At 72.9% G+C, this 56,096-nt stretch carries 51 protein-coding genes (1 of these 51 running past the window's edge); 22 read left to right on the top strand and 29 right to left on the bottom strand.

Features of this window, described 5'->3' with window-relative positions; genetic code table 11:
- Window positions 1-216 precede the first annotated feature (216 nt).
- The gene (locus ACZ7LY_RS25275) at window positions 217-828 is read left to right on the top strand and encodes a TetR/AcrR family transcriptional regulator (RefSeq protein WP_471626983.1); all 612 of its coding nucleotides are present in this window, start codon (window positions 217-219) and stop codon (window positions 826-828) included.
- A 307-nt stretch (window positions 829-1,135) separates the two neighbouring features.
- On the opposite strand, the gene ACZ7LY_RS25280 is transcribed toward ACZ7LY_RS25275, so the two are convergent.
- Both ACZ7LY_RS25280 and ACZ7LY_RS25285 read right to left on the bottom strand, forming a co-directional pair.
- Window positions 1,136-2,089, bottom strand: a complete 954-nt coding sequence (locus tag ACZ7LY_RS25280; RefSeq protein ID WP_471626984.1) for a DeoR/GlpR family DNA-binding transcription regulator — start codon at window positions 2,087-2,089, stop codon at window positions 1,136-1,138.
- Between the two features lie 124 nt (window positions 2,090-2,213).
- Window positions 2,214-3,662 (bottom strand): NAD(P)H-quinone dehydrogenase, encoded by a 1,449-nt coding sequence (locus tag ACZ7LY_RS25285; RefSeq protein ID WP_471626985.1) that lies wholly within the window; start codon window positions 3,660-3,662, stop codon window positions 2,214-2,216.
- Between the two features lie 129 nt (window positions 3,663-3,791).
- Between ACZ7LY_RS25285 and ACZ7LY_RS25290 the strand changes: the two genes are divergently transcribed.
- The 4 genes from ACZ7LY_RS25290 to ACZ7LY_RS25305 all read left to right on the top strand — a co-directional run bounded on the left by ACZ7LY_RS25290 (window position 3,792) and on the right by ACZ7LY_RS25305 (window position 8,507).
- Window positions 3,792-4,229, top strand: coding sequence for a gamma-glutamylcyclotransferase family protein (locus ACZ7LY_RS25290; protein ID WP_471626986.1), 438 nt, complete (start codon window positions 3,792-3,794; stop codon window positions 4,227-4,229).
- Window positions 4,230-4,605: 376 nt separating this feature from the next.
- Window positions 4,606-5,430, top strand: coding sequence for a purine-nucleoside phosphorylase (locus ACZ7LY_RS25295; protein WP_471626987.1), 825 nt, complete (start codon window positions 4,606-4,608; stop codon window positions 5,428-5,430).
- Window positions 5,431-5,489: 59 nt separating this feature from the next.
- Window positions 5,490-7,139: a phospho-sugar mutase gene (locus ACZ7LY_RS25300; RefSeq protein WP_471626988.1), complete on the top strand. Its 1,650-nt coding sequence runs from the start codon at window positions 5,490-5,492 to the stop codon at window positions 7,137-7,139.
- A gap of 168 nt (window positions 7,140-7,307) precedes the next feature.
- Window positions 7,308-8,507, top strand: coding sequence for a glycosyltransferase family 39 protein (locus ACZ7LY_RS25305; RefSeq protein ID WP_471626989.1), 1,200 nt, complete (start codon window positions 7,308-7,310; stop codon window positions 8,505-8,507).
- Window positions 8,508-8,568: 61 nt separating this feature from the next.
- Here the strand turns inward: ACZ7LY_RS25305 and ACZ7LY_RS25310 are convergent, their stop codons facing one another.
- Window positions 8,569-9,180: a PH domain-containing protein gene (locus ACZ7LY_RS25310; protein WP_471626990.1), complete on the bottom strand. Its 612-nt coding sequence runs from the start codon at window positions 9,178-9,180 to the stop codon at window positions 8,569-8,571.
- A gap of 383 nt (window positions 9,181-9,563) precedes the next feature.
- Here ACZ7LY_RS25310 and deoC point away from each other — a divergent pair, with 383 nt between their 5' ends.
- From deoC to ACZ7LY_RS25325, 3 genes are read left to right on the top strand one after another with little or no spacing between them, the layout of a single operon-like run.
- Window positions 9,564-10,523: a deoxyribose-phosphate aldolase gene (gene deoC, locus ACZ7LY_RS25315; RefSeq protein WP_471627071.1), complete on the top strand. Its 960-nt coding sequence runs from the start codon at window positions 9,564-9,566 to the stop codon at window positions 10,521-10,523.
- Between the two features lie 3 nt (window positions 10,524-10,526).
- The gene (locus tag ACZ7LY_RS25320) at window positions 10,527-11,993 is read left to right on the top strand and encodes an aldehyde dehydrogenase family protein (RefSeq protein ID WP_471626991.1); all 1,467 of its coding nucleotides are present in this window, start codon (window positions 10,527-10,529) and stop codon (window positions 11,991-11,993) included.
- Entirely contained in the window at window positions 11,986-12,873 is an 888-nt protein-coding gene (locus ACZ7LY_RS25325; RefSeq protein ID WP_471626992.1) for an aldehyde dehydrogenase family protein, read from the top strand. Before ACZ7LY_RS25320 ends, ACZ7LY_RS25325 begins: the two co-directional genes overlap by 8 nt.
- A gap of 109 nt (window positions 12,874-12,982) precedes the next feature.
- On the opposite strand, the gene ACZ7LY_RS25330 is transcribed toward ACZ7LY_RS25325, so the two are convergent.
- Window positions 12,983-13,399: a hypothetical protein gene (locus tag ACZ7LY_RS25330; RefSeq protein WP_471626993.1), complete on the bottom strand. Its 417-nt coding sequence runs from the start codon at window positions 13,397-13,399 to the stop codon at window positions 12,983-12,985.
- A 168-nt stretch (window positions 13,400-13,567) separates the two neighbouring features.
- Here ACZ7LY_RS25330 and ACZ7LY_RS25335 point away from each other — a divergent pair, with 168 nt between their 5' ends.
- Entirely contained in the window at window positions 13,568-14,185 is a 618-nt protein-coding gene (locus ACZ7LY_RS25335) for a uridine kinase family protein (RefSeq protein ID WP_471626994.1), read from the top strand.
- A gap of 462 nt (window positions 14,186-14,647) precedes the next feature.
- On the opposite strand, the gene ACZ7LY_RS25340 is transcribed toward ACZ7LY_RS25335, so the two are convergent.
- Window positions 14,648-15,418, bottom strand: a complete 771-nt coding sequence (locus ACZ7LY_RS25340) for a SigE family RNA polymerase sigma factor (RefSeq protein ID WP_471626995.1) — start codon at window positions 15,416-15,418, stop codon at window positions 14,648-14,650.
- Between the two features lie 192 nt (window positions 15,419-15,610).
- On the opposite strand from ACZ7LY_RS25340, the gene afsQ1 reads away from it, so the two are divergent.
- From afsQ1 to ACZ7LY_RS25365, 5 genes are all read left to right on the top strand, one after another.
- Window positions 15,611-16,288, top strand: a complete 678-nt coding sequence (gene afsQ1 / locus ACZ7LY_RS25345) for a two-component system response regulator AfsQ1 (RefSeq protein WP_030682803.1) — start codon at window positions 15,611-15,613, stop codon at window positions 16,286-16,288.
- A 110-nt stretch (window positions 16,289-16,398) separates the two neighbouring features.
- Window positions 16,399-17,958, top strand: coding sequence for an ATP-binding protein (locus ACZ7LY_RS25350; RefSeq protein WP_471627072.1), 1,560 nt, complete (start codon window positions 16,399-16,401; stop codon window positions 17,956-17,958).
- Window positions 17,955-18,563 carry a hypothetical protein gene (locus ACZ7LY_RS25355; protein WP_471626996.1) on the top strand — a complete coding sequence of 203 codons (609 nt, stop codon included), beginning with the start codon at window positions 17,955-17,957 and terminating at the stop codon, window positions 18,561-18,563. Before ACZ7LY_RS25350 ends, ACZ7LY_RS25355 begins: the two co-directional genes overlap by 4 nt.
- 87 nt (window positions 18,564-18,650) lie before the next feature.
- Window positions 18,651-19,193, top strand: coding sequence for a VanZ family protein (locus tag ACZ7LY_RS25360; protein WP_471626997.1), 543 nt, complete (start codon window positions 18,651-18,653; stop codon window positions 19,191-19,193).
- Between the two features lie 97 nt (window positions 19,194-19,290).
- Window positions 19,291-19,491, top strand: a complete 201-nt coding sequence (locus ACZ7LY_RS25365; RefSeq protein WP_471626998.1) for a PspC domain-containing protein — start codon at window positions 19,291-19,293, stop codon at window positions 19,489-19,491.
- A gap of 88 nt (window positions 19,492-19,579) precedes the next feature.
- Here the strand turns inward: ACZ7LY_RS25365 and ACZ7LY_RS25370 are convergent, their stop codons facing one another.
- Complete coding sequence (locus ACZ7LY_RS25370; protein ID WP_471626999.1) at window positions 19,580-19,918, bottom strand: ATP-binding protein; 339 nt, start codon at window positions 19,916-19,918, stop codon at window positions 19,580-19,582.
- A gap of 233 nt (window positions 19,919-20,151) precedes the next feature.
- Window positions 20,152-21,285 carry an adenosine deaminase gene (locus ACZ7LY_RS25375; RefSeq protein ID WP_471627000.1) on the bottom strand — a complete coding sequence of 378 codons (1,134 nt, stop codon included), beginning with the start codon at window positions 21,283-21,285 and terminating at the stop codon, window positions 20,152-20,154.
- Between the two features lie 123 nt (window positions 21,286-21,408).
- Here ACZ7LY_RS25375 and ACZ7LY_RS25380 point away from each other — a divergent pair, with 123 nt between their 5' ends.
- On the top strand, window positions 21,409-22,167 hold the full coding sequence (locus ACZ7LY_RS25380) for an alpha/beta hydrolase (RefSeq protein ID WP_471627001.1): 759 nt from the start codon (window positions 21,409-21,411) through the stop codon (window positions 22,165-22,167).
- A gap of 531 nt (window positions 22,168-22,698) precedes the next feature.
- On the opposite strand, the gene ACZ7LY_RS25385 is transcribed toward ACZ7LY_RS25380, so the two are convergent.
- Window positions 22,699-23,667, bottom strand: a complete 969-nt coding sequence (locus ACZ7LY_RS25385; protein ID WP_471627002.1) for a LysR family transcriptional regulator — start codon at window positions 23,665-23,667, stop codon at window positions 22,699-22,701.
- A 64-nt stretch (window positions 23,668-23,731) separates the two neighbouring features.
- Between ACZ7LY_RS25385 and ACZ7LY_RS25390 the strand changes: the two genes are divergently transcribed.
- Together ACZ7LY_RS25390 and ACZ7LY_RS25395 are read left to right on the top strand one after the other, a co-directional pair.
- Complete coding sequence (locus ACZ7LY_RS25390; protein ID WP_471627003.1) at window positions 23,732-25,030, top strand: MFS transporter; 1,299 nt, start codon at window positions 23,732-23,734, stop codon at window positions 25,028-25,030.
- A 239-nt stretch (window positions 25,031-25,269) separates the two neighbouring features.
- Entirely contained in the window at window positions 25,270-26,250 is a 981-nt protein-coding gene (locus tag ACZ7LY_RS25395) for a sigma-70 family RNA polymerase sigma factor (RefSeq protein WP_471627004.1), read from the top strand.
- Here the strand turns inward: ACZ7LY_RS25395 and ACZ7LY_RS25400 are convergent.
- Entirely contained in the window at window positions 26,158-26,556 is a 399-nt protein-coding gene (locus tag ACZ7LY_RS25400; RefSeq protein ID WP_471627005.1) for an STAS domain-containing protein, read from the bottom strand. The genes ACZ7LY_RS25395 and ACZ7LY_RS25400 overlap by 93 nt on opposite strands.
- 122 nt (window positions 26,557-26,678) lie before the next feature.
- Here ACZ7LY_RS25400 and ACZ7LY_RS25405 point away from each other — a divergent pair, with 122 nt between their 5' ends.
- The gene (locus ACZ7LY_RS25405) at window positions 26,679-27,620 is read left to right on the top strand and encodes an AEC family transporter (protein ID WP_471627006.1); all 942 of its coding nucleotides are present in this window, start codon (window positions 26,679-26,681) and stop codon (window positions 27,618-27,620) included.
- Between the two features lie 421 nt (window positions 27,621-28,041).
- Here ACZ7LY_RS25405 and ACZ7LY_RS25410 read toward each other — a convergent pair whose 3' ends face one another.
- The 13 genes from ACZ7LY_RS25410 to ACZ7LY_RS25470 all read right to left on the bottom strand — a co-directional run bounded on the left by ACZ7LY_RS25410 (window position 28,042) and on the right by ACZ7LY_RS25470 (window position 44,395).
- Window positions 28,042-29,319: a thymidine phosphorylase gene (locus ACZ7LY_RS25410; protein WP_471627007.1), complete on the bottom strand. Its 1,278-nt coding sequence runs from the start codon at window positions 29,317-29,319 to the stop codon at window positions 28,042-28,044.
- Window positions 29,320-29,577: 258 nt separating this feature from the next.
- Window positions 29,578-29,973 (bottom strand): cytidine deaminase, encoded by a 396-nt coding sequence (locus ACZ7LY_RS25415; RefSeq protein ID WP_471627008.1) that lies wholly within the window; start codon window positions 29,971-29,973, stop codon window positions 29,578-29,580.
- Window positions 29,970-31,229, bottom strand: coding sequence for an ABC transporter permease (locus tag ACZ7LY_RS25420; protein ID WP_471627009.1), 1,260 nt, complete (start codon window positions 31,227-31,229; stop codon window positions 29,970-29,972). Before ACZ7LY_RS25420 ends, ACZ7LY_RS25415 begins: the two co-directional genes overlap by 4 nt.
- On the bottom strand, window positions 31,229-32,368 hold the full coding sequence (locus ACZ7LY_RS25425) for an ABC transporter permease (protein WP_471627010.1): 1,140 nt from the start codon (window positions 32,366-32,368) through the stop codon (window positions 31,229-31,231). The genes ACZ7LY_RS25420 and ACZ7LY_RS25425 overlap by 1 nt, the downstream gene beginning before the upstream one ends.
- Window positions 32,369-32,370: 2 nt before the next feature.
- Window positions 32,371-33,927, bottom strand: coding sequence for an ABC transporter ATP-binding protein (locus tag ACZ7LY_RS25430; protein WP_471627073.1), 1,557 nt, complete (start codon window positions 33,925-33,927; stop codon window positions 32,371-32,373).
- A 166-nt stretch (window positions 33,928-34,093) separates the two neighbouring features.
- Window positions 34,094-35,155, bottom strand: coding sequence for a BMP family lipoprotein (locus ACZ7LY_RS25435; RefSeq protein ID WP_471627011.1), 1,062 nt, complete (start codon window positions 35,153-35,155; stop codon window positions 34,094-34,096).
- A gap of 258 nt (window positions 35,156-35,413) precedes the next feature.
- Complete coding sequence (locus ACZ7LY_RS25440; RefSeq protein WP_471627012.1) at window positions 35,414-36,472, bottom strand: BMP family lipoprotein; 1,059 nt, start codon at window positions 36,470-36,472, stop codon at window positions 35,414-35,416.
- Window positions 36,473-36,724: 252 nt separating this feature from the next.
- Complete coding sequence (locus tag ACZ7LY_RS25445) at window positions 36,725-37,978, bottom strand: M20 family metallopeptidase (protein ID WP_471627074.1); 1,254 nt, start codon at window positions 37,976-37,978, stop codon at window positions 36,725-36,727.
- Window positions 37,979-38,143: 165 nt separating this feature from the next.
- Window positions 38,144-39,340: a Cmx/CmrA family chloramphenicol efflux MFS transporter gene (locus ACZ7LY_RS25450; protein ID WP_471627013.1), complete on the bottom strand. Its 1,197-nt coding sequence runs from the start codon at window positions 39,338-39,340 to the stop codon at window positions 38,144-38,146.
- A gap of 261 nt (window positions 39,341-39,601) precedes the next feature.
- Window positions 39,602-40,639, bottom strand: coding sequence for a hypothetical protein (locus ACZ7LY_RS25455; RefSeq protein WP_471627014.1), 1,038 nt, complete (start codon window positions 40,637-40,639; stop codon window positions 39,602-39,604).
- 70 nt (window positions 40,640-40,709) lie between these two features.
- Window positions 40,710-41,651: an N-acetylneuraminate synthase family protein gene (locus ACZ7LY_RS25460; protein WP_471627015.1), complete on the bottom strand. Its 942-nt coding sequence runs from the start codon at window positions 41,649-41,651 to the stop codon at window positions 40,710-40,712.
- A 12-nt stretch (window positions 41,652-41,663) separates the two neighbouring features.
- Entirely contained in the window at window positions 41,664-42,983 is a 1,320-nt protein-coding gene (locus tag ACZ7LY_RS25465) for a cytidylyltransferase domain-containing protein (RefSeq protein WP_471627016.1), read from the bottom strand.
- Window positions 42,984-43,087: 104 nt separating this feature from the next.
- Window positions 43,088-44,395, bottom strand: a complete 1,308-nt coding sequence (locus ACZ7LY_RS25470; RefSeq protein ID WP_471627017.1) for a DUF6716 putative glycosyltransferase — start codon at window positions 44,393-44,395, stop codon at window positions 43,088-43,090.
- Window positions 44,396-44,593: 198 nt separating this feature from the next.
- Between ACZ7LY_RS25470 and ACZ7LY_RS25475 the strand changes: the two genes are divergently transcribed.
- Genes ACZ7LY_RS25475 through ACZ7LY_RS25485 form a run of 3 tightly spaced genes read left to right on the top strand, consistent with a single transcriptional unit; the run spans window position 44,594 to window position 48,068 of the window.
- On the top strand, window positions 44,594-45,571 hold the full coding sequence (locus tag ACZ7LY_RS25475) for a glycosyltransferase family 2 protein (protein ID WP_471627018.1): 978 nt from the start codon (window positions 44,594-44,596) through the stop codon (window positions 45,569-45,571).
- Complete coding sequence (locus ACZ7LY_RS25480) at window positions 45,568-46,905, top strand: polysialyltransferase family glycosyltransferase (RefSeq protein WP_471627019.1); 1,338 nt, start codon at window positions 45,568-45,570, stop codon at window positions 46,903-46,905. Before ACZ7LY_RS25475 ends, ACZ7LY_RS25480 begins: the two co-directional genes overlap by 4 nt.
- Window positions 46,902-48,068, top strand: a complete 1,167-nt coding sequence (locus ACZ7LY_RS25485) for an acyltransferase family protein (protein ID WP_471627020.1) — start codon at window positions 46,902-46,904, stop codon at window positions 48,066-48,068. Before ACZ7LY_RS25480 ends, ACZ7LY_RS25485 begins: the two co-directional genes overlap by 4 nt.
- 64 nt (window positions 48,069-48,132) lie before the next feature.
- Here ACZ7LY_RS25485 and leuE read toward each other — a convergent pair whose 3' ends face one another.
- Both leuE and ACZ7LY_RS25495 read right to left on the bottom strand, forming a co-directional pair.
- Window positions 48,133-48,792 (bottom strand): leucine efflux protein LeuE, encoded by a 660-nt coding sequence (leuE, locus tag ACZ7LY_RS25490; RefSeq protein WP_471627021.1) that lies wholly within the window; start codon window positions 48,790-48,792, stop codon window positions 48,133-48,135.
- Window positions 48,793-48,922: 130 nt separating this feature from the next.
- The gene (locus tag ACZ7LY_RS25495; protein ID WP_471627022.1) at window positions 48,923-50,503 is read right to left on the bottom strand and encodes an acyl-CoA mutase large subunit family protein; all 1,581 of its coding nucleotides are present in this window, start codon (window positions 50,501-50,503) and stop codon (window positions 48,923-48,925) included.
- A gap of 224 nt (window positions 50,504-50,727) precedes the next feature.
- On the opposite strand from ACZ7LY_RS25495, the gene ACZ7LY_RS25500 reads away from it, so the two are divergent.
- Complete coding sequence (locus ACZ7LY_RS25500; protein WP_471627023.1) at window positions 50,728-51,729, top strand: L,D-transpeptidase family protein; 1,002 nt, start codon at window positions 50,728-50,730, stop codon at window positions 51,727-51,729.
- A 263-nt stretch (window positions 51,730-51,992) separates the two neighbouring features.
- On the opposite strand, the gene ACZ7LY_RS25505 is transcribed toward ACZ7LY_RS25500, so the two are convergent.
- The 5 genes from ACZ7LY_RS25505 to ACZ7LY_RS25525 form a co-directional block, all read right to left on the bottom strand.
- On the bottom strand, window positions 51,993-53,069 hold the full coding sequence (locus tag ACZ7LY_RS25505) for a hypothetical protein (RefSeq protein ID WP_471627024.1): 1,077 nt from the start codon (window positions 53,067-53,069) through the stop codon (window positions 51,993-51,995).
- Window positions 53,069-53,731 carry an RNA polymerase sigma factor gene (locus ACZ7LY_RS25510; RefSeq protein ID WP_471627025.1) on the bottom strand — a complete coding sequence of 221 codons (663 nt, stop codon included), beginning with the start codon at window positions 53,729-53,731 and terminating at the stop codon, window positions 53,069-53,071. Before ACZ7LY_RS25510 ends, ACZ7LY_RS25505 begins: the two co-directional genes overlap by 1 nt.
- 359 nt (window positions 53,732-54,090) lie before the next feature.
- Window positions 54,091-54,876, bottom strand: a complete 786-nt coding sequence (locus ACZ7LY_RS25515) for a hypothetical protein (RefSeq protein WP_471627026.1) — start codon at window positions 54,874-54,876, stop codon at window positions 54,091-54,093.
- A 27-nt stretch (window positions 54,877-54,903) separates the two neighbouring features.
- Entirely contained in the window at window positions 54,904-55,503 is a 600-nt protein-coding gene (locus ACZ7LY_RS25520; RefSeq protein WP_471627027.1) for an RNA polymerase sigma factor, read from the bottom strand.
- A 101-nt stretch (window positions 55,504-55,604) separates the two neighbouring features.
- Window positions 55,605-56,096 carry the 3' portion of a hypothetical protein gene (locus ACZ7LY_RS25525; protein WP_471627028.1) on the bottom strand. 135 nt of this gene lie beyond the right edge of the window, so only the last 492 of its 627 coding nucleotides appear in the window; its start codon lies beyond the right edge, outside the window; the stop codon is at window positions 55,605-55,607.

Here is a 56,096-nt window from a genome sequence, read left to right on the forward strand (position 1 = left end):
GCCTCGTACTGGATGTACTTGGCCTTACGCCCGGTGCGGCGAGAGTGCGTGCCAGGCGTCGCGGGGCAGACGGGACTTTGCGGACACGCCCTAGGAGGGCCTGTCGGACCGTAGCTGGTCCGGCGGGCCCTCGCCCTTTGCCTGCGGGCCTGGGGCTCGCCCCGGGCCGGGATCAGGCATCCTTGGAAGCCCCGCGCACGCCCAGGGAGGCCCCCGATGACGACCGGCACCGAGCACGATCGCGCCCGTCCCATGCGGGCGGACGCGCGGCGCAACTACGAGCGGCTGCTGGCGCAGGCGCGCAAGGCGTTCGCCGAGCACGGGACCGGGGCTTCCCTGGAGGACGTGGCCCGTGCGGCGGGCGTCGGCATCGGCACGCTCTACCGGCACTTCCCGAACCGGCACGCGCTGATGAGCGCCGTGTTCGAGGAGGCCGTCGGTGACCTTCTCGACCGGTCGCGGGCCCTGCTGGACGCGCCTCAGCCGTGTGCGGCGCTCGTGGAGTGGCTGCGGGAGATCATTCGGCATGCCGGTGAGTACCGGGGGCTTTCCCGGGCGCTCATGTCGGCTTCGCAGGACGCGAGTTCGGCGTTGTCGCGGTGCAGTGATCCCATGCGGGGGGCGGGGCAGGCGTTGTTGGCGCGGGCGCAGGACGCGGGGGCGGTTCGGCGGGACGTGTCCATCTCGGATCTGTTGCAGCTCACCAATGCGATTGCGCTGGCCGCTGAGGAGACGCCCTCGGACCCGGCGCTGGCCGACCGCCTCCTCACCCTCACCCTCCACGGCCTCACCCCTCAATCGCCGGGGGGCTTGATTGACCAGCGCTGAGCCCAGCCCCTCCAGGGGCGCGGGGAACTGCGCGAGAAGCCCCACCGGGGCTGCACCCGAGGCACAACGTGCACTCACCCGGCGCTGGGGGCCGCCTTGCCCACCCGTGCCGCCCCAGGCGGCAGACTGCCCAAGGCGACGGAGGCGGGGGCGCCTGAAAAGTGCCGGGGCTGGCAGCCCCGTAAGGGGCGCGGGGAACTGCGCGAGCGGCCACGACGCACCCGGCACTCTGGGGCGCTGCCCCAGGCCCCGCTCCTCAAGCGCCGGAGGGGCTGGAAGTTGGCGGCGAGGCCAGTTCCGGCAAAGATCAGCGGCGGCGGAGGTCGGCTACTCGGGGGGTTCGATCCGGCCCCGCGTCCAGCGAAGCCGCACTGCGCAACGGATGCCCCCCAGGCGCAACCCGCCGCTGCCCAGGAAGCGGCACATCCCGCCGCTGCTGCCGCGCCGCCCCCCCGGATTCCGCACCCCCGCCGGAGGCCCCCGCCCCCGCGACAGCGATCTGCACCCCTTGATCGGCCAGCGCCTGCAATTCCGTAGCCGCACGATCGTCATGCGCGGGCGGTTCGTCCGTGACGAGCCGCGTGATCACATCCGTCGGCACGGTCTGGAACATCGTGTCCGTCCCGAGCTTGGAGTGGTCCGCGAGCACGACGACCTCCGCGGCGGCCTGCACGAGCGCCCGGTCGACGGAGGCGGAGAGCATGTTGGACGTGGAGAGCCCGCGCTCGGCGGTCAGACCGCTGCCCGACAGGAACGCCCGGCTGACTCTCAGCCCCTGCAAGGACTGCTCCGCCCCGCTGCCCACCAGCGCGTAGTTGGACCCGCGCAGGGTGCCACCGGTCATCACGACCTCGACGCGGTTGGCGTGGGCGAGCGCCTGCGCCACCAGCAGGGAGTTCGTGACGACGGTCAGCCCGGGGACCCGCGCGAGCCGGCGGGCCAGCTCCTGCGTGGTCGTACCGGCGCCGACCACGATGGCCTCGCCCTCTTCGACGAGCCCCGCGGCGAGATCGGCGATGGCCGTCTTCTCCGCGGTCGCGAGATGGGACTTCTGCGGAAAGCCGGACTCTCGCGTGAACCCGCCCGGCAGTACCGCACCGCCGTGCCGGCGGTCGAGGAGTCCTTCTGCCTCCAGTGCGCGCACGTCCCGCCGTACGGTCACTTCGGAGGTCTGGACGACGCGGGCGAGCTCACGGAGCGACACGGCTCCGTTGGCGCGCACCATTTCGAGGATCAATTGACGACGTTCTGCAGCGAACACGAAACTGACAGTAACCCCAACGACCGTCTGCTTTCAGCAGTATGCGCCGATTTACCGATTCTGTTCGCAGCGGAACCCCGGAAGTGGTATAGGCGCGTCCGGGTGCCGCACGCGCCCCGCCCGCTCAGCCCTCCTCGGCCGTCTTACGGGTGTGGAGCTGGCGCGCGACCTCGGCGATCGAGCCGGACAGCGAGGGGTACACGGTGAACGCGTTGGCGATCTGCTCGACCGTCAGATTGTTGTCGACCGCGATCGAGATGGGGTGGATCAGTTCCGAGGCGCGCGGCGCGACGACCACACCGCCGACCACGATCCCGGTGCCCGGCCGGCAGAAGATCTTGACGAAGCCGTCCCGGATGCCCTGCATCTTCGCGCGCGGGTTGCGCAGCAGCGGCAGCTTCACGACCCGGGCGTCGATCTTGCCGCCGTCGACGTCGGCCTGGGAGTAGCCGACGGTGGCGATCTCGGGGTCGGTGAAGACGTTCGAGGAGACCGTCTTGAGGTTGAGCGGGGCCACCGCGTCGCCCAGGAAGTGGTACATGGCGATACGGCCCTGCATCGCGGCGACCGAGGCGAGCGCGAAGACACCGGTCACGTCTCCGGCCGCGTACACGCCGGGAGCGGTCGTACGGGAGACCTTGTCGGTCCAGATGTGCCCGGAGTCCTTGAGCTTGACGCCCGCTTCCTCCAGGCCGAGGCCCGCGCTGTTGGGGATGGCGCCGACCGCCATCAGGCAGTGCGTGCCGGAGATGACGCGGCCGTCGGCGAGCGTGACCTCGACGCGGTCGCCGACGCGCTTGGCGGAGGCGGCGCGCGAACGGGCCATGACGTTCATCCCGCGGCGCCGGAACACGTCCTCAAGGACCGCGGCGGCGTCCGGGTCCTCGCCGGGCAGCACGCGGTCGCGGGACGAGACGAGGGTGACCTTCGAGCCGAGCGCCTGGTAGGCCCCGGCGAACTCGGCGCCGGTGACACCGGAACCGACCACGATCAGTTCCTCGGGCAGCTCCTCCAGGTCGTAGACCTGCGTCCAGTTGAGGATGCGCTCGCCGTCGGGCTGGGCGTCGGGGACCTCGCGGGGGTGGCCGCCGGTGGCGATCAGCACGGCGTCGGCGGTCAGCGTCTCCTCGGTGCCGTCGGCCGCGGTGACGATCACCTTGCGGGAGCCGTCGAGGTCCTGCTGGCCCTGGAGCCGGCCCCGGCCGCGCAGCACGCGCGCGCCCGCGCGGGTGACGGACGCGGTGATGTCGTGGGACTGGGCGAGCGCGAGGCGCTTCACACGGCGGTTGACCTTGCCGAGGTCGACGCCGACGACGCGGGCCGGGGAGTCCGGGTCCGGCGTGTCGTCCTCGACGATGATGCCCAGCTCCTCGTAGGAGGAGTCGAAGGTGGTCATCACCTCGGCCGTGGCGATCAGGGTCTTCGACGGCACGCAGTCGGTGAGCACCGACGCACCGCCCAGGCCGTCGCAGTCGACGACGGTCACCTCCGCGCCGAGCGACGCGGCCACCAGTGCCGCCTCGTATCCGCCAGGTCCGCCGCCAATGATCACGATCCGAGTCACGTACTCCATTGTCCCGCACGCTTCAACTCCGCACCGCGCCGGGGCCCCCGTCCGGGTCGCCGGGCGCGCCTCGCCTGTTCGGAGGGGGGATTCCGTTACGCGGGAGACGGATGAGCCCTCTGACGTACCCTCGATCCCATGTCGCTCTACGCCGCGTACGCCGGCAATCTCGACCCGCGGCTCATGACGCGCCGCGCCCCGCACTCGCCGCTGCGCGCGACCGGTTGGCTGAACGGGTGGCGGCTGACGTTCGGGGGCGAGCACATGGGCTGGGAAGGCGCGCTCGCCACGATCGTGGAGGCGCCGCGTTCCCAGGTCTTCGTCGCGCTGTACGACATCGCGCCGATGGACGAGGAGTCCATGGACCGCTGGGAGGGTGTCGGGCTCGACATCTACCGGCGGATGCGGGTGCGGGTGGATACGTTGGACGGGGGTGAGGCGGCCTGGGTCTACGTGCTGAACGGGTACGAAGGGGGGCTGCCGTCGGCCCGTTACCTCGGGGAGATCGCCGATGCGGCGGAGTCCGCGGGGGCGCCCCACGACTACGTGACAGAACTCCGCAAACGCCCTTGCTGAAGCCTCCGGCCCCGGGGAAGTTTCTCGGCTCGGGCCCGCTGTAGCAACCGTTCGCGCAGTTCCCCGCGCCCCTGGGTAGTCGGCCATCTTGCGGCCGGTGGGGCTTCTCGCGCAGTTCCCCGCGCCCCTGAGGAGCGGGGCTTCGCCCCGGCTCCCCAGGGGAGGAGGTGGCGACGCAGTCGCCCCTCCTAGGGGCGCGGGGAACTGCGCGACCAGCCGGCCACCCGGCGAAAGGTGGACGACCGTCGCGCCCCCACCCCGGGTGGAAAAACCCCAGGCCAGCCCCGCCTTTGGGCAGAAGATACAAGTCCGCGGAGCCAAACCCGTGGGGCCCGTCATCTACGCGCGTAGGCAATCACCCGCTACCCTCAACCGCGTGAACGCATCAGTTACCCCGGACCACCTGCAGGGCGACCCCTACGCCGTCGCCACCGACGCCGCCGCCCGCCTGCGCGAGCTGACCGGCGCCGAGACCCACGACGTCGCCCTGGTGATGGGCTCCGGCTGGGCCCCCGCCGCCGAGGCGCTGGGCGCGCCCGCCGCCGAGTTCCCCTTCACCGAGCTGCCGGGCTTCACCGGCGCCGCGGTCGCCGGCCACGGCGGCAAGGTGCGCTCGTACCAGGTCGGCGAGAAGCGCGCCCTGGTCTTCCTGGGCCGTACGCACTACTACGAGGGCCGCGGCGTCGCCTCCGTCGCCCACGGCGTCCGCACCGCCGCCGCCGCGGGCTGCAAGACGATCGTGCTGACGAACGGCTGCGGCGGCCTGCGCGAAGGCATGCGCCCGGGCCAGCCGGTCCTCATCTCGGACCACATCAACCTGACCGCCACCTCCCCCATCGTCGGCGCGAACTTCGTGGACCTCACGGACCTGTACTCGCCGCGCCTGCGCGCCCTGTGCCAGGAGATCGACCCCTCCCTTGAGGAGGGCGTCTACGCCCAGTTCCCCGGCCCGCACTACGAGACCCCGGCCGAGGTCCGCATGGCCGGCATCCTCGGCGCGGACCTCGTCGGCATGTCCACCGTCCTCGAGGCCATCGCGGCCCGGGAGGCGGGCGCGGAGGTGCTCGGCATCTCGCTGGTGACGAACCTGGCCGCGGGCCTGTCCGGCGAACCCCTCAACCACGAGGAGGTCCTCCAGGCCGGCCGCGACTCCGCCGCCCGCATGGGTGAACTGCTCACGCAGGTCCTCGCCAAGCTCTGAGCCCCGGGGCCCCCGTACCCGTACTCGTACCCGTACGTCCGTCTGAAGGAATGCGAACCGTGACCGTAGAAGGCACCGCGACCCACGATCTCGCCAGGGCCTGGCTGGCCGAGGACCCCGACCCGGAGACCCGCGCGGAACTCTCGGCGCTCATCGGGTCCGGCGATCTCGCGGCGCTCACCGAGCGGTTCTCGGGCACGCTGCAGTTCGGTACGGCGGGGCTGCGCGGGGAGCTGGGCGCGGGCCCGATGCGGATGAACCGCGCGGTGGTGATCCGGGCCGCCGCCGGCCTGGCCGCGTATCTGAAGGCCAAGGGGCAGACGGACGGCGTCGTGGTGATCGGCTACGACGCGCGTCACAAGTCGGCGGAGTTCGCGCGCGACACGGCCGCCGTCATGGTGGGGGCGGGGCTGCGCGCCGCGCTGCTGCCGCGCCCGCTGCCGACGCCGGTCCTCGCGTTCGCCATCCGGCATCTGGGCGCGGTCGCGGGCGTGGAGGTCACCGCCTCGCACAACCCGCCCCGGGACAACGGCTACAAGGTGTACCTGGGCGACGGTTCGCAGATCGTGCCGCCCGCCGACGCGGAGATCGCCGCCGAGATCGCGGCGGTGGCCTCGCTGCACGACGTGCCGCGCCCCGAGAGCGGCTGGCAGGTCCTCGGCGACGAGGTCCTCGACGCCTACCTCGCGCGTACGGACGCGGTGCTCGCCGCCGGTTCGCCGCGCACCGCGCGCGCCGTCTACACGGCGATGCACGGCGTCGGCAAGGAGACGCTGCTCGCCGCGTTCGCCCGCGCGGGCTTCCCCGCGCCGGTGCTCGTGGCCGAGCAGGCGGAGCCGGACCCGGACTTCCCGACGGTCGCGTTCCCGAACCCGGAGGAGCCGGGCGCGATGGACCTGTCGTTCGCCACGGCCGGCGCGCTGGCCGAGGCCCCCGACCTGATCATCGCCAACGACCCGGACGCCGACCGCTGCGCCGTCGCGGTCGCGGGGCCCGGCGGCGGCTGGCGGATGCTGCGCGGCGACGAGGTGGGCGCGCTGCTCGCCGCGCACCTCGTGCGGCGCGGCGTCACGGGCGTCCTCGCGGAGTCCATCGTCTCGTCGTCGCTGCTCGGCCGGATCGCCGAGGCGGCGTCGTTGCCGTACGAGGAGACGCTGACCGGGTTCAAGTGGATCGCCCGCGTCGAGGGCCTGCGCTACGGCTACGAGGAGGCGCTCGGCTACTGCGTCGACCCCGAGGGCGTGCGCGACAAGGACGGCATCACGGCCGCGCTGCTCGTGGCCGAGCTGGCGAGCGAGCTGAAGGAGCAGGGCCGTACGCTCCTGGACGCGCTCGACGACCTGGCGCTCGCGCACGGGCTGCACGCGACGGACCAGCTCAGCGTGCGGGTCGAGGACCTGACGGTGATCGCGGACGCCATGCGGCGGCTGCGCGAGCGGCCCCCGGCGCGGCTCGCGGGCCTCGCGGTGGTCGCGGCGCAGGACCTGTCGGCGGGCGCCGGCGGTCTGCCGCCGACGGACGGCCTGCGTTACACGATGGACGGCGCGCGCGTCATCGTCCGCCCGTCCGGCACCGAGCCCAAGCTCAAGTGCTACCTGGAGGTCGTCGTGCCCGTCGCGGACCGGGAGGCGCTGCCCGAGGCCCGTACGGCGGCGGCCGCGCGGCTCGACGCGCTCAAGAAGGACCTCGCGGCGGCGGCCGGCATCTGAGCTCGCCCGCGCGCCCACCTGCGACAGCCCGTCCCTTCCCGGGGGCGGGCTGTCGCTCGTACGGGTGATTCATGCGGGGCAGTTGACGGAACGTCGCGCGACAGGGGGCGGGTGCCAGGGGAGGGTTCCCCCCGCACCCCCGCACCCCGTCCCGCAGGAGCCGCAGACGTGCCCCCGACCGCTGTCCCCGAGGCCCCCCACCTCCCCCGGGCACGCCGCCCGCGTCCCGACCGGGGCGCCGCGCTCACCGGGCTGCGCGCCCATGCCGTCCGTTCGCTGCGTCGCGCCGCGCCCGCGCTGCTCGCGTACGCCGCCGTGCGCCTCGTCGTCCTCGCGGTGTTCGGCGTCTGGTCGCACCGCAAGGGGCACGGCATCTGGCCCGCGCTCGCCGACGACTGGGACTCCCAGTGGTACCTGGGCATCGCCGCCCACGGCTACGAGCACGCCCTCGGCACCGCCCACAACGCCAACAACCTGGCCTTCTTCCCGCTGTACCCGTATCTCGTCAAGGCCGTCGCCGCCGTCACCCCCGGGTCGCGGGCGAGCGTGGGGCTCGTGCTCGCGGTCGTCTGCTCGTTCGTCGCCGCGTGGGGCGTCTTCGCCGTCGGCGACCGGCTGTACGGGCGCCGCGTCGGCACGCTGCTGGCCTTCCTGTGGGCCTGCCTGCCGGTCGCGCTCGTGCAGTGGATGGGCTACACCGAGTCCCTGTTCACGGCGCTCGCCGCGTGGTCCCTGTACGCCGTCCTCACCGGGCGCTGGCCGGCCGCGGGCGCGCTCGCCACGCTCGCCGGGCTGACCCGGCCGACCGGCGTCGCGGTGGCCGCCGCCGTCACCCTGTGCGGGCTGCTCGCGCTGCGCCGCCGCTTCTCCTGGCCGGTCCTCGCGGGCACGCTGCTCGCACCGGTCGGCTGGTGCGCGTACGTGGGCTGGGTCGGCCTGCGCGTCGGGCGCGTCGACGGCTACTTCGCCGTCCAGAAGCTCTGGTCCAACGAGCTGGACGGCGGCGTCGAGACCCTGCGCCGGATGCGGGCGCTTTTCGCGTACGAGTCGTCGCCGTCGCTGTTCCTCGTGATGGTGTCCGCCGTGCTGCTCGTGTCGGCGCTGCTGTGGGTGCTGTCGGTGTGCGACCGCCAGCCGCTGCCCCTGCTGGTCTTCACGGGCCTGCTGCTCGTGATCACCCTCGGCAGCGGCGGCGTCTACTTCTCCCGCGCCCGGTTCCTGCTGCCGGCCTTCCCGCTGCTGCTGCCGGTGGCGCTGGTGCTGGCGCGCGCCTCGCGGCGGTACCTCACGCTCGGGGTGGCGGGGGCGGTGCTGTGCGGGGCGTACTGGGGGCCGTACATGCTGCTTGTCTGGCCGAGCGCGCCCTGAGCGGGGGCGGCCGCCGCGTCCCGGGCGGCCGCCGCGTCCCGGGCGGCCGCGTCCAGGGCGGTCAGCCCGTCAGGATGAGGACGAGCAGCAGTACGGCGCCGGCGACGGCCGGGGCGATGATCTCGTAGGCCCAGCGGACCGCGGGCTCGCCCTGCGAGGTCTTCGCGGCGGCCCGGGAGCTGTGCAGCTCGCGCAGTTCGTCCATGGCCTGGTCGCCGCCGGGCGGCGGGGGCGCCGGCAGCGGGGTCTGCGAGGGCCTGCGGGCCTGGCTGGTCTCGGCGCGGGCCTGCCGGCGCTGCGCCTTGCGGCGGGCGCGGAGCGAGACGGGGATCGACCAGAGCTGGTACTTGGTGCCGTCCGTGTCCAGCACCTCGTTGGAATAACCCGAGCGGAACGAGGTGACCGTCGCCCAGGGGAGGGTGATCACGCGGAACGGGTTACGGATGCGCAGGCGGTCCTCGTTGGCGTACACCGCGGGGCGGATGGTGAACGCGACGGCCAGCGGGACGCCGAACAGGAGGCCCGCGAGGGCCAGCCAGGGGACGCGGCCCGTGCCGTTGGCGAGGGCGTCGTAGCCGAGCCAGGCGGCCAGGACGAGCAGGATGACGCCGCCTGCGATGCCGGCGGGGGACCGGTAGATGCGGTCCGGGTTTTCGGCGGGGGCGCGACTCATGCCCTGATGATGCCAGCCGCGGCCCTCCGGGGTGGGCCCCGGGATCCCCTCACGCCCCCTCACCCGGAACCCGGGGCTCCTATTCGCGCAGTTCCCCGCGCCCCTGGGGTGGGTGGGTGGCTCCGGCCGGTGGGTGTCCTCGACATTCGTCGTGGCTGGTCGCGCAGTTCCCCGCGCCCCTGTCGGGGCGACTGCGTCGCCGCCTCCCCCCTGGGGAAGCTGGGGCGGAGCCCCGCTTCTTCAGGGGCGCGGGGAACTGCGCGACCAGCCCCCACCCACCCGCAGACGGAGTACGACCCGCGCCGGCGTTCAGCAAGAGAGGGCCGCTTCCGCTGAGGGATCTGTACAGCCGCTACGCGCGTAGATATGCTCCCCTCGTGACCATGCCCACTGCACCCGCCCAAGACGCCCACCCCCTGTCCCACGCGACCGCGTCCGAGAGCACCCTGCGCCGCTTCCTGCAGGGCCTGCCCGGCGTCGACGCGGTGGGCCTGGAGGCGCGGGCCGCCTCCCTCGGCACGCGTTCCATCAAGACCACGGCGAAGGCGTACGCCATCGACCTGGCCATCTCGATGATCGACCTGACGACCCTGGAGGGCGCCGACACCCCGGGCAAGGTCCGGGCCCTCGGCGCGAAGGCCGTCCACCCGGACCCGACGGACCGCACGACCCCCCGTACCGCCGCGGTCTGCGTCTACCCGGACATGGTGGAGACCGCGAAGGCCGCCGTCGCCGGCACGGACGTGAAGGTCGCCTCGGTGGCCACCGCGTTCCCGGCGGGCCGCGCGGCCCTGGAGGTCAAGCTCGGGGACGTCCGCGAGGCCGTCGCCGCCGGCGCCGACGAGATCGACATGGTCATCGACCGCGGCGCCTTCCTCGCCGGCCACTACATGAAGGTCTACGAGGAGATCCGCGCGGTGAAGGAGGCCAGTGGGCCGGCCCGGCTCAAGGTCATCTTCGAGACGGGTGAGCTGTCCACGTACGACAACATCCGCCGCGCGAGCTGGCTCGGCATGCTGGCCGGCGCCGACTTCATCAAGACGTCGACCGGCAAGGTCGCCGTCAACGCCACCCCGGCGAACACGCTGCTGATGCTGGAGGCGGTCCGCGACTTCCGCGCCGCGACCGGCGTCCAGGTCGGCGTGAAGCCCGCCGGAGGCATCCGTACCGCGAAGGACGCGGTGAAGTTCCTCGTCCTGGTCAACGAGACGGCGGGCGAGGACTGGCTGGACAACCACTGGTTCAGGTTCGGCGCCTCCAGCCTGCTCAACGACCTGCTGATGCAGCGCCAGAAGCTGGCCACCGGCCGCTACTCCGGCCCCGACTACGTGACGGTGGACTGACCCATGACCTCCTCCCCGACCCCCGCTCCCAGCAAGGCATCCGTGTTCACGTACGCTCCCGCCCCCGAGTCCCGCTCGGTCGTCGACATCGCGCCGTCCTACGGCCTGTTCATCGACGGCGAGTTCGCCGAGGCCGCCGACGGCAAGGTCTTCAAGACCGTCTCCCCCGCGACCGAGGAGGTCCTCTCCGAGGTCGCGCAGGCCGGTGAGGCGGACGTCGAGCGCGCCGTGAAGGCCGCCCGCAAGGCGTTCGAGAAGTGGTCGGCGCTGCCGGGCGCCGAGCGCGGCAAGTACCTCTTCCGTATCGCCCGCATCATCCAGGAGCGCAGCCGCGAGCTGGCCGTCCTGGAGACCCTGGACAACGGCAAGCCGATCCGCGAGACGCGCGACGCGGACCTGCCGCTGGTCGCCGCGCACTTCTTCTACTACGCGGGCTGGGCCGACAAGCTCGACCACGCGGGCCTCGGCCCGAACCCGGCGCCGCTCGGCGTCGCCGGCCAGGTCATCCCGTGGAACTTCCCGCTGCTGATGCTCGCGTGGAAGATCGCCCCGGCGCTCGCCACGGGCAACACGGTGGTCCTCAAGCCCGCCGAGACGACCCCCCTGTCCGCGCTGTTCTTCGCGGACATCTGCCGCCAGGCGGGCCTGCCCAAGGGCGTCGTCAACATCCTTCCCGGGTACGGGGACGCGGGCGCCGCGCTCGTCGCGCACCCGGATGTGAACAAGGTGGCGTTCACCGGTTCCACCGCGGTCGGCAAGGAGATCGCCCGTACGGTCGCGGGCACCGACAAGAAGCTCACGCTGGAGCTGGGCGGCAAGGGCGCGAACATCGTGTTCGACGACGCCCCGCTCGACCAGGCCGTCGAGGGCATCGTCACCGGCATCTTCTTCAACCAGGGCCAGGTCTGCTGCGCGGGCTCGCGCCTGCTGGTCCAGGAGTCGATCCAGGACGAGCTGCTGGAGCGCCTGAAGAACCGCCTGTCCACGCTGCGCCTCGGCGACCCGCTCGACAAGAACACCGACATCGGCGCGATCAACTCCGCGGAGCAGCTCGCCCGTATCACCGCGCTCGTCGAGACCGGTGAGGCGGAGGGCGCCGAGCGCTGGTCCGCGCCGTGCGAACTGCCGGGCTCCGGCTACTGGTTCGCGCCGACGTTGTTCACGAACGTCACGCAGGCGCACACCGTCGCGCGCGACGAGATCTTCGGCCCGGTCCTGTCGGTGCTGACCTTCCGCACGCCCGAGGAGGCGGTGGCGAAGGCCAACAACACGCAGTACGGGCTCTCGGCCGGCATCTGGACCGAGAAGGGCTCCCGCATCCTCGCCGTGGCGAACAAGCTGCGTGCCGGGGTCGTATGGGCCAACACGTTCAACAAGTTCGACCCGACCTCGCCGTTCGGCGGCTACAAGGAGTCCGGCTTCGGCCGGGAGGGCGGCCGTCACGGCCTGGAGGCGTACCTCAGTGTCTGACCGTTTGAGTGTCCTCAAGACTTACAAGCTGTACGTGGGCGGGAAGTTCCCGCGTTCCGAGAGCGGCCGGGTGTACGAAGTGACCGACGCGAAGGGCGCCTGGCTCGCCCATGCCCCCCAGTCCTCCCGCAAGGACGGCCGTGACGCGGTCGTCGCCGCGCGCAAGGCGTTCGGCGGCTGGTCGGGCGCGACGGCGTACAACCGCGGGCAGGTGCTCTACCGCGTCGCCGAGATGCTGGAGGGCCGCCGCGAGCAGTTCGTGCGCGAGGTCGCCGAGGCGGAGGGCCTGTCGAAGTCCAAGGCGGCCGCGCAGGTGGACGCGGCGATCGACCGCTGGGTCTGGTACGCGGGCTGGACCGACAAGGTCGCCCAGGTGGCGGGCGGCGCGAACCCGGTCGCGGGCCCCTTCTTCAACCTGTCCACGCCCGAGCCGACCGGCGTCGTGACCGTGCTCGCGCCGCGCGGGTCCTCGCTGCTCGGCCTGGTCTCGGTGCTCGCCCCGGTCATCGCCACGGGCAACACGGCGGTGGTGATCGCCGACGAGCGTTCCCCGCTGCCCGCGCTCTCCTTCGGCGAGGTGCTGGCCACATCGGACGTGCCCGGCGGCGTCGTCAACATCCTGTCCGGCAAGGCCGCGGAGATCGCCCCGGCCCTCGCCGCGCACCAGGACGTCAACGGCATCGACCTGACCGGCGCGGACGCGGGGCTGGCGAAGGAGCTGGAGATCGCCGCCGCCGACAACCTCAAGCGGGTACGCCGTCCACAGCCTGTGGAGGACTTCACCGCCGACCCCGGCACGGACCGCCTGACGTACTTCCTGGAGACGAAGACGGTCTGGCACCCGACGGGCTCCCTGGGCGCCTCCGGCTCGTCCTACTGACGCCCACGGCCCCACGCCAAGGCCCCGCCCCTCCCCCGTCCGGGAGGGTGCGGGGCCTTTCCCGTACGGAGCCTTTCCCGTACGGGACCTCTGCCGTACGGGGTGGGGCTCAGCCCGGCAGGAGGCCCGTGGCCGCGCCGAGGACCGGGAGGTCCTTGAGGGCGCCGCCCTTGGTGACCGGGTCGGTGACGGCGGCGGTGGACAGCGGCTTGAAGTCGGCGATCTGGGTGCCGACCGCGTTGTCGAGGGGGTCCACGCCGGTGCCGGACAGCGGGTCGAGCCGCAGGTTCTTCACGGGGCCGAGGCCGTACGTCGTCGCGGCGCCGACGGACTGCGTGACCGGGTCGAGCGCGCCGGCCGCGGCGGGAAGGCCGGCGTCCGCCGGGGCCGCCGCCTGCGCCACGCTCGCGCCGCCGGCGACGACCGCGCCGGTCGCGGCCATCGTCAGGCCCGCGCGCAGCAGGGCGCGGCGGGCGCGGGTGCCGGGGGCGGTGTCGGGGGTGTGGGGGTCTGCGTGTCGGGCCATGGTGCGGTGCCTGAGCCTTTCGTGACGGTGGTGTCCGCCCGGGGTGTCCGGGACGGATGTCCGTGACTGTGATCGCCTGACCGCGTAGCGTAGTTGACTCCGGTCGTGCCACAAACGTCACCACGCGGGGTCCCGGGGCGGGGCGCGCATGCCGCACACTGGACTCTCGTGAGTGCGCTTCCTCCGATACCCGCCCGGGTCGTCCTGGTGACCGGTCCCTCCGGCTGTGGCAAGTCGTCCTTCGCGGCCCGTTCCGGGCTGCCTGTGCTCTGCCTCGACGACTTCTACAAGGAGGGCGACGACCCCTCCCTGCCCCTCGTCGCGGGCAGTTCCGACATCGACTGGGACTCCCCCGGCTCCTGGGACGCCGACGCGGCCGTCGCGGCGATCGTGGCGCTGTGCGAGCGGGGGCGTACGGATGTTCCCGTGTACGACATCTCCGCCAGCGCGCGTGTCGGGCACGGGGTGCTGGAACTGGGGGGTGCGCCGGTGTTCCTCGCGGAGGGGATCTTCGCGGCGGAGATCGTCGGGCGGTGCCGGGAGCTGGGGGTGCTCCAGGACGCGGTGTGCTTGCGCGGGCGGGCGGTGACCACGTTCCGGCGGCGGTTGGTGCGGGATGTTCGGGAGGGGCGGAAGTCTGTGCCGTTTCTTCTTCGGCGGGGGTGGCGGTTGATGCGGGCGGAACGGGACATCGTCGCCCGCCAGATCTCTTTGGGGGCCCGCCCTCTGACTCCGCGCCAGGCCACGACGGCCCTCCCGCCCCTACGCTCCCCCCAACTGACGTAGAGCAAGGCCCTACGGGCCCCCACCAAGTGCCCCTTCGGGCGGGTTCCTCGCCCTCGACTCTCGTCGTGGCCGCTCGCGCAGTTCCCCGCGCCCCTGGGTGAGTGGGCCTGCCCGTGGTCTAGATCCTCGACTTTCGTCGTGGCTGATCGCGCAGTTCCCCGCGCCCCTGGAGGGGCGACTACGTCGCCACCTCCTCCCCTGGGGAGCTGGGGCGAAGCCCCGCTCCCTCCAGGGGCGCGGGGAACTGCGCGAGAAGCCCCACGCACCCGCAGATGACCACGCACGGTCGTGCCCCGATAGGGGCGCGGGGAACTGCGCGAGAAGACCCGCCCACCCGCAGAGGGAGTCGTACCCGCACAACACGGAGCGGGACCGTAAGACCCCCCGGCCTCCGGTCCCGCCCGCACCCCCGTGCTCCCCGTTTCCCCCGATCCCCCGATCCCCCGGATCAAGAAACCCCCGTTACGCGACAAGCTCCCCGAAGCACTCGTCCCGGTCCCGCCCGAACGCCAGCACCTCGTCCTCCCGAAGCCTCCGCAGAGACCGCCAGATGCTGGACTTCACCGTGCCGACGCTGATGTCGAGGATCTCCGCGATCTCCGGATCCGTACGACCCTCGTAATACCGCAGCACAAGCATCGTGCGCTGGAGTTCCGGCAGCCGGGCCAGCGCCTGCCACAGCACCGCCCGCAGCTCCGTCCCCCGCATCGCGTCCGTGTCCCCGGCCGTCTCCGGCAGTTCCTCGGTCGGGTACTCGTTCAGCTTGCGGCGCCGCCACGCGCTGATGTGCAGATTGGTCATGGTGCGGCGCAGATACCCGCCGACGGCGGCCTTGTCGCTGATGCGGTCCCAGGCCCGGTACGTGGAGAACAGCGCGCTCTGGAGCAGGTCCTCGGCCTCGTAACGGTCACCGGTGAGGTGATAGGCGGTGGCGTACAGGGAGGCGCGGCGCTCCTGGACGTAGGCCGTGAACTCGGCCTCCGACAAGGAAGGGCGCCGGCGCTCCCCCGAGTCCTCCCTGTACGCGGCTCCCCCGTGGCCCCCGTCTCCCCCGTCGGCCACCGCCCCGTGCACGTCAACCACCGAGATGAACCCGGTGTGCTGACGCCCGGTGCCGCGAGCGCACCCCCGCCCGCTCACGGCACCGGACTTCTCGTGGCGCTCCGCCCGGACGACGACATCGTGCAGGCGCGTGACAACAGCGCTTGAGCTGGTGCTGTGCAGCGTGTTCATCTCGCGCCCCCCGTCGTGGAGTCCGGTTCTGTGAGCTTGCTTCGTGCGATGACCAAAAGCTTGCCGGGGTGACTTCATGACGGTGTCCGTCGACTGTCACAGACCTGTCACAGGGCCCGGCGCGGTGCGAGTCATGTGTGGGAGCGCTCACGCGGTCGAACTAAAGGCCCCCCATAGGCAAGAATGGCGCTCGTGCCTTCCCTGTTGCTGATCGAGGACGACGACGCCATCCGTACGGCCCTGGAGCTGTCTCTTACGCGCCAGGGTCACCGGGTTGCCACCGCTGCCACCGGCGAGGACGGTCTGAAGCTGTTGCGTGAGCAGCGGCCCGATCTGATCGTGCTCGACGTCATGCTGCCCGGCATCGACGGGTTCGAGGTGTGCCGGCGCATCCGGCGCACGGACCAGTTGCCGATCATCCTGCTCACCGCGCGCAGCGACGACATCGACGTGGTGGTGGGCCTGGAGTCGGGCGCCGACGACTACGTGGTGAAGCCGGTGCAGGGCCGTGTCCTGGACGCGCGGATCCGGGCCGTGCTGCGGCGCGGGGAGCGGGAGGCCAACGACGCGGCGTCGTTCGGCTCGCTGGTCATCGACCGGGCCGCGATGACGGTCACGAAGAACGGCGAGGACCTCCAACTGACGCCCACCGAGCTGCGGTTGCTGCTCGAACTGAGCAGGCGCCCGGGGCAGGCCCTGTCCCGCCAGCAGTTGCTGCGCCTGGTGTGGGAGCACGACTACCTCGGTGACTCGCGGCTCGTCGACGCCTGTGTGCAGCGGCTGCGCGCCAAGGTGGAGGACGTCCCGTCGTCGCCGACGCTGATCAGGACCGTACGCGGAGTGGGCTACCGGCTGGACACGCCTCAGTGACCGAGCCGCACGACACGCAGCACCCTGAGGACCCCGAGGACCCCGAGGACAACGAGGACCCCGAGGACAAGGACACCGGCGCCGGCGCGCGCGCCACCCCGCGCCGGGCCCTGCTCGCGGGGCTGCGCTTCACGAGCCTGCGCCTGCGCCTGGTGGTGGTGTTCGCGCTGGTGGCGCTGACCGCCGCCGTCTCCGCGTCGGGCATCGCGTACTGGCTGAACCGCGAGGCGGTGCTGACCCGTACGCAGGACGCGGCGCTCAGCGACTTCCAGCAGGAGATGCAGAACCGGGCGGCGGTGCTGCCGGAGCATCCGACGCAGGGCGAGTTGCAGCACGCGGCGAACCTGATGGCGGACAGCAGCCAGCACTTCAGCGTGCTGCTCATCGACACCGACGAGAACGGGCGGCAGGTCGTCGGCAACTCCGACCTCGACGCGTTCACCCCGGCGGACGTGCCGCGGTCGCTGCGGGACGCGGTGGCGAAGAAGCAGCCGGTCGCCGACGGGAACAAGGCCCCGTACCACCTGTACTGGCAGCGGGTGACGCAGGACGGCACGCCGTACCTCGTGGGCGGGGCGCAGGTGGCCGGCGGGCCGACGGGCTACATGCTCAAGTCGCTGGAGCCGGAGGCGAAGGACCTCAACTCGCTGGCCTGGTCGCTGGGGATCGCCACGGCGCTCGCGCTGATCGGTTCGGCGCTGCTCGCGCAGGCCGCCGCGACGACCGTGCTCAAGCCGGTGCACCGGCTCGGGGTCGCCGCCCGCAGGCTCGGCGAGGGCAAGCTCGACACGCGGCTGCGGGTCTCGGGCACGGACGAACTGGCGGAGCTGTCGCGGACGTTCAACAAGACGGCCGAGAACCTGGAGAAGAAGGTCGCGGACATGAGTGCCCGCGACGAGTCCTCGCGCCGGTTCGTCGCCGACATGTCGCATGAGCTGCGCACCCCGCTGACCGCGATCACGGCGGTGACCGAGGTGCTGGAGGAGGAGCTGGACGCGGAGACGGGTTCGGTGGACCCGATGATCGAGCCGGCCGTGCGGCTCGTGGTCAGCGAGACGCGCCGGCTGAACGATCTGGTGGAGAACCTGATGGAGGTCACCCGCTTCGACGCGGGCACCGCGCGGCTCGTCCTCGACGACGTGGACCTCGCCGACCAGATCACCGCGTGCATCGACGCCCGCGCCTGGCTCGACGCGGTGGAACTGGACGCGGAGCGCGGCAACATGGCCCGCCTCGACCCGCGCCGCCTAGACGTGATCCTGGCGAACCTCATCGGCAACGCCCTCAAGCACGGCGGCTCCCCGGTGCGGGTGTCGGTGCGCACGGAGGGCGAGGAGCTGGTCATCGACGTACGGGACCACGGGCCCGGCATCCCCGAGGAGGTGCTGCCGCACGTGTTCGACCGGTTCTACAAGGCGAGCGCGTCCCGGCCGCGTTCGGAGGGCAGCGGGCTCGGCCTGTCGATCGCCATGGAGAACGCGCACATCCACGGCGGCGAGATCACGGCCGCCAACCATCCCGAGGGCGGCGCCGTGTTCACGCTGCGGCTGCCGCGGGACGCGTCGCCGCTGACCCGGCGCACCGACGACGAGGCCGGGGAGACCGCGGACGCGGCGCGCGGCTGCGAGGGCAAGGGCTCCGGCTCCCAGGAAGGCGGTGGGGCGCGGTGAGGCTGCGCGGACGGCCGGCGGCGCTGCTCGGCGCTGCGGCGGCCCTGGCGGGGCTCGCGGGCTGCGGCATCCGGTCCACGGAGGTGCCCACGGACTTCGGGGCGGCGCCCACGCGTGTGGGCTGCTCGCTGTCGGGCTCGGGCGGGGTGTCGGCGCGGGCGGCCGGCGAGTTCGACGTACAGGTGTATCTGGTGTGCACCTCGCAACTGGTCACGGTGGACCGTACGGTGACGCCGGACCGGGGGCGTACCTCGGACCGGGTGGTCGTGGCGCAGGAGCTGCTCGGCGAGCTGGCGCGGTCCCTGAGCGGGCAGGAGCGGCAGGCGGGCTACTCCACGGACGTCGGGCCCGGCACCCGGGTCGGCGGGCCGCGCGCGGGCGACCCGGACGAGGCGCTGCGGCTGAGCGTGCGCCCCGACGACCTGTCGCCGTACGCGCTGGCGCAGATCGTCTGCACGTTCGCGCACAACAAGGCGACGGCCGGGACGGACGGTCATGTGGTGCTCGGCGGCCCTGGCCGCGATCCGCTGCGCGACTACGAGTGCTCCGACGCGGTGAAGGCACGTCCGGGCCTGATCCCGGCGCCCGCCCAGACGGTCGGCTGAGCGGCGGATCGGGCCGCGCCACCGGGTGACGTACGTCATCGGGGGCGCGGCGGAACCGATCCCGCCGCACGCCGCGTCTAGGGGGGAGTGCAGCGCCACAGCTCGGGCGGCCACGGGGCCGCCGTCCGCTTCCGTACGGCAGGGCTCGCCCTTCTCGCCGTCCATCTCCTGCTCGTCGCCTGGATCACGCTGCGCCCGCTGGACGTCCCCTGGGTGAGCGCGGCGAATCTGCGTCCGCTGGCCGGTATCCGCGCCGATCTGGCGCTGGGCTGGGTGCAGGGCGGCAAGCGGATCGCCGAGGGGCTCGGGCTGCTGGCGCCGCTGGGGGTGCTGCTGCCGCTGGCCGGGGGCCGCGTCGCCGTGTCGCCGTGGGGGTCGCTGCTGCGGACGGTCGCGGCGGGCGCGCTGATCTCGCTCGGCATCGAACTGTTGCAGACCGGGGTGCCCGGTCAGGTCGTGGACGTGGACTCGCTGCTGCTCAACACGGTCGGTGTGGCGCTCGCGCACGTGGCGGTGGTCCCGGCGGCGCGGGCCCGGATCCGCCGCAGGTACAAGCCGCTCCCCCTGCCTCAGCAGGAGCCCGCTCAGGGTCCGACCCCGACGATTCCCAGGGTCGGCATGGCCCCGTGAGCTGACGTTTCGCCCGCTTCGTCTCCGTAGGGTCGTAGACATCGGGGACATCGCGTCCCCGGCACCGACCACTGACGGTTCGCCGAAGGAGCCCACCATGACCGCCCTTGCCCGCCCCACCTCCGGACGTATGCTCGGCGGAGTCTGCGCCGCGCTGGCCCGGCGCTTCGGCACCTCCGCGGCCACGATGCGCGTGATCTTCCTCGTCTCGTGTCTGCTGCCGGGCCCGCAGTTCCTGCTGTACCTGGCCCTGTGGGTGCTGCTGCCGAGCGAGAGCAAGGCCGGCTCCTCCTGGTGACCCGGTCTGTCCCGCAGGCTCCCGCTGTACGCCGAAGGGGCGCACCCGCTGCTCGCGGGTGCGCCCCTTCGGCGTTGCTCCGGGCGGGTCAGCCCAGCGGCAGGCCCTGGGTCGGCAGGCCCTGGGTGGGCAGGCCGCCGAGGAGGCCGCCGACCGGGTTGCCGCCCTCGGTGACCTTCTGGACGACCGGCTGGGCGGCGTTCAGGCCGTTGGACACGGCGTTGCTCGCGGCGCCCACGGCCTGCGGGCCACCGGCGGGCAGGGCGCTCGCGGCCTGCTCCAGCGGGACGGCCGAGGTCACGGAGCCGAGGGCGCCGGCGGCGTCGGGGGCGGCCGGGGCGGCGGCGTTCGCGGCACCGGCACCGGCGGCGGCGAAGGCGGCGCCGAGGGCGACGACACCGAGGGTCTTGGCAGCAGACTGCTTCATGGGTCCCTTGTTCCTGTTTCCTTGGCGATGGTGTTCCGACCTGGGCCAACACCGCGTATCGCCACGGAGTTACTGTCCCTCCCCCGCCCGGCCCTCAGCGCCGGACCGCCCCCGGGGTACTGCGTCGCAGGTCACAGCGGTGGGAGGGCCCGGTCGCGCGGGATCGACGGACAACGATCTTCGTCAACCCCATGTTGACCGGGCCGACCGAAAGGCGGGCCCGGAGGAGAGGTCTAACGGAACAGCCACTCCGAGCGGAGTTCGGCGTAGCGCGGCTTCACCACGTCGTTGATCATGGCGAGGCGCTCGTCGAAGGGGATGAACGCCGACTTCAGCGCGTTGACCGTGAACCACTCCAGGTCGGTGAGGCTGTAGCCGAAGGTCTCGCAGAGCAGGCCGAACTCGCGGCTCATCGACGTGCCCGACATCAGGCGGTTGTCGGTGTTGACGGTGATCCGGAACCGCAGCTCGCGCAGGAGCCCGATGGGGTGGTCGGCGAGGGAGGTCGCGGCGCCGGTCTGGAGGTTGGAGGACGGGCACATCTCCAGCGGGACGCGCTTGTCGCGGACGTAGGAGGCGAGGCGGCCGAGCTGGACCGTGCCGTCGTCCTCGACCTTGATGTCGTCGATGATGCGCACGCCGTGCCCGAGCCGGTCGGCGCCGCACCACTGGAGCGCCTGCCAGATGGACGGCAGGCCGAACGCCTCACCGGCGTGGATCGTGAAGTGGTTGTTCTCGCGCTTGAGGTACTCGAAGGCGTCGAGGTGGCGGGTGGGAGGGTAGCCCGCCTCGGCGCCCGCGATGTCGAAGCCGACGACGCCGAGGTCGCGGTAGCGGTTGGCGAGTTCGGCGATCTCCAGGGCGCGGGCCGCGTGCCGCATGGCGGTGAGCAGGGCGCCGACGCGGATGCGGTGGCCGGCCGCCTTGGCGCGGCGCTCGCCCTCGCGGAAGCCCTCGTTGACGGCCTCGACGACCTCTTCGAGGGTCAGGCCGCGCTCCAGGTGCTGCTCGGGCGCGTAGCGGATCTCGGCGTAGACGACGCCGTCCTCGGCGAGGTCCTCGGCGCACTCGGCGGCGACCCGGAACAGGGCCTCCTTGGTCTGCATGACGGCGCAGGTGTGGGCGAACGTCTCCAGGTAGCGCTCCAGGGAGCCGGAGTCGGCGGCCTCGCGGAACCAGACGCCGAGCTTGTCGGCGTCGGTCTCCGGCAGGTTCTCGTACCCGACCTCGCGGGCGAGGTCCACGACGGTGCCGGGGCGCAGCCCGCCGTCGAGGTGGTCGTGGAGCAGCACCTTGGGGGCGCGGCGGATCTGGTCCGGCGTGGGGATGCGGGGTGCGTCGGGGTGCGCGGTGGTCTGGCTCGTCATTGCCGCACCCTAACGCCTACGCGCGTAGATCGCACCGGTTCCCCGGAGTTCGGTTTCCGTCGATACGTAACAGTGACCCGGCGTACGGGTCGCGTACACGGGGGCTTCTGACACTGTTCTGTCATGCAGCAGCAAGCGACGCCGGCCCGTGAGGCCAGGCTCGGGAAGGCGGCCGGCCCGGCGGTGGGGGCGGTGAGCGGCGTGGTGCTGCTGCTGCCCGGGGGCGAGGAGACGTCCACCCGCAGACCGTCGCCCCTGCCCCCGCCGGCCGTACGTTCCCTCGCGCGCCGCCTGACGCGCGCGGGGCGGGACGACGGCCTGGTCGTCCATGTCGTGCGCTACCGCGTGCGCGGCTGGAACGGGGCGCAGGCCGAGCACGCGCGGGACGCCGAGTGGGCCGCCGACGAGATCGTACGGCGTTACGGGGACGTGCCGGTGTGTCTGGCGGGCGTCGGCATGGGCGGACGGGCGGCCCTGCGCGCGGCGGGCCACGAGGCGGTCAACTCGGTGCTTGCGCTGGCGCCTTGGCTGCCCGAGGACGATGTGGCGGCGCCGCCCGAGCCGGTGCGACAGCTCGCGGGCAGGCAGGTGCTGATCGTGCACGGCACCGACGACCGGCGCACCGACCCGGAGTTGTCGTTCCGGCTCGCGGAGCGGGCGAAGAAGTCCAACCGCGAGGTGTGCCGCTTCGAGGTGCACTCCGACGGGCACGGCCTGCATCAGCACCGGTCCGAAGTCGCGGCGCTGGCTGTCGACTTCACGCGCGGTGCGCTGTTCGGGCATCCGGTGTCCCGTCCGCTGCGGGACGCGTTCGCCGCGCCGCCGCCGATCGGGCTGCGGATGCCGCTGGCGGCCGGGTTCGGTCAGTCGCTGCGGGCGTAGGGGCGCCGGAGGCTGCGGTGAGGGCACCGAGGACGTGCGGGGCGCCCTTCTTGCCGGTCAGGACGAGGACGGTCTCCTCGCCGTCCGCGCACTCGATGACGACGGTCCGCTCGCCCCGGCGCGGCGGGCTGAACGGCGGGTCACCGACGAGGAGTTGGCGTACGCGGCGCACGGCCGGCGGCAGCGGCAGCGGCAGCGGCGCGAGCGCGCCCCGCCCGGCCGAAGCCGCGCGCGGCCCGCTGGAGCCGCCGGGTCTGGTCCCACGCCGATCCCGGGGAGGTGTCGGCCGGCAGCCGGGCCGCCCCGCCGGATGCCGTCGCCGGTGCCTTCGGACCCGTACGGCCGTGGTGTCCCTCGTCGCCCGTGCGCCTCTCGCGTGCCATGCGTGCCGCGCCTCCCCCGTGCCTCACCTGCCCCTGTTCCGGGCCCCGCCACTGTCCGCCGGGGGCGGGGCGGGCCACAAGGGCGCTGCCCCGGCACGAGCCACACGCGCGCGTTGCCGGGGTCCGGCAGGCGGGCCGGGGGCGGGAGTCACCCGGGGTGGGCCTGTTCGGGCAGGAGGCGGCCCCGGCGGGAGAGCAGGAACTTCTTGAACGCGGCGACCGGGGGCGTGTCCGGATGCCCGTCCAGCCAGGCCACGCCGATCTCGCGGACCGCGCGCTGCCCGGTGACGGCGAGTTCGACGACGCCGGGGCGGGGCACGGCGGGCGGCGGCAGCAACGCGAGGCCGAGGCCCGCCGCGACGAGCCCGCGCAGCGTCTCCGCCTCCTCCCCCTCGAACGCCACCCGGGGCCGGAACCCCGCCTCGGCGCACAGGTCGTCGAAGATCCGGCGCAGCCCGTAACCGGGCTCCAGCGTCACGAAGACCTCGTCGGCGGTCTCCGCGAGCCGGATGCGCTTGCGGGCGGCGAGGCGGTGGTCCTCCGGCACCACGAGCCGCAGCCGCTGCTCGTCCAGGCGCCGCGCCACGAGCCCCGGCTCGTCCGGCACCGGCGAGGTCAGACACAGATCGAGCTCCCCGGCCCGCAGCCGCTCCAGCATGGCCTCCCCGTAGTTCTGTACGAGGCTGAACCTGATGCGGGGATGGTCGGCGCGGAAGGCCCTGATCAGGCCGGGTACGGTCTCGGTGCCCATGGTGTGCAGGAAGCCGAAGGCGACCTTGCCGGAGGCCGGGTCGGCGTCCGCGCGCACCGACTCGGCCGCCTTGCCGACCTCGCCGAGCGCCCGCTCGGCCGACGTGAGGAAGGTGCGGCCCGCGGGGGTGAGGGAGACGGTACGGCCGTGGCGGGCGAAGAGGTCGACGCCGAGGTCCCGCTCCAGGCGGACCATCGCGCGCGACAGCGTGGACTGCGGTACGTCCAGCTCCTGCGCGGCCCGCGTCACGTGCTCGGCGCGGGCGACGGCCGCGAACTGCACGAGCCGGGGCGCGAGCAGGGCGACCATGTCTTCTGTGTCACCGAGCGGCGTCAGACGCGGCCGTGACCTGGGATCATGCGGCATGGGAACGATTATGGACGGTTCATGCATTGGACGCATGAAAGCGGCCCGTCCTACGTTCGAGGGCATGTCTCCCGTCAGCAGCCGGACGTCCGCCGCCGCTCCCCGCCCCACCGCCTCCGCTGTCCCCGGGGGCCCCTCCCCCGCCGACGCGCGCATGGCACCGGGCGGACCCGGCTACCGGCGCATGAGCCTCGCCCTCTTCCTCGCGGGCGTCGCCACCTTCGCGCTGCTGTACTCGACGCAGGCGCTGCTGCCGTTGGTCTCGGCGGACTTCGGGGCGAGCGCCAGCTCCGCGAGCTGGACCGTCTCGGGCGCCACGTTCGCGCTGGCGCTGTGCGTGCTGCCGCTGAGCGCGCTCTCGGAGCGGTTCGGGCGCCGCGCGGTGATGACCGGCTCCCTCACCGTCGCCGTCACCCTCGGGCTGCTCGTGCCGTTCGCGCCGTCGCTCGGCGTGCTCATCGCGCTGCGCGCGCTCCAGGGCGCGGCGCTCGCCGGACTGCCCGCCTCCGCGATGGCGTACCTGGCGGAGGAGGTACGGCCCAAGGCGCTGGTCGCGGCCATCGGCCTGTTCGTCGCCGGGAACTCCATCGGCGGGATGAGCGGGCGCGTCATCGGCGGCTGGCTCGCGCAGGCGTGGGGCTGGCGGGTCGCGGTCGGCGTCATCGGTGTCATCGCCGTCGCCTGCGCGGTCGCCTTTCGGCTGCTGCTGCCGGCGCCGCGCCACTTCACGCCGGGGTCGCTGCGCCCGCGCGCGCTGGCCAGGACCGTCGCCGACCATCTCGGCAACCCGCTGCTGCGCCGCCTGTACGTCATCGGGGCGCTGTTCATGATGGTCTTCGGCGCGGTCTACACCGTGATCGGATACCGGCTCACCGCCGCGCCCTTCTCGCTGCCGCAGGGCATCGTCGGCTCGATCTTCCTCGTCTACCTCGTCGGCACGGTCTCCTCGGCGGCGGCCGGGCGGCTCGTGGGGCGGCTCGGGCGGCGCGGCACGCTCTATCTGGCGGCCGGTACGACCGGCGCGGGGCTCGTCCTGGTCCTCGTACCGCACCTGCTGGTGATGCTCGCGGGGCTGATGCTGATCACGGCGGGGTTCTTCGCGGGACACGCGACGGCTTCGTCGTCCGTCAGCCACACCGCTACGCGCGGGCGCGCGCAGGCGTCGGCGCTGTATCAGTCGGCCTATTACATCGGCTCCAGCGTGGGGTCGGCCGTGGGCGCGGTGGCGTTCCACGCGGCGGGGTGGGGCGGGACCGTCGGGCTCGGGTTCGTGGCGGTGTTCGGGGTCGTGGGGCTGACGGTGTGGGGGACGCTGGCGGGGCGCTCCGCGCGGGCGGCGGGTATGGCGGCGGCGCGCGGCTGACGTCCCTGTCTCTTGGCGCGGGCCCGTTGCAGTGACCGCCTCGCGCAGTTCCCCGCGCCCCTGGGGAGTCGATCATCTTCCGGCCGGTGGGGCTTCTCGCGCAGTTCCCCGCGCCCCTGAAGCATGCGCTGCGCGCAGCTTCCCACCTGGGGGTTTCGCTGGTCCGGGGGACGTTGTCAGTGGGCTGCGGTAGCTTTCGAGGTGCTGGGACTCACAGGCCGCGATGGGGGCGTTGGACAATGAGCGACACCGCGACGAAAGCCGGACTCGAAGACCTGGAGAAGTACCGGGTCGAGCTGACCGGCTACTGCTACCGGATGCTGGGCAGCGCCTTCGAGGCCGAGGACGCCGTACAGGACACGATGGTCCGCGCATGGCGCAGCTTCGACAAGTTCGAGGGCCGCTCCAGCCTGCGTTCCTGGCTGTACCGCATCGCGACGAACGTCTGCCTGGATTCGCTGAACGCGGGGAACAAGAGGGCGCGCCCGATGGACCTGACCGCGGCGGCCCCGCTGGCCCAGGCCGCCCTCAACCCCCGCCCTGACAACGTGTGGTTGGAGCCGATGCCCGACGCCCGCGTACTGCCGACCGTGCACGACCCGGCCGAGGCGGCGGTGGCGCGCGAGTCGGTGCGCCTCGCGTTCGTCGCGGCCCTCCAGCAACTGCCCTCGAAGCAGCGCGCCGTGCTGATCCTGCGCGAAGTGCTCGCCTGGAAGGCCAGCGAGGTCGCCGAACTGCTCGACACGACCGTCGCCTCGGTCAACTCGGCGCTCCAGCGGGCCCGGGCCACCCTCGCGGACGCGCCGCCCGCCGACTCCGCGACCGCCGACCCGCTCGACGAGGAGCAGCAGAAGCTCCTGGACCGCTACGTCAAGGCGTTCGAGGGCTACGACATGAAGGCCCTGACCGAGCTGCTCGCCGAGGACGCGGTCATGACGATGCCGCCGTTCGACCTCTGGCTGCGCGGCACGGAGGACATCACCGGGTTCATGCTCACGCTCGGCCACGAGTGCGAGAACTCCCGGCTGCTGCCGGTCTCGGCCAACGGGACGCCGGCGTTCGCCCACTACAAGCCCGACCCGGACAACGGCGGGTACAAGCCGTGGGCCATCCAGGTCCTGGAGATCTCAGAGGGCCGGATCGCCGGATTCCACTGCTTCCTGGACCTCAGCCAGCGGTGGTTCCCGCTGTTCGGCGTCCCCGAGCACCTCGACGCCTGAGCCCGCCGGCCCGCCCGGGCCCTCCGTCTCCAGCACGCCGTCGAGCCCGGCGAGCCGGATCAGCAGGGCGAGCCTCGCGGACGGGTCGCGCAGCCTGATCCGTCCGCCCGCCCGGCGGGCGGCGAGCTGCATACGGGCGAGCGCGTCGAGGGTCGGCAGGTCAGCGGAGGTCACCGCGGACACGTCGCAGACCACGACGGGCCCGTCGCGCTGGGCGGCACGGACGCGGTCGCACAACCCGGGCGCGTCGCCGGGCCGTACGGGTCCGGCGACGACCACGACAGGAGGAGAGAGGGAAGCAGCCACGTAGGAAGGACCCGTCGTCCCGCCGGAACTCATCGGTGCCGGACGGCTACCCGGCGTGGGCTGGGTCACCTCCGGTGATCAACCGTTGACCTGCGGTTCCGCGCCGGTCGATGGTGGGGCCCGTGCAAGGGGTACTCAACGGGTTCGCGGTCATCGCCGTCGTCATCGCGGTCGGCTACCTCATCGGGCGGCGCGGGCTGCTCGGCGAGGGCGGGCGGGAGGTCCTGACCCGGCTGGCGTTCCATGTGACGACCCCGGCGCTGCTGTTCACGATGCTGGCCAAGGCGGACCTCGCGGTGATCCTGTCGCCGAGCCTGCTCGTGACGGCGCTGTCCACGGTCGCCGTCGCCGGGGTGTTCGTGACGGTCGCGGTGGTCCGGCGCTGGGGCGTGGGCCGCACGGTCATCGGGGCGCTGTGCTCCTCGTACGTGAACTCGGGGAATCTCGGCATCCCCATCGCCGTGTACGTGCTCGGCGATGCCTCGCTGGTGGCGCCAGTGCTGCTGTTCCAGCAACTGGTGGTGACGCCGGCGGCGTTGACGGTCCTCGACGTGGCGGAGGCGGCGGGGGCTGCGGGGGTGCGGCAGTCGTGGGCGCGGCGGGTGCTGACGCCGTTGCGGAACCCGATCGCGGTCGGGGCGCTGTGCGGGGTGCTCGTGTCGGCGGCGGGATGGAAGGTGCCGGGGCCCGTTCTCGACCCGCTGGAGCTGATCGCGGGGATGTCGGTGCCGACGATCCTCATCGCGTTCGGGATATCGCTGCGCGGGAGTTCCTGGCCGGGTGGGCGCGGGGCGGACCGGGGGCCGGTGCTGTTGTCGACGGCGTTGAAGTCTCTGGGGCAGCCGGGGGTGGCGTGGGCGCTCGGGGTGTTCGTGTTCGGGCTGCGGGGGGATCGGCTGCTGGATGTCGTAGTGACGTCGGCGCTTCCCGCCGCGCAGAACCTCTATACGTACGCGAGTCGGTACGGGGTCGGGGAGCGGTTGGCCCGGGAGGCGATCTTGCTCTCTACGGTGGTCTCGGTGCCGGTGCTTTTTGGGGTGGCGGGTGTTTTGGGTTCAGGGTGATTTTTGGGTGCGGGGCGTTTTGCCGACGGGGGCGGGGTGGGGGCCTGTTTTTTGGGTGGGCGCGGCTGGGTTGCGGGCCTTTGCGCAGTTCCCCGCGCCCCTGGGTTGTCGGTCGGCTGACGGCCGGTGGGACTTCTCGCGCAGTTCCCCGCGCCCCTGAAGCACGCACTGCGTGCAGCTTCCCCTGGGGGGAGGTGGCGACGCAGTCGCCCCTCCAGGGGCGCGGGGAACTGCGCGACCAGCCCCCACCGGGCCGCAGGTGACCACGCACGGTCGTGCCCCGATAGGGGCGCGGGGAACTGCGCGACCAGCCCCCACCGGGCCGCAGACAACCACGCACGGTCGAGCCCCGACAGGGGCGCGGGGAACTGCGCGAGACGTGCCACCGGGGCGCGGGCGGTCGACAACCGCAAGGGACAGGTCAGGCGATGCGGGTGTGGATCAACGGCGTTGGCGTGAAGGGAGTTCCTTCGGGGGCGATGTCCCAGGCGCCGGCCAGAGCCTCTTCCGCGTAAGGGAACCGGCCAGGGACATCCGTGTGGAGGGTGAGCAGCGGCTGCCCCTCGATCACCGTGTCGCCGGGCTTGGCGTGCAACTCGACCCCGGCCGAGGCCTGCACCGGATCCTCCTTACGCGCCCGCCCCGCCCCCAGCCGCCACGCGGCAAGCCCGACGGACAGGGCGTCCAAGCGGGTCAGCACGCCGGAGGCGGACGCCGGCACGACCTGCGTCTCCCGGGCCACGGGAAGCGCCGCGTCCGGGTCACCGCCCTGCGCCGCGATCATGCGCCGCCAGTGGTCCATCGCGGAGCCGTCCGCCAGCGCCTTCGCCGGGTCGGCGTCCTTCAGGCCGGCCGCGTCGAGCATCTCGCGGGCCAGGGCGAGGGTCAGTTCGACGACGTCCGCGGGGCCGCCGCCCGCCAACACCTCGACGGACTCGCGGACTTCGAGGGCGTTGCCCGCGGTCAGGCCGAGCGGGGTGTTCATGTCGGTGAGCAGGGCGACCGTCGGCAGGCCGTGGTCGGTGCCGAGGCCGACCATCGTGCGGGCCAGTTCGCGGGCCTGGTCGATGTCCTTCATGAACGCGCCCGTGCCGACCTTCACGTCCAGGACCAGGGAGCCCGTGCCCTCCGCGATCTTCTTCGACATGATCGACGACGCGATCAGCGGGATGCACTCCACGGTCGCCGTGACGTCGCGGAGCGCGTACAGCTTCTTGTCGGCGGGGGCGAGGCCGCTGCCCGGGGCGCAGATGACGGCGCCGACGTCTTCGAGGGCGCGCATCATCTCGTCGTTCGTCAGGTCCGCGCGCCAGCCGGGGATGGACTCCAGCTTGTCGAGGGTGCCGCCGGTGTGGCCGAGGCCGCGGCCCGAGAGCTGCGGGACGGCTGCGCCGCAGGCGGCGACCAGGGGGGCGAGGGGGAGGGTGATCTTGTCGCCTACGCCGCCGGTGGAGTGCTTGTCCGCGGCGGGGCGGGGCAGGACGGAGAAGTCCATGCGGTCGCCGGAGTTGATCATTGCCGCGGTCCAGCGGGCGATCTCGGTGCGGTCCATTCCGTTCAGGAAGATCGCCATGGCCAGGGCGGACATCTGCTCGTCGGCGACCTCGCCCTTGGTGTAGGCGTCGATCACCCAGTCGATCTGGGCGTCTGTGAGGCGGGTGCGGTCGCGCTTCGCGCGGATCACCGAGATCACGTCCATCGGGCATACCCCTCTTTCATCTGACGGTTGCGTCGTGGCTGGTCGCGCAGTTCCCCGCGCCCCTGGGTGGGTGGGTGGCTCCGGCCGGTGGGGATCCTCGACTCTCGTCGTGGCTGAGCGCGCAGTTCCCCGCGCCCCTGTCGGGGCGACTGCGTCGCCACCTCCTCCCCTGGGGAGCCGGGGCGAAGCCCCGCTCCTCAGGGGCGCGGGGAACTGCGCGAGAAGCCCCACTGGCCCGCGGACGAGGGCGCGACCGCCTCAAGCCAGGTTCGCGGGGCCGAAGGCGTCGGGGAGGAGGGCTGACAGGGGGCGGACGCCGGTCGAGGTCTCCACCAGCAGGCCGGGCCCCCCGAACTCGTACAGAAGCTGCCGGCACCGCCCGCACGGCATGAGGATCTCCCCCGCCCCGTCCACGCACGTGAAGTGCGTCAGGCGGCCGCCCCCGGTCGCCACGAGCCGCGAGACGAGCCCGCACTCGGCGCACAGACCGAGCCCGTAACTCGCGTTCTCCACGTTGCAGCCCTCGACGACCCGCCCGTCGTCGACCCGCGCCGCCGCCCCGACCGGGAAGCCGGAGTACGGCGCGTACGCCCGGGACATCGCGGCGCGGGCCGCTTCCCGCAGGGCTTCCCAGTCGGCGGCGGGCTCGGTCATGTCCCTTGTCCCTTGCGGTAGGGCTGGCCGTTGGCCCGGGGCATGCGCAGCCGCTGCGCGGAGAGCGCGAGGACGAGCATGGTCAGGACGTACGGCATGGCGGTGGCGACCTGGCTGGGCACCGAGTCGGTGGAGGCGTACCAGAAGAAGAGGAGGACGGAGACGGCGAGCGTGACGACCGCGCCGACGTACTTCTTCTTCCAGATCAGCCAGGCTACGGCGAGCAGCGCGAGGATCGCGATGAGGAGCAGCAGCGCGTGCGTGTTCTCCGTGCCGCCGCGCACCTTGAGCGTGTCGCTGTAGCCGAACAGTCCGGCGCCGAGGGCGAGTCCGCCCGGCATCCAGTTGCCGAAGATCATCGCAGCGAGGCCGATGTAGCCGCGGCCGCCGGTCTGGCCCTCCAGGTAGTAGTTGGAGGAGACCATCGACAGGAACGCGCCGCCGAGGCCCGCGAGGGCGCCGGAGATCATGACGGCGAGGTACTTGTACTTGATGACGTTGACGCCGAGGGACTCGGCGGCCACCGGGTTCTCGCCGCAGGAGCGCAGCCGCAGCCCGAACGGCGTACGCCACAGCACCCACCACGACAGCGGTACGAGGAGGACGGCGATCAGCGTCAGCCAGGAGACGCGCGTCATGACGCCGCCGAGTAGGCCGGCGATGTCGGAGACGAAGAACCAGCCCTTCTTGTTGAGGTCGGCGAGGGCGTCGGCGAGGCCGGGCACGGTGAACTCGCCGAGGCTCGGCACGGCCGGCGACTGGCGCGAGGTGGCGCCGTCCATGCCGTCGTACATGAGGACCGACAGATAGCGGGTGGCGCCGAGCGCGAGGATGTTGATGGCCACACCGGAGACGATGTGGTTGACGTTGAAGGTGACGGTGGCGATGGCGTGCACGAGGCCGCCGAGGGCGCCGCCGATCAGGGCGGCGAGGACGCCGACCCAGGGGCCCCACTGGTAGCCGGCCCAGGCACCGAACCAGGTGCCGAGGATGAGCATGCCTTCGAGGCCGATGTTGACGACGCCGGCGCGCTCGGCCCACAGGCCGCCGAGGCCGGCCATGCCGATCGGGATGGCGAGGCGCAGGGCGGTCGACATCTGGCTGACCGAGGTCAGTCCGTTCGCGTCGGTGATCAGGCGGACCGCGGAGACCAGGCAGAGCAGCCCGGCGACGATCAGCAGCAGGACGGGGACGCTGAGCCGGCGCCGCGCGGGCGGGGCGGCGACGGGCTTGTCGAGGACGGGAGCCGTACTCATCAGGCGGCCACCTCCTGCTTCTTGTCGTGGGAGTCGGGGGTGCCGAGGACGTGCCCCGCGGCGAGTTCGGCGCCGACGCGCTGCTGCTGGCGGCGGGTGCCCCAGACGCGTACCGCCTCGTAGGAGACGACGACGGCGATGACGATCAGGCCCTGCATGATGGTGGCGATCTCGGAGCTGTAGCCCTGGAGGTCGAGCGGGTCGGCGGCGTTGAACAGCCAGGACAGCAGCAGGGAGGCGAGCGCCATGCCGGCCGGGCTGTTGCGGCCGAGCAGCGCCACGGTGATGGCGTTGAAGCCGAGGGACGCCGGGAAGGAGTCGGAGAAGGTGTGCGTGGAGCCGAGCAGCGTCGGCAGGCCCGCCATGCCGGCGACGGCGCCGGAGAGCAGCATCGCGGTGAGGACCATCCGCTTGGCGGAGACGCCGGAGGCGGCGGCCGCGGTGTCGGAGGCGCCGGAGGCCCGCAGGTCGAAGCCGAAGCGGGTGCGGTTGAGCATGACCCAGTAGACGAGGCCGAGGACGACGGCGACGACGACGAAGCCGTAGACCGTGCCGACGGCGTCCCCCATGTTGATGCCGGGGAACCAGCCGGCCTTGTCCATCACGCCGGTGGTGCGGTTGTTGCCGACCGCGACACCGAAGGCGTCCTCAAGAGTGAGGTAGGCGATGACGGAGCCCGCGATCGAGTTCAGCATGATCGTGGAGACGACCTCGCTGACGCCGCGGGTCACCTTGAGGACACCGGCGATGCCCGCCCACAGCGCGCCGGTGACGGCCGCCGACAGGATGAGCAGCGGGATCTGGAGGAAGGCGGGGAAGGCGATGTGGGCGCCGACGACGGCGGCGACGCACGCGGCGAGCCGGTACTGCCCCTCGACGCCGATGTTGAAGAGGTTCATGCGGAAGCCGATGGCGACCGCGAGCGCGCCGATGTAGAGGCCGGCGGCGTCATTGATGATGAGCACCTGGACGTCGGAGAACGTCGCCTGCTCGAACATGATGGAGAACGGCTCGAAGGGGTTCTCGCCGGACGCCGCGAGGACGATCGCGGTCAACGCGAACGCGACGACGAGGGCGATGACAGGACCGGCGAGCGCGAGCAGCACCCGCTCGGAGTTCCAGCGCTTGAGGATGTTCATGGTCAGGCACCGTCTTCCGTGTGCTCCAGGTGGCCCGAGGCCGCACCGGTCATGGCCGAGCCCAGCTCTTCCGGGGTGATCGAGGCCGGGTCGGCGTCGGCGACCAGACGGCCGTCGTAGATGACCCGGAGGGTGTCGGACAGGCCGATCAGCTCGTCGAGGTCGGCCGAGATGAGCAGGACGGCGAGTCCTTCGCGGCGGGCCTCGCGGATCTGGTCCCAGATCTGCGCCTGCGCGCCGACGTCGACGCCGCGCGTGGGGTGGGCGGCGATGAGGAACTTGGGCGCGTGGCTCATCTCGCGGCCCACGATCAGCTTCTGCTGGTTGCCGCCGGACAGGGAGGCGGCGGTGACGTCGATGCCGGGGGTGCGGACGTCGTACTCCTTGACGATCCGCTCGGTGTCGGCCTGGGCGCCCTTGGGGTCGAGCCAGAAGCCCTTGCTGTTGGGGCGTTCGGTGACGTGGCCGAGGATGCGGTTCTCCCACAGCGGCGCGTCGAGGAGCAGGCCGTGGCGGTGGCGGTCCTCGGGGATGTAGCCGATGCCGGACTCGCGGCGGCGGCGCGTGGCCCAGCCGGTGATCTCCTCGCCGAGCAGGGCGATCGTGCCGCTGTCGGCGTGGGCGAGGCCGATGAGGGCTTCGATGAGTTCGGTCTGGCCGTTGCCCTCGACGCCCGCGAGGCCGAGGACCTCACCGGCGTGAATGGTGAACGTGATGCCGTCGAGCAGCGGCTTGCCGCCGCCGGGTGCGGCGAGGCGCAGGTCGGCGACCTCGACGACCGGGCGGTCGGTGACGGTGGACTCGGCGGTCTCGGGGGTGGGCAGTTCGCTGCCGACCATCAGCTCGGCGAGCTGCTTGGGGGTCGTCTCGGCGGGTACGGCGGTGCCGACCGTGGTGCCGCGCCGGATGACGGTGATCTCGTCGGCCACGGAGAGGACTTCGCCGAGCTTGTGCGAGATGAAGATGACGGACAGGCCCTCGGCCTTGAGTTCGCGCAGGTTGGCGAAGAGGGCGTCGACCTCCTGCGGCACGAGCACGGCGGTCGGCTCGTCGAGGATGAGGGTGGTGGCGCCCCGGTAGAGCACCTTGAGGATCTCCACGCGCTGCCGGTCGGCGACACCGAGGTCCTCGACGAGGACGTCGGGGCGTACGCCGAGGCCGTAGCGCTCGGATATCTCCAGGATGGCGCGGCGGGCGCGGGCGCCGATCCCGTGCAGCTTCTCGCTGCCGAGGACGACGTTCTCCAGGACGGTGAGGTTGTCCGCGAGCATGAAGTGCTGGTGGACCATGCCGATGCCGCGCGCGATGGCGTCGGCGGGCGAGGAGTAGCTGACGGTCTCGCCGTCGATGGCGATGGTGCCCTCGTCCGGCTTCTGCATGCCGTAGAGGATCTTCATCAGGGTGGACTTGCCCGCGCCGTTCTCACCGACGAGGGCGTGCACGGTGCCCTTGCGGACGGTGAGGCAGATGTCGTGGTTGGCGACGACACCGGGGAAACGCTTGGTGATGCCCTTGAGTTCTACGGCTACGGCGGCCGGCGGGGAGCTTGACGTGGCGATGGCGCACTCTCCTGGGAAAGGGGGTCGCCTACACGCGTAGCGCCCCGACAGCGGTGTGCGAGGGATGGGTTCGTGCGATGCCGAGCAGGATGGCACGAAGGGGGCGCGGGGCAGAAGCGTCCTCCCGCAGGAGAAAGCGGCTGTCCCCGCGCCCGGTGCGCGCGGCTTACGACTGGGGCTTGACCGGCACCTTGACGGAGCCGTCGATGATGCCCGCCTCGGCCTTCTTCAGGGCCGCCTGGAGCTTGCCGTCGTTCTTGAACTCCGGGTTGGAGCCGGCGAGGGAGACCTCACCGGACTTCAGGTCGCCGACGATCAGGCCGGTCGCGGGCTTGCCGTCCTTGACCGACTTCGCCAGGTTGAAGATCGCCTTGGCGACGTCCTTGGTGGCGGAGGTGATGATGAACTTCTTGTACTTGTCCAGGGCCTTCTGGGAGTACTGGTCGGAGTCGACGCCGATCGCGTACTTCTTCGCGGCGGCGGCGGCCTCGATGACGCCCTGACCGGAGAGGCCGGCGGCGTGGTAGACGACGTCGGCGCCGTCCTCCAGCTGCTTCTCCGCGGCGGCCTTGCCGAGGTCCGGGGAGGCGAAGCCCTTGGCGGGGTCCTCGTCGAGGTACTGGACCTTGACCTGGACGTTCTTCTTGGTGTCCTTGACGCCCTGGACGAAGCCGGCCTCGAACTTGTTGATGAGGGCGTTGTCCACGCCGCCGACGAAGCCGACCGTGCCGGACTTCGTCTTGGTCGCGGCGGTGACGCCGGCCAGGTACGAGACCTCGTTCTCCTGGAAGACGAGGTCGGCGATGTTCTTCCCCTTCGCCGTGGCGTCGTCGACGATGCCGAAGGTGGTCTTCGGGTACTTCGCGGCGGCCTGCTTCACGGCCGGGGCGTACGCGTAGCCGATGCCGACGACCGGGTTGTAGCCCATCTTGGCGAGCTGCACCAGGCGCTGGGTCTTGTCGTCGTCGGACTCGCCGTCCTTCGGCTCCTGGTCGGCGACCTTGTAGCCGAACTCCTTCTTGGCCTGGAGCAGGCCCTCGTAGGCGGCGTCGTTGAACGACTGGTCGCCCTTGCCGCCGACGTCGTAGGCAATGGCGAGACCCTTGTCCCCGCCCTTGCCGCCCTCCTTGGACTGGGCGTCCGACGAGGTGCCGCCGCAAGCGGCGAGGGCGAGAGCGAGAGAGGCGGTCGCGGTGCCTGCGACCGCTATGCGGGAAACCCGGCGCATGGGAAGAGCTCCTTCGTACAAGCGCCGGAACGGCCACGGCCCGACGCTGAGTTCGCCGCAGAGTAACGCGCGTAGACAAAACATAAAACCCTGATTGTCCAACCTGTTACCGGGGCGATGCGAGACCCTCGCCACGCCGCGAGCGGGGCGTTGCCGAAAGCAAAGAGGAGCGGGCGCGGAGGAAATCCGCGCCCGCCCTCGACGTTTTACGTATGACGTCCTGCTACCTCTCGGCCCGCCGCAGGCAGGCCGGTCGGATCACTTCCGCTTCGGCTTCGTGGCGACCTTGATCGAGCCGTCGACGATGCCCTTCTTCGCCTTGGCGACGGCGTCGGCGAGACCGGGGATCTCCTTGAACTTCGGGTTGGACTCGGCGGCGCCCACCCCGTTCACCTTCAGGTCGAAGGTCTGCACACCGGTCAGCGGCTTGCCGTCCTTGACGGACTTGGCCAGCGTGAAGACGGCCCCGCCGACCTCCTTGAGCGCGGAGGTGAGGATGTAGTCCTTGTACTTGGCGAGCGTCTTCTGGCCGTACTGGTCGGAGTCGACGCCGATGACCCACTTCTTCTGCTCGGCGGCGGCCTTGATCACGCCCTGCCCTGACAGGCCGGCGGCGTGGTAGAGCACGTCGGCGCCGTCCTCCAGCTGCTTGCCGGCGGCGGCCTCACCGAGGTCGGGGCTGGCGAAGCCCTTGGCGGGGTCCTCGTCGAGGTACTGGACGTCGATCTTGACGCCCTTCTTGGTGTCGTCGACGCCCTGCTCGAAGCCGGCCTCGAACTTGTTGATCAGTTCGTTGTCGACACCGCCGACGAAACCGACGTGGTTGGTCTTCGTCGCCTTCGCGGCGGCCACACCGGCGAGGTACGAGGACTCGTTCTCGGCGAAGACGAGGGAGGCGACGTTCTTGCCCTCGACGACCGAGTCGACGATGCCGAAGGTGGTCTTCGGGAACTTCTTGGAGACTTCCTTCATGGCCGGGCCGTAGGCGTAGCCGATGCCGACGACCGGGTTGTAGCCCGCCTTGGCGAGGTTGGACAGGCGCTGGGCCTTGTCGTCGTCGGACTCGCCGTCCTTGGGCTCCTGGTCGGCGGTCTTGTAGCCGAACTCCTTCTTCGCCTTGAGCAGTCCCTCGTAGGCGGAGTCGTTGAACGACTGGTCGCCCTTGCCGCCGACGTCGTACGCGATGGCGAGGCCGAGGCCCTTCTTGTCCCCGCCCCCGCTGCCGTGGTCACCGCTGGTGCCCCCGCAGGCGGTGGCGGCGAGCGCCAGGCCCACGGCGCCTACGGCGATCTGCGTAAGCCTTGGTATCCGACGCATCAGGAAGTCCCCTATCATCCAACACGCCTTCTATGGCGCTCAGTTCGGCGCACCATAACGCGCGTAGATGCCGCGAGGAACGCCCTTCGGAGCGGCCGTTACCGATTCGTGCCGCTGGCTGGTTCCGGCCGGTGCCGCGCGTGCGGGGTACGCGGACGCGGCACGGGCCGGTCAGGGGGCGGGCGGGGCGGACCAGGCGGGCGGGCTGGACCGGGTGGGCCGGCGGGCCGGACCAGGTGGGCGGGGGCGGGGTCAGGCGCGGGCGTCGAGGAGGGCGGCCGCCGTGAAGAGTTCGACGCCGACCGTGATCGCGGACTCGTCCGCGTCGAAGTCACCCTGGTGCAGATCGCGGCTGATCCGGTCGCCGGGGGTCTTCACGCCGAGGCGGGCCATCGCGCCGGGCACGTGCTCCAGGTACCAGGAGAAGTCCTCGCCGCCCAGGCTCTGCGGGGTGTCCTCGACGGCGTCGAGCCCGCGCCGGGCGACCATCGCGTCGCGCAGCAGTTCGGTGACGGCCGCGTCGTTGACCACGGGCGGGACGCCGCGCACGTAGTTCACGACGGACTTGGCCCGGTACAGGTCGGCGATCTCCTGGATGGCGCCGTGCACGAGGTCGGGCGCGGCCCGCCAGGTGTCCAGGTCGAGGCAGCGTACGGTCCCGGACAGCTCGGCGTGCTGGGGGATCACGTTGCACGCGTGGCCGGTCTCCAGGCGGCCCCAGGTGACCGAGAGCCCGGAGCGGGCGTCGACGCGGCGGGAGACGACCGCCGGGACCTCGGTGGCGATCTTGGCGGCGGCCGTGACGAGGTCGGTCGTCAGATGGGGGCGCGCGGTGTGGCCACCGGGCCCGTCGAGCGTGACCTCCAGGCGGTCGCAGGCCGAGGTGATGGCGCCGCGCCGCAGCCCGATCCGGCCCGCGTCGACCTTCGGGTCGCAGTGCACGCCGACGATCTTGGCGACGCCGTCCAGGACCCCGCACTCGATGGCGTCGGGCGCGCCGCCGGGCAGCACCTCCTCGGCCGGCTGGAAGATCAGCCGGACCGGGCGCGGCAGCGCGCCGCGCCGGTGCAGGTCGGCGAGGACGAGCCCGGCGCCGAGCACGACGGTGGTGTGCACGTCGTGGCCGCAGGCGTGGGCGCGGTCGGGGACCGTGGAGCGGTACGCGCAGTCGGCCTTGGTGTCCGGGATGGGCAGGGCGTCGATGTCGGCGCGCAGCGCCAGCATGCCGCGCTCGCCGTCGGCCTCGCTCCACTCGCCGCGCTCGGTGCCGATGTCACAGACGAGGCCGGTGCCGATGCCGAGCACGCGGGGCGCGAGCCCGGCCCGCTCCAGGCGGGTCTTGAGCGCGGCGGTGGTCCGGAACTCCTGGTTGCCCAGCTCGGGGTGCATGTGCAAGTCGCGGCGGAACGCCACGAGTTCGGTGCGCAGCGCCTCGGGCAGCACGCCGGGGAGCGTGCCGCCGAACGCGGCTTCCCCGGCGCTGTCGGCCTCGGTCTGTGGTGACATCAGATGGTTCACCCTGTGAAGGGTAGGGCGGTGGAGGGGTCAACTAACGCGCGATCAACAAAAGTTCAGCCAGATTGGGGAGAAAAAATCTGGCTCGGCGCGCGTGATGACCACTCCGGGCGGGTATGGGTCCTCTTTCTCCCGGTACCCAGCATCGCCCCTCTTTCACCTCCGGACCACTCGGGCCCCCGCCGCCCCGGCCGCGACGAGCCCCGCGAGGGCGACCAGCGCCGCGCTCACCGCCGGGACGCCCCGGTAGCCGCCGCCCGCGTCGAGGACCGTGCCGCCCGCCCAGGGCCCCAGCGCCGCGCCGGTGTTGAGGGCGGCGGTGGCCAGGGCGCCGGCGAGGGTGGGCGCCGCCGAGGCCGCGTAGAGGCTGCGGGCGATCAGAGTGGAGCCGACGGCGAAGGACAGGGCTCCCTGGGTGAACGTGAGGGCGAGCAGCGCCGGCGTGCTGCCCGCCGTGAGCGCGAGCAGGGCCCAGCCGAGCAGCAGCGCGGCCCCGCCGCCCGTGAGGACCCGCGCCGGGTGCCGGTCGGCCAGGCGCCCGGCGACGGTGACCCCGGCGAACGCGCCCGCGCCGAAGAGGGCGAGCAGCGCGGGGACGCGGGCCGCGTCCAGGTGGGCGGTGCCGGTGGCGAGGGCGGCGAGGTAGGTGAAGGTGCAGAAGGTCGCCGCGTTGACCAGGGCGCCGAGCAGCAGCAGGACGCCGAGGCGCGGGGAGCGCAGGGCGCCCGCCTCGGCCCGCACTCCCCCGCGCCCGGCGCCGGCAGGAGCGCCGGTGCCGATGCCGGAGCCCGCGCCGGAGGGTACGGAGGACACGGAGGACACGGAGGCGAGGACGGCGGCGAGTGCGGGCAGGCAGAGCGCGGCGACGGCCCAGAACGCGGCCCGCCAGCCGAACAGGTGCCCGAGCAGGGCGCCGCCGGGGACGCCGACGACGCAGGCGAGGGTGGTGCCGCCGAGCAGGACGGCGGTGGCCCGGCCCTTGGCGTCGGGGGCGACGAGGGCGGTGGCGGTGGCGAGCGCGACGGCGAGGAACCCCGCATGGGCGAGCGCGGAGACGACCCGCGTGGCGAGCAGGACGCCGTAGGAGCCGGTGGTCGCGGCGACGACGTGCGCGGCGAGGAACACCGCGAGGAAGCCGGCGAGCGCGGCCCGGCGCGACAGACGCAGCGCGAGCAGGGCGGCGAGCGGCGCGCCGACGATCATGCCGACGGCGAACGCCGAGGTCAGCGCCCCGGCAGCGGGCAGGGAGACGCCGAGGTCGGCGGCGATGGCCGGGGTGAGCCCCGACAGCATGAACTCGGACGTGCTCTGCGCGAAGACGGCGAGCGCGAGCAGGATGAGCGTGTAAGGCACAGCGGACTCCGTGACCGTACGGACGACCGTACGAAGAGGGAACGTGGTCGCGGTACGGCAGTCCGGGCGGTGGCGTCGCCTCCGGGCGCGCGGGTGCGGCGGGGCCCGCGCGGGCCGCCGCTCGACGCTCAGGAAAGGGCCACCGGCCGACTGCCGGCGGCCCACGTCAGTCCGACTCGGGTGCGCTCACGGCCCCAGGCTAGTGACCCCACCCCGGCACGAGCCACCTCTTTAAGGACGGGCGGGAGACCGTGCGTACGGTCAGACCGTGCGGGCCACTCCTCGGGCCGAGCCCGCGATGCCCGCGAGGAAGCCCTGGGCGTGGTCGGAGACGCCCTGGGTGAGCCAGGCGGGGTCTATCTCGCAGACGGCGACCTGGACGCCGGTGCCGTCGAGGGCGATGGGCAGGGTGTGCACGACCGTCGAGGGGAAGCTGAGGATGGTGCGCCCGATGGGTCCGCGCCGGGCGATCAGTTCGAGGGGCAGGTCGGGTCTGACCACTTCGAGGCCGGTCTCGACGGCGAGCCGGTGCAGTTTGTCGGCGCTCTCGCGGCGGTGCGCGAAGTAGCGGGTGGCGCCGTGCGCGGCGGCGAGGGCGCGGACCGCCTGGAGGTAGCGCTCCAGGTCGACGACGCCGGTCTCGACGAGGGACGTGCCGACGAGGTCGGCGCCCCGGGTGAGCCGGGGCGGCCCGAACCGGTCGCGGGTCCAGGCGTAGGCGTTGGCGGTGAGGGTGACGCCCTCGGGCGCCTCGTCCACCGGCATCGACGTGAACACGGTGACTCTCCGCCCGGCGCTCGGGGTGAGGCGGCGGCGGGCGGTGGCCGAGACGGGCGCGAGGGCCAGGTCGCGGGCGCCGGGGCGGCCGCCGCGCCGGTGCCAGCGCACGAGGCGTTCGCCGCGCGCCAGTTGGGCGACGAACTCCATGGTGGCGGTGCCGTCGTCGACGACGACGAGGTCGCGGGCGCGGGTGATGGTGAGCAGCAGTTGGACGTAGCGGGAGAACGGGTCGCCGATGACGATCCGGTCGGCGGCGCGCAGCGGTCCGGCGAGCGAGCCGATGGTCTGGAACGGGGCGAGGGGGCCGCCGCGTGCCTCCTCCCAGCGCACCGTGTGGCCTTCGGTGCGGGCCAGTTCGGACATGCGGCGCAACTGGCCGCGGGTCATGGGGTCGGTGGGTGAGAGCACGACGACGGTCGCCGTGGCGCCGTCGAGGTGCGCCCACTCCAGGACGTTGAGGAGCTGCACCGGGCTCTCGACGAAGCAGAGCGTCTCGCCCGTACCACTGCTGCGGGACATCGCGGCCCTCCCGGGGACGCCGTGACGGCCCGGCGCGGGCTCCCCGCGCCGGGCCGTCGTGCTGAGCGGGTCAGACGCCGACGGGCTCGCCGGCGGCGACGGCGATCTCCGACTCGGCGACCACGCCGGCGACGCGGCGCAGCTTCTTCATCGGGCCGAGCTCCGACTCGTAGACCTTCTTGACGCCGTCACCGAGGGACGCCTCGATGGTGCGGATGTCGCGGACGAGGCGGGTCAGGCCCTGCGGCTCGACGGAGGCGGCCTGGTCGGAGCCCCACATGGCGCGGTCGAGGGTGATGTGGCGCTCGACGAAGGTGGCGCCGAGGGCGACGGCGGCGAGGGTGGTCTGCAGGCCGGTCTCGTGGCCGGAGTAGCCGATCGGGACGTTCGGGTACTCGGCCTGGAGGGTGTTGATGACGCGCAGGTTCAGCTCCTCGGCCTTGGCCGGGTAGGTGGACGTGGCGTGGCAGAGCAGGATGTTCTCCGAGCCGAGCACCTCGACGGCGTGCCGGATCTGCTTCGGCGTGGACATGCCGGTGGAGAGGATGATCGTGCGGCCGGTGGCGCGCAGGGCGCGCAGCAGCTCGTCGTCGGTGAGGGAGGCGGAGGCCACCTTGTGGGCGGGGACGTCGAACTTCTCCAGGAAGGCGACGGCCTCGGTGTCCCACGGGGAGGCGAACCAGTCGATGCCCTTCTTCTTGCAGTAGGTGTCGATCTGGCGGTACTCGTCCTCGCCGAACTCCACGCGGTGGCGGTAGTCGATGTACGTCATCCGGCCCCAGGGCGTGTCCCGCTCGATGTCCCACTGGTCGCGGGGGGTGCAGATCTCGGGGGTGCGCTTCTGGAACTTGACGGCGTCGCAGCCGGCCTCGGCGGCGGCGTCGATCAGCTTGAACGCGTTGTCCAGGTCGCCGTTGTGGTTGATGCCGATCTCGCCGGTGATGTAGACGGGGCGGCCGGGGCCCGCGGTGCGCGAGCCGAAGGTGCGGAGGCGGGAGTGGGGAGCAGACATGGCAGACGTTCCTTAGCTGGTGAGGGGTTCGGGGGTGACGGGAGCGGCCAGTGAGGGGCCGAGGAGCCAGGCCGCGATCTCCCGGATCGCGCCTTCGCCGCCGGGGGCGGTGGTGACGGCGCGTGCGGCGTGGCGTACGACGTCGTGCGCGCTGGCGACCGCGACGGGCCAGCCGACGAGGTCGAAGCACGGCAGGTCGTTGACGTCGTTGCCGACGTAGAGCACGCGCTCGGGCGCGATGCCCTGTTCCTCGCACCACTGCTTGAGTGCGAGGTCCTTGCGGTCGATGCCGTGCAGGACCGGAAGCCTGAGCTTGCGGGCGCGGGCGGCGACCACGGGGTTGACCTCCGTGGACAGGATCAGCATCGTCAGACCGCCGCGGCGCAGCGCGGCGATGCCGAGGCCGTCGCCGCGGTGGACGGTGACGAACTCCCGTCCCTCGGAGTCGATCAGCACCTTGTCGTCGGTCTGGGTGCCGTCGAAGTCGAGGACGACCGCGTCCACGTCGTCCCGGGTGGGGAGCGTGCGCTGGTCGAAGAGGGGGGCCAGCGCGCGGGCGCGGGCGAGGTCGTGCGGGTCGTCGATCTCCAGGACGCGGGCGGGGTCGGTGCGCACGAGGTCGGTGCGGCCGAAGAAGCGGTGCTCGTGGCGGCGGAAGCCGGTGGCCTCCATCGCGTAGACGGCGCCGGTCTCCAGGAGGTCCTGCGGGCGGTCCTGGCGCATCTGGCGGAACGACTTGTCGTGGTTGACGCCGTAGCCGCCGGTGGCGGTGGTCGTGTCCTGGCCGGTGAGGACGGCGACGGAGCCGCTGTGCTCGGCGGCGGCCCGGTGGGCGCCGGCCGGGTGCGGTTCGTCGGCGGTGTCGCGCCACAGGAAGCCGTGGAAGGGGGCGACGGTCAGCGCGCTGTCGGCGCCGCCCTCGACGACGGCGGCGACGACGCCGTCGATGTCTTCGCGGACGAGGAAGGGGCTGGTGCACTGGACGAGGAGGACCACGTCGACGGCGGCGCCCTGGAGGGCTTCGTGGGCGTCCATGGCGTGCAGGACGGCCGCCTCGGAGCTGGACTTGTCGCCGGCGATGGCGGCGGGCCGCAGCACGACCTCGGCGCCTGCCTCGCGGGCGGCGGCGGCGATGGCGTCGTCGTCGGTGGAGACGACGACGTCGGTGACGTGCCGGGTGGCGAGGCACTCACGGACGGCGCGGGCGACGAGCGGCACTCCGCCGACGGGGGCGAGGTTCTTCGCGGGCACCCCCTTGGAGCCGCCGCGCGCGGGGATCACGGCGAGGACGCGGCGCACGGGGGCCGCCGCTCCCGCTTCCGGGTCGGTCATCTGCGGTTCTCCTTCGGGCGGTGCGGGGGTCGCGGGCCGGGCCGGGGGCTCCGGACGCGCGTGCGGTACGGGGTTCGAGGGGCCGGCGCCGGGCGGCGGCGGGGTCACAGCTCGCCCATCCGGCGGATGACGGGGGCGACGCGCTGGACGCCGTGCCGGTAGGCGCCACGGGCGGCGCGGCGCACGACCTGGCGCACGGCGCCGGGTGCCTTGTCGGCGGCCGGGGCGCCGGGCAGCGGGCTGCCGTCGGGCGCGAGGTGGTGGCGGGCGAGGACGCGCGGCAGATAGCCGGGCGCGGTGGTGAGGCTGTAGTACGGGGCGAGCGGCGGGCGTTCGCCGTCCAGCAGGGCGGCGACCTTCGCGCGGGCGCCGTCGAAGGCGCGGGCGTAGTCGCCGTCGGCGGCGACGCCCTGGCGGGCGAGCCAGCGGGGGTTCGGCCGTGGCGCCTCGCCTGCGTCGAGCTGGTCCCAGGAGAGCAGGCAGCCGGAGCCGGTGAAGTGGTGGTTGCCGAGGGCTTCGCGCACCCCGAGGTCGGTCAGCAGGACCGTCGGGATGCGCCGGTGCAGCGCTTCGAGGGCGGCGGTGGAGCTGACGGTGACGAGCAGGTCGGTGCGGTCCAGGACCTCGCCCATGTTCCCGTACACGAGGTGGAGGTTGGGCGGGGCGTCGAGGCGCTGGGCGAGCTTCTGGTAGGGGGTCTCCTCGATGTGCGTGGTGTGCTCGCCGGGCTTGCTGCGCAGCTTGAGCAGCACCTCGCGGCGCGGGTGGAGGCGGGCGTGGCGGACCAGCCGCTCCAGGAGGTAGCGCCGGTCGGCGGGGGTCTCGGGGACGGAGGGCTGGGCGGCGAACACGACGGTGTACAGGTCGTGTTCCGCGCCGTAGGGCTCGCCGCCGAGGAAGGGCAGCGCGCACTCGGTGACCGCGCCGGTGTCCGCGCCGACGCCCTCGTACACGGCGCGGAAGCGGTCCGCGTCGTAGGCGGAGTTGGCGAGGACGACGTCGGCGCCGTGCCGCAGGAGCAGGCCGTCGGCGAGCTTCTCGTAGACGACGCCGACGTAGCCGGTGACGACGACGGGCCGCTCGGGCGCGTCGCGCCAGATCCGGGCGAGGCCGTGCAGGAGGGCCTGGACGCCGCCGCCGACGAGGGCGAGGACGACCATGTCGCAGGTGCCGGGCGCGCGTTCCATCTCGCGCAGGAACTCCACGGCCGTCACTTCGCGCAGGCTGTCGGCGCGCACGCCCACCTCGCGCAGCTGGCGGGGGGTCGGGGTGGCCCGGCCGCGCAGCAGGAAGCCGTCGAGGGTGACATCGCCGGGGGCGGTGCGGGACGCTGTGAGGGCCCCCCATTTCCACCGGGTGTCGGAGTCCGCGAGTACGACGACTCTGCGCTGCTTCTCGTTCCTTGCTGGCACGTCGAGAAAGCTAGGAAGGCTTTTCGATGGGCGGCCCAACCGGAGTGCAACAAACGGTTAACAGCGCGCCGACGAATGGCGAATCCGCCCGGGATTCCCTTTGCGCCAGGGCCGATTCACGGTCCCGCCACACGTCGTTCACCTGGCATCAAGTTGCCGGTCAAGACGAATGCCGGGCCGCGCCCTAACGTCACGGACGTGGTCAAGCTCTCCGTCATCGTGCCGTTCTACAACGTGCAGCAATACGCGCCCGACACCCTGAGAAGTCTGCGTGCCAACGCGCGCGACGATTTCGAATTCATTCTCGTCGACGACTGTTCCAAGGACGAGACGCCGGACATTCTCGCGCGCGCCGAGCGGGAGTTGCCCGGCGCGGTCGTCGTGCGTCACGAACAGAACGGGGGTCTCGCCACCGCCCGCAACACCGGGCTCGACAAGGCGCGCGGCGAGTATCTGACGTTCCTGGACGGCGACGACTGGCTCGCGCCCGGCTACTACGCCGAACTCCTCGCCGCCATGGAGCAGTTGGGCTGCGACTTCGTGCGCACCGACCACGTGCAGTGCACCGGGCGGGCCCGGACCGTGCACCGGGTGCCGCACGGGCCGCGCGGTGTGGTGCGCGACCCGCGCGAGGCGATCCTGCCCGCCGACCGCTCCACGTCCGTGGACTACGCGTACGCGTGGGCCGGCATGTACCACCGGCGCCTGGCCGATCAGGGGCTGCTGCACTTCACCGACGGGCTGCGCACGGCCGAGGACCGGCCGTGGATCTGGCGGCTGCACCGCGAGGCGAAATCCTTCGCGGCCCTCGGACTTCTCGGCGTCTTCTACCGGCGCGGAGTGGCGTCCTCCCTCACGCAGATCGGTGACGTACGCCAGCTCGATTTCATTCGCGCATTCGATCAGGTCGTACGGGAGACCGCGCGCGACCGGGACGCGGAACTTCTGCTGCCGAAGGCCGTACGGACGTACTGCGCCATCATCTCCCATCACCTGGGATCGATCGAAAGGTTCGAACCGCCCGTGGCGCGCACTTTGAAGTCACTGAGCGCGGCGGCGCTCAAGCGGATGCCCCAGCAGGTGCTCGACGACGCCCTCGACTCGATGGACGCCGAACGGGCGACGCGGCTGCGCCGGCTGCGCCGCCGCCCGGTGAGCGCGGGGGCCGTGGCATGACGACCCGCATCCTGCTCGCCTCGACCCTGTACGGCACCGCCACGCTCGCCGCCGCGCTGGACGCGGACCGGTTCACGCCGGCGGACCGCACGATCCTGCTCGTCGCCAACAACGCGGCGACGCCCGAGACGACCCCGTCGCTGGACGCGATGCCGGGCTTCGAGCGGCTGCGCTCCCGCTTCGACGACGTGCTGTCGTGGAACGAGGCGATCTTCCCGTTCCACCCGGGCGGCTGGGCGCCGCGCGGCGACGACATCCCGCTGTTCGAGCGGTACCTGCGGCTGCTGTGGGGGCTCGGCGACGACGACGTGGAGCTGGCCGTCGAGTCCCTCCAGGTCAATCCGGCGCTCGCCCTCTGCCAGATCTTCTCCGGCGCCCCCGTCGACGTGTACGCGGACGGCCTGATGAGCTACGGCCCCACCCGCAACAAGATCGACCCTCTGGTCGGCACCCGCGTCCGCCGCCTGCTGCACCTGGACCTCGTGCCGGGCCTGACGCCGCTGCTGCTCACGGAGTTCGGCGTACCCCCCGAGGTGGTGCCCACGGAGGTCTTCGTCAAGGTCCTCGCCGAACTCGGCGACAGCGACGAGCCGTTGCCCGCCGTCGAGGGCGAACCGGCGCTCCTGCTCGGCCAGTACCTCTCCGCCCTGGACATCCTCACCGCCGAGGAGGAAGAGGACCTGCACGTGCGCATGATGCGCGGCGCGGTCCGCCTCGGCCACCGGGAGATCGTCTTCAAGCCGCACCCGACCGCGCCCGCCCGCTGGTCGCGCACGCTGGAGCGGCAGGCGAAGGAGCTGGGGGTGGCGCTGACCGTCCTCGACACCCCGGTCCTCGCCGAGGTGCTCTACCAGCGGATGCGCCCGGCCCTCGTCGTCGGCTGCTTCTCCACCGCCCTGCTCACGGCCTCGGCCCTCTACGACATCCCGGTCGCCCGCGTCGGCACCGGCCCGCTGCTCGACCGGCTCGCCCCCTACCAGAACAGCAACCGCGTGCCCGTGACCATCGTGGACGCGCTGCTGCCCGACCTCGGCGACGAGAAAGCCGTACGGGAGCGGGAACAGGGCCTGTCCACCGAGGAGTTGACCGCGCTGCTGCGGGCGGTCGGCTACGCGATGCAGTCGAAGATCCACCCGGGGCTGCGCGCCGACGCCGAGCGCTATCTCGCCGCCCACCTCGACGGGCACACCCGCCGCTACTTCAAGCGGCGGCGTCTGACCTCGCTCGGGCTGCCCGGCGCGGTCCCGGCGCAGCTCGCGTTCATCCCGCGCAGCCCGGCCGTGCGCAGGGTCGCGCGCCGCGCCCGCTCGCTGAAGCGGGCGGCCCTCGGATGAGTCCCCTCGACACGGGCACCCTGCCCTCCCCCGCCCCGGGCGCCGGCGCGACGGCGGGAGGGGCGGCGGAGGCGGCGGCTCCCGCCCCGGGCGCGCCCGCCCCGGCCCGCCCGCGCGGGGCACGGCTGCGCGCCCTGGACGGGCTGCGGCTGGTCGCCGCGCTGATGGTCGCCGCCTACCACTACGGCGGGCGGGACGGCGAGGTCAGCGCCGCGTGGGGGACCTCGCCCCGGCTCCAGTTCCCGACCCTGCACACCTGGTTCGCGTACGGCTGCCTCGGTGTGCAGGTGTTCTTCCTCATCAGCGGGTTCGTGATCTGCATGAGCGGCTGGGGGCGCCCGCTGCGCTCCTTCTTCGCGTCGCGCGCCTCACGTCTGCTGCCCGCGTACTGGGTGGCGATCATCCTGGTCACGGCCGTGTTCGCGCTGCCGGTCGTCGCGTACAAGGCGGTCTCGCCGAGCGACGCGCTGGTGAACCTGACGATGCTCCAGCAGCCGCTGGGCGTGGACCGGGTGCTCGGGGTGTGCTGGACGCTGTGGGCGGAGGTGCGTTTCTACGCGCTGTTCGCGCTCTGCGTCGTGCTGCCGGGCGCCTCCCGGCGGCGCGTGCTGCTGTTCTGCGCGGTGTGGACGCTGGCCGCCGCGCTCGCGCAGGCGTCCGGCGAGCCGCTGCTCGACCTCGTGCTCATGCCGGAGTACGCGCCGTTCTTCATCGGCGGCATCGGCCTCTACCTCGTGCACCGCGACCGGCGGGACGCCAGCGGGTGGGGCGTGGTCGCGGTGAGCTGGCTCATCGGCCAGCACTACGCGGTGTCCCGGCTGTGGCACGCGCCGAACCCGGACTTCTTCTCGTACCGCACCTCGTTCGGCATCATCGCCGTCGTCACGCTCGGCTTCGCGGCGGTCGCCGTCATCGCGCTCGGCTGGACGGCGTGGGCGAACTGGCGCTGGCTGACGGTCGCAGGCGCGCTCACCTACCCGTTCTACCTGGTGCACGAGCATCTGGGGTGGGTGGTGATCGAGGTCCTGCACCGGCGCGCGGGCCTGCCGTCGTGGGCGACGCTGCTCGGCACAGTCGCGGCGATGCTGCTGCTCGCCTGGCTGCTGAACCGTTACGTCGAGGAACGCGCGACGCCCGCGCTGCGCCGCGCCCTCAACCGCTGACCGGGCGGGCGGCCGCCCTCACCGGCACCGCCCGCCCCGGCTCACGCGCACCGCCCGCCCCGGCTCACGTGCTGGCCAGCGACAGCTTCACCGCGAACCCGAGGAACAGCACGCCCGCCGCCGAGGTCGCCCCGGCCGACAGCCGCTTGCGGCGCCGGAACGCGGCGGCCAGCCGGGTGCCGCCGAAGATCAGGGCGGTGAGGTAGAGAACGCTGGCGAGCTGCGCGAACGCCCCGAGGATCACGAACGACAGCGCCGGATACGCGTACGAGGAGTCAACGAACTGCACGAAGAAGGCGATGAAGAACAGGATCGCCTTCGGGTTGAGCAGGCTGATCACGAACGCCCGCCGGAAAGGCCGCTCCTGGACCGGCTTGGCCTGCGCCGCCTCGGCCTCGGCGGCGGCCAGCCGCTCGCGCCGGGTGCGCCACATGGCGAGCGCGGCGCGCAGCATGCCGATGGCGAGCCAGGTGAGGTAGCCGGCGCCCGCGTACTTCACGATGCCGAACAGGACGGCGTTGGCCTGGAGCAGCGAGGCGACTCCGGCGGCGGACAGCGTCATCAAGGCGGTGTCCCCGCACCAGACGCCCGCGGCGGCCTTGTAGCCGGTCCGTACGCCACGGCGGGCGGCGACGGAGAGTACGTACAGCGAGTTCGGTCCCGGCAGCAGGACGATGAGGACGGTACCCGCGAGATAGGTCGGCAGATCGATGACACCCAGCATGGCGGGAGTGTCGCACGGGTGTACGGCCCCGCGTAAAGGGGTTCCGGATGCCGGAATCATCACGTCCGGATGGACCGGCGGGCCCGCTCCCGAAGGCCGGCCACGGGCCTTCGGGGAGCGGGCGGCGGGATCAGAACGCGTCGGTGGGCACGTACGTACCCCACACCCCGCGCAGCGCGTCGCAGACCTCGCCGACGGTGGCGCGGGCGCGCAGCGCCTCCTTCATCGGGTACAGGACGTTGTCCTCGCCCTCGGCGGCCTTCCGCAGCGCGTCGAGCGCCGCGTCCACCGCCCCCTGGTCGCGCTCGGCGCGCAGCTTCGCCAGGCGTTCGGCCTGCTGCGCCTCGATGGCGGGGTCCACGCGCAGCGGCTCGTACGGCTCCTCGGCGTCGAGCTGGAAGCGGTTGACGCCGACGACGACGCGCTCGCCGGAGTCGGTCTCCTGCGCGATGCGGTACGCGGACCGCTCGATCTCACTTTTCTGGAAGCCGTGTTCGATGGCGCTGACCGCGCCGCCGAACTCCTCGACGCGCTCCATGAGTTCGAGGGCGGCGGCCTCCACGTCGTCGGTCATCTTCTCGACCACGTACGAGCCGGCGAACGGGTCGACCGTCGCCGTCACGTCCGTCTCGTACGCGAGGACCTGCTGCGTCCGCAGGGCCAGGCGCGCCGACTTGTCGGTGGGCAGCGCGATGGCCTCGTCGAAGGAGTTCGTGTGCAGCGACTGGGTGCCGCCGAGGACCGCGCCGAGGCCCTGGACGGCGACGCGCACGAGGTTCACCTCGGGCTGCTGCGCGGTGAGCTGCACACCGGCCGTCTGCGTGTGGAAGCGGAGCATCAGCGACTTGGGGTTCTTCGCGCCGAACTCCTCCTTCATGACGCGGGCCCAGATCCTGCGGGCCGCGCGGAACTTGGCGACCTCCTCCAGGATCGTCGTACGCGCCACGAAGAAGAAGGAGAGCCGGGGCGCGAAGTCGTCGACGTCCATGCCGGCGGCGACGGCCGTGCGCACGTACTCGATGCCGTCGGCGAGGGTGAAGGCGATCTCCTGCGCGGGCGAGGCACCGGCCTCCGCCATGTGGTAGCCGGAGATCGAGATGGTGTTCCACTTCGGGATCTCGGCCTTGCAGTACTTGAAGATGTCCGCGATCAGCCGCAGCGAGGGCTTGGGCGGGAAGATGTAGGTGCCGCGGGCGATGTACTCCTTGAGCACGTCGTTCTGGATCGTGCCGGTGAGCTTGTCGGCGGCGACGCCCTGCTCCTCCGCGACGAGTTGGTACAGCAGGAGCAGGAGGGCGGCGGGCGCGTTGATCGTCATCGACGTGGAGACCTTGTCCAGCGGGATGCCGCCGAACAGGACGCGCATGTCGTCGAGGGAGTCGATGGCGACGCCGACCTTGCCGACCTCGCCGGACGCGAGCGGCGCGTCGGAGTCGTGGCCCATCTGCGTCGGCAGGTCGAAGGCGACGGACAGGCCCATCGTGCCGTTGGCGATGAGCTGCTTGTAGCGGGCGTTGGACTCGGTGGCGGTGCCGAAGCCCGCGTACTGCCGCATGGTCCAGGGGCGGCCGGTGTACATCGTGGGGTAGACACCGCGCGTGAAGGGGTACGCGCCCGGCTCGCCCAGTTTCTCGCCGGGGTCCCAGCCCTCCAGCGCCGCCGGGCCGTACACCGGCTCGATGGGCAGCCCGGACTCGGATTCGCGCGCCATGGTTGTGCCTCCCGCGTTACTTGCCAGTAAAGACCGACCCTCGACGACGGACTGTAGCCGTGGGCGTGCGGGCCGTGGAGAGGCGCACGCTGGGAGCTTGCTCACAGCCCTCGTCCGGTTCTACCCGCCCATGCGCCCGCCGGACGCGTTCCGTTCGCAACCATCGCGGCACGGGAAGCATCAAAGGTGACAGAAGAGGAACGTCACGGCAGGCGGGGGACGCCATGCGGACAGCACACCCGGAGCACTCGGGGAACACGGAGACCGGCGGCACGGCCGGTACGGGGACCGGCACAGCGGCCGGTACGGCGGTCAGGGGCGCGGCCCGGCGGCGGGGGCGGGCGCGGCGGGCGGTGGTGCACGCGGTGGCCGCCGTCGGCGTGCTCGTGCTGGTCGCCGGGTGCAAGGCGGAGGTCGTCGGCGGCGGCGCGTCCGCCTCGCCGGGCGCCTCGACCCCGCCGGGCGCGGCCACGCCCGCCGCCCCGAAGACGCCGACGCCGTCGAAGCCACCGAAGGCGCCGGCCACGAAGCCGCCCGCGGCCACGCCCGCCGCGCCCACCACCCCGCCCGCGGACGCCAAGCCGGCGGCGCCGCCGAAGGTGCTCATGGCGTCCGGCGCCAAGGGCGGCAAGGTGCGCGAGCTCCAGGCCCGGCTGCGTCAGGTGGCCTGGCTCTCCGAGGGGCCCACGGGCACGTACGGCCCGGCCACGGCGCGGGCGGTCTCCGGGTTCCAGGGCAAGCGGGGCCTGCCGCGCACGGGCAGCACCGACACCGTCACCTGGCAGCGGCTCGTGGCGATGACGCACGCGCCGAGCCGCGACGAGTTGTACGCGGCGGGCGGGCAGCCCCCGGGCAAGCCGGACCCGCGCTGTCTGACGGGCCGCGCCCTGTGCGTCAGCAAGACGAGCCGCACGCTGTCCTGGTATGTGGACGGCAAGCGGCTGATGACGACGGACGTGCGGTTCGGGTCGCAGTACACGCCGACCCGTGAGGGCCTGTTCCACGTCACGTTCAAGTCCCGCGACCACGTCTCGACGCTCTACCACACGCCCATGCCGTACGCGATGTTCTTCAGCGGCGGCCAGGCCGTCCACTACTCGGCGGACTTCGCGGCCCGCGGCTACAGCGGCGCCTCGCACGGCTGTGTGAACGTACGGGACAAGGCGAAGATCGCGGCGCTGTTCGACCAGGTGCGGCCCGGCGACAAGGTCGTCGTCCACTGGTGAGCGCGGCGCCCGTCCCTGAGTGCGGCAAGGAGAGGGAGGGCGGGAGAGAAGGGGCGTGGGTGGGACCGGGGGAACGTGTCCCACCCACGCCAGTGGCACAGAGCCGTGGGTACGGGGGGAACCCCCGGCTCGTGCGCGGCCGATGACCAGTCGGCTCACTCTGTACTGCGCCGGACGCTCCAGAAACGTCACACCTGAGCCGAGATTTTCTTCAAGAAACTGAGCGCGACGGCGTTCGTGCAGGTCAGAGGGGTGCGCCCGGGTCAGGAGGCCGAGGGCACCGAGGACGCGGAAGCCAGCGCCGACGGGGACGGGGACGGCGACGCGGACCCGGCGGGCGGGCCGGAGGAGGGCGCGGGGGCCGGGACCTTGGTGAACGGGGGCATGAACCCCGCGTTCTGCTCGCCGACCCCGCCGGGGCCGCCGGAGCCGCCGCTCTGGGAGCCGCCCGAGCCGCCCGGCCCGCCGGAGTCCTCGTCCTCGTCGTCGCCGCCCGGCCCCTGGCCGCCCTGACCCTGGCCCTGGCCGCCCTGCCCCTGGCCGTCGCCCTTGCCCCGGTCCGCGCCGCCGCCCGCCCCGGGCGAGGCGAGCACGGACGCGCAGAACCGGTCGAGGTCCTCGGTCGTCCTGCCGGACTTGCGGGACTTCTCGAGCAGCCGCCGCGTGGCGTCCGCGTCGAGCCGCCCGCCCTGGTACTTGCGGCACGCCTCGCCGACCCGCCTGCGCAGCCCCTCGGAGCCGCGCGCGACGGCGCCGCCCCGCGTCTCGGGCGCCCGGGAGGCGCCCGGCTTCGGGGACGCGCTCGGGTCGGCGCCGGGGGTGGCGGAGGTCTCGGGGTCCGTGGCCTCGCCGGCCCTGGTCTCGCCGCCGTCCTCGGAGGCGCGCGCGGAGGGCGACACCAGCGGGCGGCCGGGGCTGGCGGCGGAGGAGACGGAGGCGGCGGGCGCGGGGTCCTCACGGCCGCCGAACGGCGAGGGCAGCACCCCGGTCCCGGCGGCGACGGCGACCCCGCCGACCATGCACGCGGCGACGGCGGCGGCCAGCCCGAACCGCACGGGCCGCCCCCAGCGGCGCTCACCGGCGCGGGCGGCGGGGCCGGCGCGGGTCGCGGCCGCGTCGGCGGCGGACAGGGCGCGGGCCTCGCGGAACGCCTTCAGGGCGTTCTCCTCGCCGGGCAGTTCACCGCCGGGGCCCGCGGGCAGGGCGGACAGCGCGTCGAGGGCCGCGGCGAGCCGCCCGGCCTGCTGCGCGGTGTCCTCGGCGACGGACTCCAGCGGCTCCCCGCGCAGCACACGCTCCGCCGCGTCGCGGTCCAGCCACCTGTAGTGCTCGTCGGCCATCACATGTCCTTCTGCGTCCGCGTACGCGATTGCGTCACACCGGCGGACGTCACCGTGCGGGTGTCCGGCGCTCTCGGCGGGGGCACCGCGCCGAGGGGGCCGGGGTTCTTCTGGTCGGCGCCGAGCAGTTCGGCCAGCCGTTTCAGACCGCGGTGCGCGGCCGTGCGGACGGCGCCGGGCCGCTTGCCGAGGGTCTGCGCCGCGCTCTTGGCGTCGAGCCCGACGACGACGCGCAGCACGACGGCCTCGGCCTGGTCCTGCGGGAGCTGCGCGATCAGCGCGAGGGTGTCGCCGGTGGCCAGGGACTCCATGGCCTCGTCGGCGGTGTCGAAGGGCGCGGGTTCGCCGGTGAGTTCGCTCTCGTCGCCGCCTATGGCGGGCCGGCGCCCCCGCATGCGTATGTGGTCGAGGGCGCGGTTGCGGGCGATACGGGCGGCCCAGCCGCGGAACCGGTCGGCGTCCCCCTCGAACCGGTCGAGGTCGCGCGCGATCTGGAGCCACGCCTCCGAGGCGACGTCCTCGGCGTCCGGATCGCCGACGAGCGTGCGCACGTATCCGAGCAGGCGTGGCTGCACGGCGCGGTACACAGTACGGAACGCGGTCTCGTCCCCGTCCTGTGCCGCAAGCACCGCGGCGGTCAGCTCCGCGTCGTCCCCCAGCACTCCCAGCCCCTGCTGTCCCGATCGGCGATGTGCGCGATGTGCGTCCCCGGCGCGAATCGCACGCTACGGCCTGAAACGCCCCCGCGTCCATGTTTGTACAACTCGCAACCAGAGCGGTACACAGCGGGGTGTGACAGAAAGCGCACGCATGGCGCTGTAGAGAGTACGGGCCGCTAGCGACCCGTACCGCGCGGCGGCCGGGGTCTCTCCTGTGGGGGGTGGCGACCTCGGCCGTCCCGTATTTCAGGGGGATTTCCGCCCGAGGCCCGCTCGGGCCGGGTACACGGGCGCGTCACTTCTCCCCGGGATCTCCCCGCTCCTCCCCTGCTTCCGCGCCGGTCGGACACGCCGCGCGCGGGTCACGCGCCGCGCGGCTTCCCCTTTCCTCGATCACCGGGACGCCCGTGACCCTGCCCCTGCCCCGCGCCGGGCCCCTTGTCGCGCCCCTTGCCAGCGCCCTTGCCGCGCCCATCGCCAGCGCCCTTGCCGACGCCCTTGCCGGGGCTGGTCGGCCGGGTCGCCGGGGCGCGGTTCTCAGCGCCGGTCGGAGGGCCGGTCGGGGCGCCGGTCGGAGTGGCGCAGCCCTCGGCGGCCCGCGCCGAACGGTTCAGGCCGTGCCCCTTCTCGTACGAGGAGCAGCGCGCCGCCCGCTCCCGCCCGTGCCCGGGGTGCTCGCCGGGGGCGCGGTCCCGGCCGCGCTCCTCGTCCCGCCGCTCCCCCGGCGCCGGACGGCCCAGGCCCGGGGAGCCCGGGGAGCCCGGGAAAGCGGGCGGTCCGGGAGCGGGCGGCGTGGACGCGGGCGCCGGGGGCGCGGTCGTCCGGGGCGGGGCCGGGTGCCCGGGCGGGTCGGCGGGGCCGGGGCCGGTGCCGATGCCCGCCACGGCGACGCCGCCCGCCGTCACGCCCGCGAGCAGCAGCCCCGCGAGCGCGGCCCGCAGCGAACGCCGGGGCCGCCGCGGACGCCAGTCGTCCCGGCGCCGGGGCCGCGCGGTGAGGGCCCCGGAGTCCCGGGCGGCACGGAACGCGGCCAGCGCGGCCCGCTCCCCCGGCCCGCCGTGCTCCACGGGGAGCAGGGCGCGGGCGAGCGAGTCAGCCGCGTCGGGCGCGGGCGCGGGCCCGTCCTGTCCTGAGGGGCGCTCAGTCATCCCGGCTCCCCTCGCGCGTACGTCCGTTCATCGCCCGCCCTCCGTCGCGGGGTCCTCGCCGCCGAGCCGCCGGGCCAGTTGCCGCAGGCCCCGGTGCGCGGCGGTGCGGACGGCGCCCGGGCGCTTGCCGAGGACGCGGGCGGCGGCGGGCCCGTCGAGACCGACGACGACCCGCAGCAGCACCGCCTCGCCCTGGTCCGGGGGGAGTTCGGCGATGAGGGCGAGGGCGCGTTCCGTGGACAGCGTCTCGAAGGCGAGGTCGGCGGTGTCGTGCCGCGCGGGCAGGTCGAGCAGGTCGTCGGCGGGCGCGGCGGTCCGTGGCCTGGCCTTCTGGCGGCGCATGAGGTCCAGGGCGCGGTGCCGGGCGATGGTCGCGGTCCAGCCACGGAAGCCCGCGCCGTCGCCCCGGAAACGCCCGAGGTCACGGGCGATCTCCAGCCACGCGTCGGCGGCGACGTCCTCGGCCTCGTCGCCGACAAGCCCGCGCAGATAGCCGAGCAGGCCGGGCTGGACGAGCCGGTAGGCCACGGCGAACGCCGTCTCGTCGCCCTCCTGGGCCCGCGCCACGGCGGCGCCGAGCTCCCCGTCGTACGCCTGTGGACGCCGGGGTTCCCCTCGCTGGCCCAAACGCTTCCCTCTTCGTACGTCTTCAGGGCGGACCGGGTCCGCCTCCGAGCCCCCGTACCGATCAGCGCCCCCGCCCGCGGAAACGTCACAGCACGCGCGGGTCAGACCTCGAAGGACAGGCCGCCGCCGCGCGGCGCGTCCACGGTCTCGTCCGGGTCCGGGCGCCGGACGCCGATCGGTTCGCCGTACGCGGAGAGCCGGACGGACATCCGCATCCCCTCGGAGACGCCGTCGAACCCGCGCAGATACGGGTCGCCCTCGGCATCGACGTACAGCGTGCCGCCCGCGTTCTTGCCGGTGGGATTCGGGGTGACGAGCGGTACCACGCGGCGGCCCGCCCGCCGTTCGACGGGCTCGGCCCGCACGCCCCGGCTCCCGAAGGTCAGGACGTCGGCGAACATCCCGCCGACTTCGCAGTGCTTGCCCAGGCGGGCCACGGCGCCGGTGCTCTCCGCCAGGCGGACGTACTTGCCGCGCGCCCGCGCCACGAACTCCCGGACGAGCGGCGCCCGTTCGGGACGCTGAGCGGCGGCGCCCCGCTCCAGGGCGGCGAGGGAGGCGTCGTCGTACTTCATGTACGCCTCGGGCCGCGC

It is taken from the genome of Streptomyces sp. NPDC107550, assembly GCF_055639095.1.

What these genes read in the sequence shown, in the direction of transcription:
- ACZ7LY_RS25480 (WP_471627019.1), top strand. Translation starts at nt 45,568, where the DNA reads ATGACGACCCGCATCCTGCTCGCCTCGACCCTGTACGGCACCGCCACG.
- ACZ7LY_RS25425 (WP_471627010.1), bottom strand. Translation starts at nt 32,368, where the DNA reads ATGAACATCCTCAAGCGCTGGAACTCCGAGCGGGTGCTGCTCGCGCTC.
- ACZ7LY_RS25395 (WP_471627004.1), top strand. Translation starts at nt 25,270, where the DNA reads ATGAGCGACACCGCGACGAAAGCCGGACTCGAAGACCTGGAGAAGTAC.
- ACZ7LY_RS25435 (WP_471627011.1), bottom strand. Translation starts at nt 35,155, where the DNA reads ATGCGCCGGGTTTCCCGCATAGCGGTCGCAGGCACCGCGACCGCCTCT.
- ACZ7LY_RS25445 (WP_471627074.1), bottom strand. Translation starts at nt 37,978, where the DNA reads ATGTCACCACAGACCGAGGCCGACAGCGCCGGGGAAGCCGCGTTCGGC.
- deoC (WP_471627071.1), top strand. Translation starts at nt 9,564, where the DNA reads ATGCCCACTGCACCCGCCCAAGACGCCCACCCCCTGTCCCACGCGACC.
- ACZ7LY_RS25285 (WP_471626985.1), bottom strand. Translation starts at nt 3,662, where the DNA reads ATGGAGTACGTGACTCGGATCGTGATCATTGGCGGCGGACCTGGCGGA.
- ACZ7LY_RS25505 (WP_471627024.1), bottom strand. Translation starts at nt 53,069, where the DNA reads ATGGCCGACGAGCACTACAGGTGGCTGGACCGCGACGCGGCGGAGCGT.
- ACZ7LY_RS25500 (WP_471627023.1), top strand. Translation starts at nt 50,728, where the DNA reads ATGCGGACAGCACACCCGGAGCACTCGGGGAACACGGAGACCGGCGGC.
- ACZ7LY_RS25340 (WP_471626995.1), bottom strand. Translation starts at nt 15,418, where the DNA reads ATGAACACGCTGCACAGCACCAGCTCAAGCGCTGTTGTCACGCGCCTG.
- ACZ7LY_RS25310 (WP_471626990.1), bottom strand. Translation starts at nt 9,180, where the DNA reads ATGAGTCGCGCCCCCGCCGAAAACCCGGACCGCATCTACCGGTCCCCC.
- leuE (WP_471627021.1), bottom strand. Translation starts at nt 48,792, where the DNA reads ATGCTGGGTGTCATCGATCTGCCGACCTATCTCGCGGGTACCGTCCTC.
- ACZ7LY_RS25420 (WP_471627009.1), bottom strand. Translation starts at nt 31,229, where the DNA reads ATGAGTACGGCTCCCGTCCTCGACAAGCCCGTCGCCGCCCCGCCCGCG.
- ACZ7LY_RS25290 (WP_471626986.1), top strand. Translation starts at nt 3,792, where the DNA reads ATGTCGCTCTACGCCGCGTACGCCGGCAATCTCGACCCGCGGCTCATG.
- ACZ7LY_RS25460 (WP_471627015.1), bottom strand. Translation starts at nt 41,651, where the DNA reads ATGTCTGCTCCCCACTCCCGCCTCCGCACCTTCGGCTCGCGCACCGCG.
- ACZ7LY_RS25380 (WP_471627001.1), top strand. Translation starts at nt 21,409, where the DNA reads ATGCAGCAGCAAGCGACGCCGGCCCGTGAGGCCAGGCTCGGGAAGGCG.
- ACZ7LY_RS25275 (WP_471626983.1), top strand. Translation starts at nt 217, where the DNA reads ATGACGACCGGCACCGAGCACGATCGCGCCCGTCCCATGCGGGCGGAC.
- ACZ7LY_RS25415 (WP_471627008.1), bottom strand. Translation starts at nt 29,973, where the DNA reads ATGACCGAGCCCGCCGCCGACTGGGAAGCCCTGCGGGAAGCGGCCCGC.
- ACZ7LY_RS25320 (WP_471626991.1), top strand. Translation starts at nt 10,527, where the DNA reads ATGACCTCCTCCCCGACCCCCGCTCCCAGCAAGGCATCCGTGTTCACG.
- ACZ7LY_RS25385 (WP_471627002.1), bottom strand. Translation starts at nt 23,667, where the DNA reads ATGCCGCATGATCCCAGGTCACGGCCGCGTCTGACGCCGCTCGGTGAC.
- ACZ7LY_RS25330 (WP_471626993.1), bottom strand. Translation starts at nt 13,399, where the DNA reads ATGGCCCGACACGCAGACCCCCACACCCCCGACACCGCCCCCGGCACC.
- ACZ7LY_RS25515 (WP_471627026.1), bottom strand. Translation starts at nt 54,876, where the DNA reads ATGACTGAGCGCCCCTCAGGACAGGACGGGCCCGCGCCCGCGCCCGAC.
- ACZ7LY_RS25375 (WP_471627000.1), bottom strand. Translation starts at nt 21,285, where the DNA reads ATGACGAGCCAGACCACCGCGCACCCCGACGCACCCCGCATCCCCACG.
- ACZ7LY_RS25365 (WP_471626998.1), top strand. Translation starts at nt 19,291, where the DNA reads ATGACCGCCCTTGCCCGCCCCACCTCCGGACGTATGCTCGGCGGAGTC.
- ACZ7LY_RS25465 (WP_471627016.1), bottom strand. Translation starts at nt 42,983, where the DNA reads ATGACCGACCCGGAAGCGGGAGCGGCGGCCCCCGTGCGCCGCGTCCTC.
- ACZ7LY_RS25410 (WP_471627007.1), bottom strand. Translation starts at nt 29,319, where the DNA reads ATGGACGTGATCTCGGTGATCCGCGCGAAGCGCGACCGCACCCGCCTC.
- ACZ7LY_RS25370 (WP_471626999.1), bottom strand. Translation starts at nt 19,918, where the DNA reads ATGAAGCAGTCTGCTGCCAAGACCCTCGGTGTCGTCGCCCTCGGCGCC.
- ACZ7LY_RS25455 (WP_471627014.1), bottom strand. Translation starts at nt 40,639, where the DNA reads ATGTCCCGCAGCAGTGGTACGGGCGAGACGCTCTGCTTCGTCGAGAGC.
- ACZ7LY_RS25440 (WP_471627012.1), bottom strand. Translation starts at nt 36,472, where the DNA reads ATGCGTCGGATACCAAGGCTTACGCAGATCGCCGTAGGCGCCGTGGGC.
- ACZ7LY_RS25390 (WP_471627003.1), top strand. Translation starts at nt 23,732, where the DNA reads ATGTCTCCCGTCAGCAGCCGGACGTCCGCCGCCGCTCCCCGCCCCACC.
- ACZ7LY_RS25485 (WP_471627020.1), top strand. Translation starts at nt 46,902, where the DNA reads ATGAGTCCCCTCGACACGGGCACCCTGCCCTCCCCCGCCCCGGGCGCC.
- ACZ7LY_RS25495 (WP_471627022.1), bottom strand. Translation starts at nt 50,503, where the DNA reads ATGGCGCGCGAATCCGAGTCCGGGCTGCCCATCGAGCCGGTGTACGGC.